This window comes from Shinella sp. HY16, from assembly GCF_028534175.1.
Classification (GTDB): Bacteria; Pseudomonadota; Alphaproteobacteria; order Rhizobiales; family Rhizobiaceae; genus Shinella.
The window spans coordinates 56,964-110,447 of sequence record NZ_JAHYXL010000009.1; the positions used below are offsets into that span (position 1 = coordinate 56,964).

The following is a 53,484-nucleotide window of genomic DNA, read 5'->3' on the forward strand; positions in this document are numbered from 1 at the left end:
CCACCGCAGCATACGGTCCTTGAGTTCGGCAAGCCGGGCCTGCACCTCGGGGTCGTGCCAGAGATTGTTCTCCTCGCTCGGATCGGCAGCGAGGTCGAAATACTGCCCGTCAACAGCGCCCAGGAACAGCACGGCCTTGTCCCGCTCGGTGCGGATCATGGTGATGAGCCTGGTATCGGCCATGGCCACGTCGCCCGCCTGTTCGCAGAATACCGCGTCTCGCCCGGCCCACGCCTTGCCCTCCAGCGCCGGCAGCAGGCTTTGTGCTTCAAAATCGGCGGATGGTTCGAGCCCGGCGAGTTCGAGGATCGTGGGGCCGAAATCGAATAATTGGCAAAGCTGCTGCAGGCGTCGCCCTCCGGCAAATCGACCGGGCGCCCAGACGATGGCGGGAACACGCGTGACCATGTCATACATCGCCCACTTCTGCGACAGGCCGTGCTCGCCCAGATTGTCGCCGTGGTCGGACATGAAGATCACGATACAGTTGTCGAGATAGCCGCGCTGCTCAAGCGTGTCGATCAGCCGCCCGAGTTGTTCGTCGATGAGAGTGACATTGCCATCATAATGCGCGCGCAGGCGCCGCAGCTGCTCCACGCTGGGATCGAGCGACCAGGAGACTGCGTCGTGATCCACCCTGGTATCATGTTCCCGCTTCGCCCGAAGCGAAGCCGGCAGGCTCGCCAGTTCCCTGGCGCTGGCCTCGGGCACGGGAAGGTCGGCTCTATCGAGATAGGGTTGGGAATATCGCGCCGGCGGGTCATAGGGCGGGTGCGGACCAGGAAAGCCCACCTGCATGAACAGCGCTTCGGGCCGTGGCCGCGTTTCCAGCCACCACATGGCGGTCTCGGCGACGAAGACGTCTGAATGCTGGCTGTCGGCCAGCGGCCAGTCGAAGGCGCCAAGCCGCTCGGCATAGTCGGGCAGGGTCCGGTAATGCGCCCGGGAGGGCTTTACCGCGCCTTGATGCACCAGTGACTTGTCCCATTCGTCGGCATACCAGCGGCCCTCGAAGAAGCGATCCTTGTTCTCGACCACGAAACGCTCGTGGAACCCGGCCGGCGCGTCATAGGGAATGGTGTGCATCTTGCCCACATTCACACAGTGATAGCCCGATTTCGCCAGTTGCTCGACCCAGCTGTGCGACCAGGCCTGGCCATTGCGCAGCACGCCGGACGTATGCGGGCTGTGGCCCGAGAACAAAGCCGCGCGGCTGGGCACGCAACTTGGCGCGTTGACGAAGCAGTTGTCGAAGCTCACGCCCTCCCGCACCAGCCGGTCCAGGTTTGGCGTGTTCATGTGCCCGGCGCCCAGGGCCTGGATAGTATCGAAACGCTGTTGGTCGGTCATGACCAGGACGATGTGGGGGCGGGCGGAGCTCACCGTGTGGCGTCCTTTTCGATATTGGTGCGGGTTCGAGCCAGCAGAGCCAGCATCGCGGTATGCGCCCGTTCGGGATCGCCGGCCTCGACGGCCAGCAGCACCGCTTCATGCATCGGTATCGAAGGGCCGGGCGCTTCGCGGTGGCGCAGGGAAATGCCGATAAAGGCGGCGAGCGCCGCTTCGATCATCCCGCCGAAGGCCATCATGAATTCGTTGCCGGAGGCGGCCAGGATAGCCTTATGAAACTGCAGGTCGGGGCCCGCGAAGCGCTTGCGATCGGTGCCGGCCGCAACCATGCCCGAGAAGGCGGTGCGGATCGCCTGGATTGCCTCTTTGTCCTGGTGTCGTGCGGCCGCTGCCGCGGCGGCTGGCTCGATCGCCTCGCGCAGCGCCAGCAGATCGGTGGCAAAGCCGATCTCCGTCCCGCCCTCCAGCCGCCAGGCCAGCAACTCTCGGTCCAGCATCTGCCAATCGGCCCTGTAGCGTACGCGTGTGCCCGCTTTCTTGCGCGATTCCACCAAGCCCTTGCCGGCCAGCACCTTGATGGCCTCGCGCACGATGTTGCGGCTGGCGCCAAATTGGACAGCCAGTTCAAGCTCCCCTGGCAGGGTTGCTCCAGGGGCGTGCTCGCCACGCAGAATTGCGGTGCCAATCTGCCGGGCGATAGCCGAGGCGCCCGTCTCGCGAACGGCAATGCTGGAAAATGGCAAATCACAACCTCAATTTATGTTGGACATAATGGATTAAGTGGGACATAAAATCAAGCAGCTCACCTCGGAGGAGCTGCGCCATGTCAAACCGAATCCATGCGCTGGAAATAGGCTGCGCACAGCTCGAGCAGGGTGTGCATGGGCGGGTATTGCGCCATGGTGCGGCGCAGGAGGGCCCCGGTTTCCGAATTGCGGCGACCCATTTCAATGGGGATGGGCAGGATCGGGCGCCCGGGAATGCCATAGACGGCAGCGTCGGGCAGGATGCAGAGATAGTCGCCATCCTGCAGCAGCCGGAAGATCGCCAGCAGCGAACCGCTGCGTACCCGCACCTGCGGCATGGCCCCGGTGCGCTCCATCACCGCGTGGATGGTCTCGGCCTCGTAAATGGGATCGGCGGCATAGATGATCCAGGGAAACTTGTGGATCATGGCATAGTCCCCGGGATCGCATTTTTGAATTGGATGGTCGGCACGCGCCGTGACGCGGTCGCGGATCTTGCTGAAGGCGCGCGCTTCCAGTTGCGGATAGTTGCGCTCGGGCGCGTAGAGACCGCCAAAGGACACGTCGATACGACCGTCCAGCAGAGCCGGCAGCGACGTGCCGGTACTCGGCGTCATCTCAATCGTCAGGTTGGGGAATGTCTCGTGCAGCCTGGGGATGACCGTGGGCAGGACCACGGAAGACCAGAGCGGGCCGGCATGAATGTTGAGGCGTCCCTCGGCGCCCGGATTGCCGCTTGCCAGGTCAGCCTCGGCGAGTTCCCAGTCCCGCGCCAGTCGCGACACCGTCGTCAGCAGGCGCTGGCCGAAAGCGGTGGGACGAACACCACGCGCGTGCCGTTCCAGCAGGGGCTGGCCGTAGTGTTTCTCCAGTTGCGACAGCGAGCGCGACAGGGCCGGCTGCGTGACATTGAGAATTTCGGACGCTTTGCGAACGCTCCCCGCATCGGAGATCGTCTGGAAGCGGAAAAGCAGGCTCATTCTATCCAGCATGATGATGCACTTCTGTTATCACTCATGCAAAGAATGGCATTGGTTTTGTATAGGTGCAATTGTTATCGACTGAGACAGCGGATCGTCAAAAGCAGCGCCAAGCTGCGGCATCCGCACAGGGGGGAGTGCGACCGCAGGAGGCCTCAAGGCCCGGCACGGTCGGCGACGCGCGATAACCAGGAATTTGAATTCAGCCACGCTCGTTTCGAGGTGGTCAGATGGGAGAGGAGACCATGATTAAAACCCCGTTTTCGTCCATGAGCCGCAGGCAATTCCTGGCAGGTTCGACGGCCCTCGGCACCTTGGCGCTGACCGGCGCCGGGGGCGCCCTGGCGCAGGAATTCACCATCCCCGAAGCCATCGCCCCGATCACCGGCGATGGTCCGTTGCGCTGGATCGATAGCGGCGACCAGAAGGCCGTGTTCTATCGCGCCTTTTTTCCTGAATACGGGGCAGCTCGCGGCATCGAGGTCGTCTATGACGGCCTGCCCTGGAACGAGATCGGCCAGGTGCTGCCGCTGGGCATCCGCAATGGCACTGCCCAGGACGCATTCTGCCTGCCGCTCGGCCTGCCGCCGGCATTCGCGATCAACGAGGGCTGGGTGCAGGCGCTCGACGACTACATTCCCGATATCGAAAGCTGGAAGGCTGGCTTCCCCGCCGGGGCGTTCCTCGAAGGTCTCAACGTATTCGACGGGAAAACCTACGGGCTGCCCTATACGTCGGCCCGCGTGACCTCGGCGCATGTGCTCTACAACAGGCAACTGCTCAACGATGCCGGATTTGACCCCGAAGCGGAGGCGCTGACCTGGGACAGCTTCCGCGAGGCCGCACGCAAGGTGACCGAGCTCAATGCCGGCCGCGCCTTCGGCTTCATCATGGGCGGAAACCAGGTCAACCGTTTCGCCGACATCACCCGCAGCCTCGCCAATATGGCGGGAACGGCCTGTGGCGATACCTCCATCGGCCTGGGCATCGACTTCCGCACGGGTGAACCCGTGTTTGACAGCGACGAATTCGTCGGCGCGGTCGAACTGCTCATCGCCATGCAGGCCGATGGCTCGGTCTTCCCCGGCGCCATGAGCCTCAACGCGCCGCAGGCTCGCGCGATGATGCCGCAGGGTGCCGCGGGCCTGATCCTGCAGGGACCCTGGAACATCCCGCAATGGGAACGCGAGAATCCCGATTTCGATTTCGGCATTGCCCCGACTCCGGCTCCCGCAGGGGCAACGGGCAATCTCATCGTGGGGGCACTGGCAGCAGCGTCCAACACGATGTTTATCAACAGCAAGGCCAAAAATCCGCAGGCAGCCGCCGACGTGTTCCATTACCTGGGCACCGAACAGGGCCAGATCGACTGGGGCAACGTCGTGGGTCCGTCTGATCCGCCGATTTTCCCCGCGGCGGCGACCAATTCGCAGATGTCCGAGCGGTCCAAGGCAGCCTTGGCCATGTTCGAGAGAACCATCAAGGTCGGCCCCAATCCGTTCGCTCGCAATCCGCAGTTGTCGGAAGTGGCAAGCCGCTACAAGGAGCCGACGCCGAACCTGGCGCTGACTGTGCAGGGTCTGTTCACGGCCCAGGTCTCCAACGTCAAGGAACAGCTCACCGCCTTGGTGTCGGCGACCAATGCCGCCCTCGACGAAGCCTTTGCCGCTGCCAAGGAGGCGGGGGCAGAGGTGAGCCGCGACGATCTGGTGTTCTCCAACTGGCGGCCCGACACCGACTATGTCGCGGCCGACTACGAAGCGCTCTAGCGCTCCTCCCAAGGAAGGGCCTGTCCGCCTCGGCGGATGGGCCCCACGACGCGAGTTGACCGATGGCCGATGATACCCTGACCGCCCGCCAGACATTGCCGATTACCCGGCCCGACAGCTTAATGTCCCGGCTATGGCACAGCCGGATCGAGTATCTGTTCCTTGTTCCGGGCATGCTGATCTTCGGCGCCTTCATCCTCTATCCGATTTTCGCCTCGCAGTATTTCTCGCTGCTCAACTGGTCCGGTTTCGACGCCAACCAGACCTTTGTCGGGCTCGCCAATTATGCGGAACTGCTGACCGACAAGTATTTTTGGGATGCGTTCGGGCGGTCGTTCCTGTTCACGATGAGCACGGTGCCGCTGCAAATGCTGGTCTCGCTCGTCTTCGCCATCATCCTCAATAACAAGCTCATCAAGCTCTCCACCCTGTTCCGCACGCTGATCTTCCTGCCGGTGGTGACGCCGGTGGCCGTAATCGGCATCGTCATGGCCATCATGCTCAGCCCCTTCAACGGGCCGATCAACCTGGCGATGCTGGACATCGGGCTGCTGGCGCGTCCGCTCGATTTTCTGGGCGACCCCAAGCTGGTGCTGTGGACGCTGGCAGGCATCTATGTGTGGAAATGGGTCGGGGTGACGATGGTCTACTGGCTGGCGGCCCTGCAGACCGTGCCGGCAGAACTCTACGAGGCCAGCAAGCTTGACGGGGTGAAGAACTGGCAGGTCACTGTTTTCGTGGTGCTGCCGATGATCATGCCCTTCGCCATCGTGATCGCCCTGATTTCGGCAATCGGCGCCCTCAACGTCTTCCCCCTGGTTCAGTCCATGACGCAGGGCGGGCCTTTCTTCGCCTCCGAGGTCATCGAGGTCTACATCTTCCGCAATGCCTTCGCGACCGCCGGCGCCGTGCCACGCCTGGGATATGCCAGCGCCGCCGGTGTGTTCTTCGGCTTTGCCATCATGGGTCTGACCATCTTGCAGATCGTTGCCGTGCGGCACCTGCGCAACCGGGAGAAGACCAATGCCGCGTGAGGCAAGCATGACGATCAGGCAGCCACTTGTCTCGCCGCGCGCCCGTCGCTGGATCGTTTCGGCTGCGCTCGCCGCTGTCTGCTGCCTGTGGGTCTATCCGTTGATCTGGATGGTGTCGGCCTCGTTCAAATCCAACGCCATGATCTTCGCCAATGAGGGACTGATCCCCAGCCAGCCGACGGTCGAGAACTATGTGAAGGCCTGGACCCAGGCCAATATCGGTGCCTACTTCTTCAACACGCTGTTCGTGACCATCGGCTCGGTCGCGCTGGTCACGATCTCGACGGCGATGATGGGTTACGTGCTTGGCCGCCGGCAGTTTCCGGGGCGCGGCCTCGTCTTCGGGCTGATTATCTTCACCCTGTTCGTGCCGCAGGGATACACCATCATCCCGGTATTCGACCTGTTGACCCGGCTGGGTATCGGCCAGTCGCTGTGGGGCGTGATGCTGGCCACGTCCGGCGGCTCCTTCGTGATCTTCGTGCTGCTGTTCGCGGGCTACTTCAGCCAGATGCCCAACGAGCTCGAGGAAGCCGCCAAGATGGACGGCGTGGGGTTCGTGAAGACCTTCTGGTATGTCATGCTGCCACTATCGCGGCCGATCGTGGTGACGGTCATTGTCATGCAGACGCTCTATGCCTGGAACGATTTCCTGCTGCCGCTGGTGGTGACGCTGGCCAACCCGGCGATCCGCACCCTCTCGGTCGGTGTCTACGCCTTCCGGGGCGAGAATTTCGTCGATTGGGGCGGCATGACCGCGGCATCCACCATTACCATCGTACCGGTGGTGATCCTGTTCCTCTTCCTGCAGCGCTATTTCATCGACGGTCTCGCCGGCGCGGTGAAGGGCTGACTCTAACAACGGAGAGACCACCATGTCTGGCGTCAGTCTCAGAAACGTCAAGAAAGCCTATGGCAACACGCCGGTGATCCATGGCGTCGATATCGAAATCAACAAGGGCGAGTTTGTCGTTTTCGTCGGCCCGTCCGGCTGCGGCAAGTCCACGCTCCTGCGGATGATCGCAGGCCTTGAGGAAATCACCGGTGGAGACCTGCTGATCAACGACCAGCGCGTCAACGACGTCGATCCGTCCAATCGCGGCGTCGCCATGGTGTTCCAGACCTACGCGCTCTATCCGCATATGAGCGTTGACCAGAATATGGGCTTCGGCTTGCGCATGAACGGCATGCCCAAGGCGGAGGTGGCGGGGCGCGTGATGCGCGCCGCCAGGATCCTGCAGATCGAGGAATTGCTGGACCGCAAGCCGCGCCAGCTCTCGGGCGGCCAGCGGCAGCGCGTCGCCATCGGGCGGGCAATCGTGCGCAACCCGCAGGTGTTTCTGTTCGACGAGCCGCTGAGCAATCTGGACGCCGAATTGCGCGTTGCCACGCGGCTCGAGATCGCCAAGCTGCATCACCAGCTTGCCGGCTCCACCATGATCTACGTCACCCACGACCAGGTCGAGGCCATGACACTGGCCGACAAGATCGTGGTGCTGCGCAAGGGCGTGGTCGAACAGATCGGCGCGCCGATGGAGCTCTATGAAAGGCCCGCCAATCTGTTCGTCGCCGGCTTCATCGGCTCGCCCCGGATGAATCTCGTCAATCTTACCGGAGCCGGCAGCGCCAAGGCGGCGCCGGATGGTTCGCCGGTGGCGATGGCGGGGCCGGGCGCCGAGAATGCCGTGGTGCTGGGCATGCGGGCCGACCAGATGCGCATCGTTGCACCCGGTGCCGGAACCATCGACGGCACGGTCAGCGTGGTCGAGCGGCTGGGCGACGCCGAGTTCGTCTATGTCCGCACCGGCTGGGACCAGGAACTGGTGGTGCGCGTCGATGGCGGCACCGACTTGCCGGTGGGGCAGGCCGTCGGCCTCGCCTTTGCGGGGCGCACGCATTTCTTCGACGCCCAGGGCAAGGCGCTGGACGGCCTCAGCCTGCCAAGCGCCTGACGATTTTCACAAGAGGCAAACCCTTGCAGCCAAATATCATTTTCATCATGTCGGACGATCACGCCGCGCGGGCCATTTCGGCCTATGGTGGCGGACTCAACCACACGCCGAACCTGGACCGCCTCGCCAATGAAGGCATGCGGCTTGACCGGTGTTATGTCACAAACTCGATCTGCACCCCCAGTCGGGCGGCCATCCTCACCGGCACATACAATCACGTAAACCAGGTCACGACGCTCGATACCCACATCGACAACCGTCTGCCCAACGTCGCCAGGCACTTGCGCCAGGGTGGGTACCAGACGGCAATCTTCGGCAAATGGCATCTGGGTGAAGGCAAGGCACATGAGCCGACCGGATTCGACCAATGGGCAGTCGTGCCGGGGCAGGGGGTCTATTACGATCCGGTGCTGATCGATAAGGATGGTCCCAGGGTCCACCCGGGCTACGCCACCGACATCATCACCGATATCAGTCTCGACTTCATCAAGGGCCGGGATCCGTCGCGACCTTTCTTTCTGATGTGCCACCACAAGGCTCCGCATCGCAATTTTGTCTGCGACCACAAGCACGAGGACATGTTCGAGGGTGAAGATTTGCCTCTGCCCGAGAGCTTCTCGGATGACTACGCCAATCGCGCCGTGGCCGCCGCTGCGGCCAAGATGCGCATTCGCTCGGACATGACCTACGACGACCTCGGACTGATCCAGCCCGAGGGTGGCAGCGAAGTTGGCGACCTGATGTTCCCGCATCCCTTCGTGCAGAACCGCAAGGTGCCCGATATCGAGGATGGCGGCTCGATTACCCTGATCGATGCGCGTACCGGCAAGAATTTTACCTTTACCGATCCGCGGGCACTGGCTGAGTTCAAGTACCAGCGCTATATCAAGCGCTACCTGCGCACGGTGCAATCGATTGATGACAATGTCGGCCGGCTGCTTGACTATCTTGATGCGGAGGGCCTCGTCGACGATACCATCGTCATCTACACCTCCGACCAGGGTTTCTTTCTGGGCGAACATGGCTGGTTCGATAAGCGCTTCATGTATGAAGAGTCGTTGCAGATGCCGTTCCTGGTTCGCTATCCCAAGGCCATCAAGCCAGGCAGCGTCAGCAAGCAGATCGCCATGAATGTCGATTTCGCGCCGACCTTCCTCGATTATGCCGGCATCCGCATCCCCACCTACATGCAGGGCGCCAGCATGCGGCCGGTCTTCGAAGCGACGGCGGGCGATGACTGGCAGGACGTCGCCTATCACCGCTACTGGATGCACAAGGATGTCATCCACAATGCCTTTGCCCATTACGGCATCCGCGACCACCGCTACAAGTTGATCTACTGGTACAACGATCCCTTGCAGCAATTGGGGGCTACTAGGGGCGATGAGCCCCCGGAGTGGGAGTTGTTCGACTGCGAGGCCGACCCCCATGAATTGCATAATCGGGCAAATGACCCTGAATTTGCCGGTATCTTCGCCGACATGGTCGGAAGGCTCGATGCCAAGATGGCCGAGATCGGCGACATGCCCGAGCATGACAGCCGGATGGTGCTGTCCGGAAGGTGACGACAGGTCAGGTTGGTCGCCTGCCCGTCGGCAAGGGCGGGTAAGGCCCAGGAAGGTTAGTATGAGCGATCCCCAGGACCGGCAGAACCGGCCCGGTGACTCGCCGCTGATTGCGGGAGTAGACGAGGCGCTGCAAACCTCTGGTCGAGTCTGGGGCGCCGTGCTGGCCTGGTGGAACGCGAATATGGACGAGGCCGGCCTGCCGGCGCGTCTCCGCACCATGGTGCGCCGGCGGGAAAGCTGGCTGGTGCTTCTGGCCATCTTGATCGGCATAGCTGTAGCGGCTTGCCAACATAAGCGCCTCTGCTCGCAAACATCGGCATTTTCTGCTCGAATTATCTGACAATGGAGCGGGCGTCGTGCTCACGCTCCCTGCCAATGTGCTCGCAAACATCCGGGTCTGCTTGCAAACATCCCCCACGTGCTCAGATTAATTGCCAGCGACGGCATGGTCAAACCGGGACGCCTGCCTGTCGTAGTTGCTCGGTCAGCTGACGGGAATATTCGGGATCAAGGGTGCCCGCCAGGAAGGCGCGGATATCCGACGGCCGAGCATTGAGGTGCGTGACCAGAGCCGTCGCATCGTAACCATTTCGGGTCAACGTCGGTTCGAGATCGTCGATGGCGCGGGACAGGACCTGCTCGACGATTTCGGCGGTAACCGGCTTGGCGCCGAGGCGAAAGCCCTGCTCGAATGCGAGGGTGAGATGCATCTCGATCTGAAGCGGCGTGCGCAAACGTTCGGCGATGAGGTCGATGGCTTCTTCCTCGAGGAGTTCGCCAACCTTTACGCCTTCGGCCGCACAGGCGCCAAGCAGCCAGGCAACATAGTCGCGGCGCGCGGAGCCGATCCCCTCGTAGTCAAAAATGGTCGTGCGGTAGCCAATCTCCTCCATTTGCGGCCGGCGCAGATCATTGCGCAACCGGGGATGCCCGACAAGAAGTACGGAAAGGAGCACGCCGGCGTCGGCGACCACCTCCATCAGTCGCTTCAGGCCGGTTAAGGTCTTGTGGTGCAGGTCATGGGCCTCGTCGACCACGAGGACGATCGGCCGTTTGCCTTTTTTCATGATGTCGCGCAGGTCGCGCTCCCGGCGCTCGGCCTGCTTGGGGATCTTGACCTGCGCACGATCGCCGGGAGACAAGTCGTAGAACAGGGCTTCAATGAGCGATGGCAGCGAAGTGCGCCGCTTGTCGACCGCCAGCGATTTGGCGAGTGCGACCTTGCCGGCTTTGGTGAGTTCGGCCTCGATGCGGCGCAAAAGGTGGGTTTTCCCCGAACCGACCAGGCCGGAGACCACGACAAGCCGACCGGTCTGGACGGCCGCACACACCTCGCGGATGATCGTGCGCTGATGCTCGGTCTCAAAGTTGCCGGCCCCTTGGAAAGGCCGGTCGAGGCCGTAACTGGATTGAACGTCAGCGAGCATCATTCTTCCTTTCTTCGCGCCTGGAAGCGTTCGCGGATACGGGCCGCGATCATCTTTTTGTCGAGTGTTTCTCCAAGCAGTTCATTGATGAAGGCGCGGTCACCGGCATTCATCGCGCCGATCGGCCGGCCGAGCTGGTCGGCGATGGCCCCACGGGCTGCGAGGCCATTTGGATAAGCGGTCTCTATTGCGGGTTCCGGAAACGGTGTCCGCCGTACACTCAGCCCAGCCGTGGTCGGGGGCAGCGAAGGCAATGGACGATCCCCGCCGGTGACCGCGGCGCGGGGGAGCCCAAGTTGGTCTGCCAGGCGCACCACCTTGTCGAGCCGCTCTTCGAGCTTGCTCTTCTGGTATTTGCGATAGCGAAAGAGGGGAACCGCCCCGCGCGAAGGTTGGAATGGACCGAAGCGCTTGCCCTCATGCTCGACGAACAGTTCCTGATCGAACAGGCCCCAGAGCAAGGTCACCGTTTCGCCGGCAAGTTCGGGCTCGACCTCATAGGATGCGCCTTCGACCGATACGGTCGCGTCTCCAGCAACCGTCCGTCGTTCCGGTTCGCGCGCAAAGGCGCAGAACCGCTCCCAGGAGCACATCGCCCGCACCCCGTCAGGAGGAAGATGCCGCAGCCAATCCTCGATGCGTGCATGAGACTCTGTGCGATGGTCGCCGTTATTGTAGGTGACCAAGGCGCGCCTGAGCCAAAGGTTGGCTTCCTCTTCGTCCTTCGGCTTGTGGAAATGATAGAGGGTCTCGTGCACTTCCTTGATCGTGCGAAACGGCCGCTCGACCTTGCCTTTCGCTCGCGCCGGCGTGCGCCGCTCGCTGTCCGACGGGGGCATATGCGTGAGAACCCGGACACCAAGGCTACCCATGACGGACTGGAAAACGCGCGAGCGGCTCACCGGCCCGTTATCCATATGGATGGTCGTTGGAATCCCCTGAAGCGGCAGTTCCGGTTCAGGCTTGGCGGCGAAGGCATTGTAGAGAAAGCGCAAGGCGGACTCCGCGTCCTCGCCGTAGACGGAGCGGTATTCCTGATAGCTCGCGCCGGAGCGATCATCGACCACGGAGAACAGCATCAGCGTCGGCCGGCCGCGCCCTTCCTCGACCCAAAGCGGCGCTTCCACCTGCTTCAGGTCGGACGGGCTCATGTCGAAGTGCCAGAGTTCGTTGGAACGCCGCGCCTGGAATCGGACGGCAGCCACCGGGCGGGTGACGCGCGCATAATCCAGGCCGGAAACACGCAGCAGCCGATCGACCGTTGCGCGTTTCAAGATGCCGGGCGGTGCACGGACCAGGCCATCGGGCGTCACCACGCCGTCTTCCTCAAGCAGCTTGATGGCGCGCGCCGTGGAGATATGCCGCCCCTTCCGGTTCGCCGTTCTGATCTTCAGGGCCGCGATGATTTCGGCATAGGTTTCCATCTCCGGCTGCGGGGCGATCCGGGAGGTTCCGTGATCGGCGCGCCGTACGGATTTCGGGCGGTTCAACTCCCGCAGCGCCCGATACAGGGTCCAGATCGAGATGCCGTAGGCATCGGCGGCACGAGCAACAATCTCGGTACGGCCTGGATCACGGGGAGAAAGCAGCGACAATCGGCGTCGAAGATCGACAAGAGCCTCTCCGGGCGGCCGCTTTCTCCGCTCAGCCATGGACGTCCTCGGATTCCACTGTTTTGGGAGAGCCACCCTTCTTGCCGATATGACGATAGAGGGTTGCAACAGAAACCCCCATGCGCTGCGCAATATTGCGTACCGGTATGCTGCCTTCCTTCATCAGGGCGCGCGCCGCGGCAATATCGCCCGGGCGCATCGCGGGCGGGCGGCCACCCTTGCGGCCACGTTGCCGCGCCTCGACCAGTCCAGCCGTCGTGCGTTCGCGGATCAGAGCACGTTCGAACTGGGCGATCGCACCGAAGACATGGAAGGTCAGCATGCCGCCCGGCGTCGTCGTATCAATGCTCTCGGTCAAGGACACGAGCCCGATCTTCGCGCGCTCCAACTCTTCCGCCGTCGCGATGAGCTTCTTTAGCGATCGCGCCAACCGATCGAGTTTCCAGACAACGAGCGTGTCACCAGTGCGAAGCACGTCGGAGAGAATTCGGCCCAATTCCGGGCGGTCATCGCGAGCGCCTGACCCGCGCTCGGTAAACACCTTCTCGCAACCGGCGCGTCTCAGCGCCTCAAGCTGAAGCTCCGGATTTTGATCGATCGTGCTGACCCTGGCGTACCCGACCCGCATAGCCATCCAAATGTTCTTGAAAGTCGTTGGACACATAGCATTTTGCGACAACCGTTTCTATAACAGTTTTGAGAAGATTCCATCGCGCCATTCAAGGGGCGTGACGGCATGCGCTATGGCATGCTCAAAAACCCTCGTTTATGACAAACGATCCATGGAAACCAACTATGTGTCTGACGGCCGAATATTCGCGACATGGAGCAGGGAACCTTACGCATCGAAAATCGGGCGGTCCCCGATCTTGTCCCCCTTGTATGGGATACTCCGGGAATTGAGGCGGCGATACCAAAGGATGCGGTCGGCCAGGCCGTTACCATGTTCGAGCCGCAGGAATGCGCCAACTACTTCAAATCTTGCGGATATGACCCCGAGTAATGTGGACGTGCTCTAGGTCACCCAGAGGGGCGCTCGCATCGAGTATAACCTTAAGCGCGATTGCTTCCGGTGAACCATCCTCCATATGTACGGGATGTACAGCCCACACAGACTTTTCGAGAACCACATTCTCAACAGAAACCTCATAAAGCCTACCCGACGCGAGCTCATCGAGGACAGTGCTCCTCATCACGATCGAAATGCCGAGACCAGCTCGAACTGCATGCTTCACAGCCTCAGTGCTCCCGACATTGAATGAGATTGGGAATTGCTCTGCCGCTTGGCCGAAGGCCTCGCGGAGCACGGATCCGGTACCGGTTCCACGTTCTCCGCCAATGAGGGACTCTTGAAATAACTCTGCCGCTTCAATTGTTTTTCGCGTCCTCCAATTATGCTGTGGGGATACGATTATTACCAGCTTTTCCTTCCGCCAAAGGCGGGCTTGATATCCTTTTCGATCGTCCCACCATTCGGTAAAGGCTAGATCAATCTCCTTCCTCAAGAGCTTTTCGATGATTTCAGGATTTGAGGCAACGGCCACCTCAGGTGGCCGGCCTTGAGCATCCTGTAAACGCTTCAAGTGGACTGGCAAAATATAGGTACCGATGTTAGTACTGGCACCCAACGTAATCCGGCCGCTGTGCAGGCGGTCCAGAGATCTCTTCGTGACGGTCAAAAGGCTGCGTGCGAATGGCAAGAATACGAGCCCTTGCCGAGTCGGCACACACTTGTCCTTCCTCCTCTCGACCAGCCGCACCCCTAGTATATCCTCCAATCGTTTCACATTATGTGAGACAGTCGGTTGGGATATCTGAAGCCGTCGCGACGCCTCGTGAAAGCTGCCAGTTTCGATTACCTCTATGAATGCTGCGACATGCGAAAGGCTAAACATTACTTTCTCTAATCAAGGAATTAGTTGAACCTCGTTAATTGCCGCACGAGGTCTTCGGCCTTGGACAAAATCTATAATGTTGTCAGCAGCCTCGTGCTCGATAGCCAAACGCGACTTCGCCACTGCTGAGCCTATGTGGGGTGTCAAGATCGAATCATGTTCGCGATTGAGGAGACCCCCGTGGACCTTGTCAGGCCGGTCGGGTCTGGCCCAGTCCTCCATCTCATAAACATCAGCGGCGTAGCCTCCCAAGCGCCCCGCCTGCAATGCAGCGACAACAGCCTCTTCATCAACCACGCTTCCGCGTGCAGGATTAATAAGAAGTGCTCCTTTGGGCATTTTGGCGAGTTGTTCAGCGCCGAGGAGATGCTTCGTTTCGGCCGAAAGCGGGAGTGCACACACAAGAAAGGTAGACGACGAGATCAACTGGTCAAATTCAAGAGGCTTTACGTTCAGTCTGATCTCATCGGCTTTGTCCAGGGATTGACGATCCCAGTACGACACAATGGCGCCGAAGGTACTTAGGCGCTGTGCTATAGCTTTTCCGATCGCTCCCATCCCTAAAATGCCGATTGCTGTGCCCTGCAGCCCAAGGCCGTAAAACCGAGGGCGCCAACCTTTGTAATCCCTCCTGACGCTCTTGTCGCCTGGCAGAATGTGCCGCCCAAGAGCAATCATCAGACCGATTGTAAGTTCGGCTGTCGGGTCAGTGAGAAGATCGGACACTATCGTGACGTGGACTCCACGCTGCGTGCAGGCTTCGATGTCGAAGTTATCGAAGCCTTTCAGCGCACATGCCACAAGTTGAAGATCGGGAGCGTGCGCGAGTACAGACGCGTCGATCATGTCCGGCATGAACGCCATCATCGCCTTGGCGTCGCTCAATTCTGCGAGCAGTTTCTCGCGGGGCCATGTATCATCAGTATCGTTGCAAACTAAACGAGCGTGGGGAGATAGCTTTGAGATAATCTCCTCGTGGACGCGATGGGTGATTACTACCTTTGGGAGCATTTAATTTATCCTTCTATTGCAGCTGGCGGCGGAGGAGAGCGCCGACCTGGTCAACGATGGTGACCATCAGAAGGACAACGAGCATGATCGCAAGAACCTCCTGATAATTCATGATCCGGAGGGATGTCATCAACTCGAAACCGATACCACCAGCTCCCACAGTGCCCAGGATTGTCGAGGCGCGGAAGTTGTACTCCCACCGATAGATGGTCACATCGGCCAATTGCGGTAGAACTTGTGGCAAGATCGCCCGCGTCACGATCTGGAACGGCGACGCACCAGCTGCGCGTGCGGCTTCTATAGGCGCATTATCGCAATGCTCGATCGCCTCCGCAAAGAACTTGCCCACCATGCCAACCGAGTGAAGACCAAGAGCCAGCACGCCTGGGAGCGCTCCAAATCCCACTGCCGCCACGAAGACGATGCCCATAATCAGCTCCGGGATCGACCGTAGACCATTCAACAATCCACGCGAGATCATATAGATGACAGCGTTGGGTGCTGTTTTCCCTGAGGCGAAAAAGCCAACTGGAAGTGATATCAGTACCGCGATCGCAGTCCCAGCTATACTCATCGCCAGAGTGTCGATGAGAGGGCTGATCCACTCCAAGCCTCGGTTGAAATCCGGGGGAAACATTTCCGTACCGAGCTGCCAGAGCGCAGGAAACCCAGATCCCAGACGCTCCAGATCAAGAAGACCGGAGTGATAACTGCTAACAATGATCACACACGCAATTGCCAACGCGATCACGCCAGCTCTGGTCCAAGCTTTGTTTTGATGTTGAAGGATAGAGTCGTAGTCGGCCGACGGCTGTGTCATCACATATCCTGGAAGAAAGGACGCAGGCCAGCGCCTGCGTCGAAAGGTGAGAAACTGTCTCGAACGCGCCTTACTGACTCAGGTCCAAGTTCAGCACTTTACCGAGCTCACGGACGACGTCGTAGGCTTTGTCATCGATCGGAGCGAACCCATCGGCTTTGAAGGATGCCAATACCTTTTCGTCTTTAAGGTCGATGAAGGCTTTGGTGATCGCCTCTTTCAACGAAGTGTCAAGATCCGACCGCATGGTCCAGGGGTACTGCGGGAACGGATCGGACTCGGCGAGGGCGATAACTTTCTTAGGATCAATGGTGCCACGAGCGACCATTGAATTGTAGATGGGCAACGAAAGTCCGCCAATCTGAGCATTGCCATTCTGCACTGCAATAGCCACGGCATCATGCGACCCTACGAAGTTCTCGCTATAGTCTTTTCCAGCCTCAACTCCGGCCTTAAGCAGCATAGATTTCGGGATAAGGTGGCTTGAGGTGGAAGCCACGTCCCCAAACGCGACCTTTTTCCCTTTTGCATCTTCAAGGCTTTCGATGCCAGCCTCTGCATTGGCGACAACTACAGCGCGATAGGTAGTTTCGCCATCCTTCATAACTGCTGCGAAAGGCTCGATATCAGCCTTGGTTTTCGCGAGCGTGTAAGAGAGCGGCCCGAAATAAGCCAACTCAAGCCGGCCGAAACGCATCGCTTCGATCATTGACGAGTAGTCGGTCGTTACGATCAGTTCAATCTCCCGACCGAGTGTCTTCTCAAGATACTCCTCGAGAGGACGATTGTTTTTGATGACAGTGGCGGCGTTCTCGTCCGGTAGCAACGCGACGCGCAATGTCTCTGGATTTGAGCCAGCATGCGCCAACGAACTCCAGCCAAGAACGGCGAGGAATGCGAGGGACAGAAGCTTCTTCATAATGCGGCCTCCATGGCAGCTAAAGGTTGATCATACTCGTAGTTGGACAAATCTTGTGTTGTGGTCGGATTTCTTGGGGCGCTGCGGTAGATCGACGCACACATTTGATCGGTCAGTTCGTCGACAGCGGCGTCCGCAACCACTTCCCCGTCGCGCATAGCAATGACCCGGTCGCCGAACCGGCGAGCTAGATCGATCTGATGAAGGCTGATCACAGCAGTGATGCCGTCGGCTGTGCATATTTCGCGAAGCTGCGACAGGACCTCGACAGCCGTTTCAGGGTCCAGACTTGCAACGGGCTCATCTGCAAGGACCAGTTGGGGCTTCTGGACCAGCGCGCGCGCAATGCCCACCCGTTGCTGCTGACCGCCGGATAGTTGATCCGCCCTGACGAGAGCCTTATCAAGAAGGCCTACGCGTTCAAGGCATTCCAACCCCAGCCTTCGATCCGAACGCGGCATAGGGAACAACGTACGCCAGCCAGAGTGGTAGCCCAGGCGGCCCGTCATGACGTTGTCGAGCGCGCTCAAGCGCCCTATGAGTTGGTGCTGCTGGAATATCATCCCAGTTCGCCTTCGGTGAATGCGAAGCTTAGTTTCCGCATCCAGAGCACCAATATCGTTAGAAGTGATCGAACCAGACGTCGGCGCAACCAAGCCGTTGAGTGTCCGGATGAGGGTAGATTTGCCTGCGCCGGATCTACCGAGGAGCACGACGAACTGACCCTGGTTGAACGTCAATGTCGTTGTCTTCAAAGCTTGGGTGCCGTTGGCATAGGTCACGGCAACTCCGTTCAGAGCCAGCATCACAATAATCCTGATCGTTAGTGGTGCATCGATTGAATATTTGCATCACTATGGGCGACATATGACGTCCGTTTATCAGGCTCGTGAAACTTCAATGACAGCACTTAAACTCAGCTCTACCTCCTCGCGTAGCTGCGATGGAGAAATTTCACCCAGAGCCGCCTGATCATGACGGCCCGGTCCCAATTCTACACCACCTTGACGGATGCTATCCCATATTCGGCCAGATAAACCGGCCCTTCTCCAGCCGCCGGGTAAAAAGGCAGGCGCCCAGACCATCATGCCAGATGATCTTCAAAATATCCGATCTGCGGCCCCTGAAGACGAAGAGATGCCCTGACAACGGATCATGCTGCAGAACCTCCTGCACCCGAAGCGCCAAGGAGGGAAAGCCACAGCGCATGTCCGTATATCCGCGCCTTCCTGGCGGGCACCCTTGATCCCGAATATTCCCGTCAGCTGACCGAGCAACTACGACAGGCAGGCGTCCCGGTTTGACCATGCCGTCGCTGGCAATTAATCTGAGCACGTGGCGGATGTTTGCAAGCAGACCCGGATGTTTGCGAGCACATTGGCAAAGAGCGTGAGCACGACGCCCGCTCCATTGTCAGATAATTCGAGCAGAAAATGCCGATGTTTGCGAGCAGAGGCGCTTATGTTGGCAAGCCGCTACACTTAGCGTCTTCTCCATCGATGTCCTTTTTCGCTGTATCGTCTGATTTCTTGCGATACGTGATGCCAAGCGGCTTTGCGCCGTACTTGTGCAACTCTTTCACGATATTCCCAACCAGCTCTTCGAGGTCGGTCACGTCTTCACGGGTCGCTTGGGCCCTGGCCTCCTTGTTCGAGCGTTCAAAGATCCGCTTCAGCGAGTCGCCGAGGCCAAGCGCCCCTTTCATGCCCGAACGCACGATCGTCAGGTAGATTTCGTTCGTGAACATCCGCTTCTTGCGAAGTTGGTCCATAAAGCGATCGTTCAGGATCTCGCAGAAGGAGGAATCGAACGAACCGCCGATTTCGGTCTCGACCTCACGACGGATTACAGTCGACCAAAGAGAATAGCGACTCGAACCTAGTGCTCGGATCATGGTGTTCTGCACAACAGAACGCATGTTCAATTCGGCCTGGTCCTCCGTCTGGAAGAACAGTCCATCAAGCTTAATGACGCTGATCAGGGTTCCATTCTCGAGCCCGATGACCGTGTCAGACACATGCCGCATATAGGGGATGTGAACGGACATAGGCCGCTCGTTGCCGGCGACCTTCCCAAACCCAAGCTCTTCCTTGACGACTTTCAGCATCTACTATGGTCCGTATGAGTTGGTGCCCCAAAAGCGCTTGTTGGGGGTCCTTGGCGTCTTGCGGGACGTGACCTGCAGGACGTCGAGAATCTTGCTGTCCCAGGCACAAAGCGAGAAAAGGACAAGGTAGGCGGCTGGCGCGATCAGCAGTGCCGCCAGATGGTTCGTCACCAGCCACCCAATGATTGTCACGCCGATGATCAGGACGACCGCCATGTAAGGCACGCCCCATAGCGTCGGAGAACGGGTCAAGCCGATCACCAACGGCGTCAAAGCTGGCTTCTCGTCCTGAAAATCGCTCATCAGCCGCCGCCTACCGACGAGATCATCTGGTCAACGATGGCAGGGGCGCCGAACACGAGACCGATGCCAATGACGACGGCTCCGGCCGTGAACCACGAAAGCCTGCCGGCAAAGGCAAGGAAGCCGAGGCCAATCACGGCGATGATTGCCATCAGACGTCCGAAGGGGCCGGTGATGAAGTCAACGATCATCTGCACGGCTGTCTGAAGGGGGGCGAATGCACCGCCACCGCCACCGCCAGCCTGTGCAAGCGCTTGATCAGCGCCTGCAACCTGCAGCGCTGACACCAAGCCAATGACGGCCACTGCCTTCAATGCCCCGGAATGCCGGGAAACGACGTTCTTCATAGTTCTCTCCTTAAAAATGCATCACGCCGCCGACGAACTTGCCGGTCTTCTCCACAGCGATGACTCCGGCATCGCTGGTGTTCTTTTCCGCCATGTCTCGGACGATCCCGTTTGCCTTCCGTTTGCCGGTTGGCATCGGTAGGCCAAGCTGGAAATTCACAACCTTTGCGACATAGCCGACGGTCTCTTGGAATGGCGGAACGCCGCCATATTCGTAGATGCGACCCTCCCCGCTGTTGTAAGCGGCTGCGACCAGAAGCGGGTTCTGAAACTCATCGAGCAGGAAGCGCAGGTACTTCATCCCGCCCTCGATGTTTTGAGCGGGATCGCAAATATCCTGAACACCGAAGCGAGCCGCCGTTTCGGGGATAAGCTGCATCGGTCCGCGTGCGCCTTTCGGTGAATTGCGGATCTCATCGAAGCGGCTTTCGGCCCAGGCAATCGCAACCGCGAAACCCTCATCGACGCTGTATCGGCGCGCGGTGGATGCAACCAGCGCTTTAATCTCATCAGGTGACAGGGACGACGGCCCGCACTCTTCAACGGGAGTTCGTGCCCCTAAATTTTCGGGGGTATCACTAGATGTAGTATCTGGAGTGGGAGTCTGGACAGGCTCAATGCGGCCGGTGGCGCGCTCCGAGACATCAAAATACGCGCTGACAGACGCATCAATTTGATGCCCATTGGCGCGCGTGTCTTTCGACGCCGTTGCGCCCAATACTTCAGCTCCGCCCTTCGTGACAACACCGTTTGCACCAAGGACAAATTCCTTCTCTGATGTTTCGACACCGCTCCAGCGATCTTCGAAGTTCGTGACAAGAGATTCCTCATTGATTGTCACAGAACCGTTGTAATCGCTGGAAATACGCCCTGTTGTGGCTAGGTCTTGTGACGCAGCAGTATTGGCCGCGAGCAGCACGGATAATGCTGCGCTAGTCAGGGTTCGCGGGCCTAGATACCCTGCATAGACAGTGTTTTTATCCATCGCACCCGCCCGTCAAACGGTGTTGTGATCGCCATGAAAACCGACTAGAGTTAATGCACACATGATACCGATTTGATGCACTCTTACAAGTTTTCTGATCGGTGTTAAACCCTATTTTGCAGGGTCAACAATCGCACTACGGATGGTTAGGGCTAGAATATGAAACAGGCCATCATTCCCGCGCTTCTAAGTTGCGCATTGGCAACACAAGCGCTTGCCGCTCCTGCGGTGAACAAGGATTACATCAGGTCACTGGCGGCGCCGGGCAAGACGGTTCTTGTCGTCGAGTATTACGACGGGACCGGCAAAGTCGCTGATCGCAAAGGTTACGCCACTGCCAATGGCTTCAAGGCTATCTCGGCGACTGAGTTTCGCGTCGATGAATCGACAACGTTGCATCTGTATGGCGTTCAGCCCTGCAGCGGCGATCTGGTCAATCGCGCAGAGGACTATTCCGGGACTTGCGAGGAGTTTGGTACGCAGCAGCTGCAAACGATGCTGCAGAGCCCCAAGGTTCTGTTCTGCAGGGCCTTCATCAGCGAGCAGACTGCCCCCGTTCAGGATGTCACTTGCTACGGCTACTATAACTATCCTGGAGCAATGGACACGGTTGATAATCTTGAGGAGCAGCTTCTGTCGTTAGGAGCGGTTCGCCTGACTAAGAAAGCCGATGGTTCATTCGAGCGTCCTGATCTCACGGAGGCTCAGGCAATCGGCCAGAAGGGTTCCTACGGCATGTGGGCAGATCCTCGGGTGAAGGCGCAATGAAGCTTGCTGCTGCACTCGTCGCGACTCTACTGCCCTTTGCAGCCAATGCCGCACCTGAAGGGTACTTCGATCTTGCTCCCGGCATCACCTTGGAAACGGGGGACACCTGGATCTCGAACGGAGAACGGTTTCGTCTCTATGGCATCCAGTCCTGCTTGCGCGGCACTGCCTACACGGATGGTCAGGGCAATAGACAAGATTGCGGGGAGGCATCGCTTGCGATGTTGGCTGCCTACATCAAGGACACCAAACCGATCTGTGCCCCCGTGGCGAAGCTTAACGGCATCTCATATGTCGTTTGTTACGCCACGGTTGGCAGTCAAAGGCTCGACCTCGCGCAGATCATGGTGACAAGCGGCTATGCATTCGCTGCCTTGAAGACCGATGGTCTCCCTTATCATGCCCCCTACGCCATAGCCGAGCAGCTTGCTCAGCAAAAGAAGGCCGGCCTTTGGCAATTCTCCGACGTTCAGCATCCTTCCATCCTGCTTAGTCGTGAGGCGAACCAGCGATCGAGGAGCGCCCAGCCATGAGAAGCCGCCTTTTCCTTTTTATCGCCGCAAGCTCTTTGGCCCAGCCGGCGTTTGCCGCCGATCCGATCTATCAGAACTGGCACGCCCTACGCGGTCAGGCTGCGCCTCCAGTTGCTGCTGCTGTTCGGTTGCCGACGTTCAAAGGCCCGGCAACCGTTCTTGACGGCCGCACGCTATGGTTCGGCACGCTTGGCAATGGCTATAAAGTGAGGTTGGCTGGCATCGACACCTGTGAGCTTCCTCAATGGGCTTTGAACCCAAAGTGGACCAACCGGGACAAGCAACAGGCCCCTACCCCCGTTCCATGCGGTCCCTTCGCCAAGGCCTGGCTGAAAAGGACTGTCGGAAGCAGACCCACGACTTGCGTCGGTCTGGCCTACGCGAACGATGGGATACCCGTCGCACAATGCACGACTAACGGTGTGGATCTCGCCGCCGAAATGCTGCGCGTCGGTTGGGCTCGTCTCGATTCCCCTTACATCAACGCCCAATATTACGCTTATCAGACCAACGCGATGGCCGCCCGGTATGGGATGTGGGGAACCTACGTGTTGGACATGAACGAATGGCGCCGGAAAGCCGTCGACAAGACGCTAGATCGGCATCCGATCGCCGACTTCAATCTATTGGCCGAGAGGAAAAACGAGATCTCTCCTCCTTTTGCTGATGCGCGAAACAAGCCGAAGAGGACAGACCGATAGTTGCCAGACCTCGCACATATTGCGACCTCTCTCGCAACGGATCCCTTGGCTGGCTTGCTGCTTGCCATCTCCCTCTCGATCGCCCTCATAATCCCGGCGCAGAGACTCTGGTGGATCCACGCGCTACTAGCGGCCTTCCTTCTCATCCTGTCGCTGGCTTTCCACGACAAGCGTCACTTGTCCTTCGACAGCTACCTGGTCGGGATCCTAGCCTTCGCCGCGGTTTCTCGGGACATTCCCAATCAGCCACTGCTCTATCGCATCGGCATTTCCTGGTTTGCGTGCTTCGCGCTGATCTCGGCCGTCATCTACGCCGCAGGCGAACGCATCCAGCACAGGACTCCGCTCGAAAGACCTTTTTCCGAGCCGGCAATTTCAGCAGCATTGATCAAGAGGGACACCTGATATGAAACCAGTGTTTTTTGCCGCAGCCGGTCTCGCGGCTCTTGCCATCTCTCCAGCATCTGCCCAGGCCGAGGATGCCTCATGGGGTTGCCAGATCCTCTTGTGCGCAGCCTCACAAAGCCCGTCATGGCATGGCGTCCCCTACTGCGTTCCCCCGATGAAAAGGCTCATATCAGCTATGGCGAAGCCCGGCTTCTCCTGGCCGATCTGCCATGAAGCAAAAGCCGGAAAACCGGGCTATGAACCTTACGAGGAATGCCCTGCCGGCATGACCGCCGTTTCCTCCCGCACCGATGGGGATCGGCCGTTCTTGGGCCGAGACGACAAGGATCAGTGCACGAAGACCGTCAACCAGTGCAGCAACCGTGCCGCCTTCCGTACCCAATTTGGTGACAGCCAAGAAAACGAGCGCAAGGGTGTCACGATCCGGCAGATCAACCAGAACAACGACAATGATGTTTTCAACCGAGACAATGGCTGCACGGTGCAGATCACTCAGCCCCGCCCTCGCCGCGCGGATCCTTATTATTTCGACATTCCAAACGATAAGGGCGTCAAGCAGCGCGCTTGGTTCAACCTGAATGACTGAGTGGATGACATGAACAGCAACATTCTCATCGTAGCAGCCGCCGGTATCGGCATCCTCGCCGGTGCTGGAGGTACTTATCTCATCATGCCGGAGCCAGAGCCGGTTGTTCGGGGCCCTACTGATGCGGAGATCGCAGCCCTTATCGCAGCCAATCCCTCCCTAATTCCCGAACCTCCGGCTCCTGTGCTTGAGATACCGACAGAAGAGGAGGCCCTAGCCGCATACCGCAAGGCTTATGCCCGCAACCCTCTGAGGACCGGCCGCGGTGAAGCCGATGTAACCCTTGCCTTGGGAGAGTGTGACGAGAATGCCAGCGGTCCAGGCGTATCATGCGTTGCGGCCATCAAGAGGAATCCAAACGCAGCTCCTCTCGATCGTGTCATTGGATTTGCCAAGTCTGCATCCGGCGAATGGGTTGCCACCAACTACTGATTTTAAGGCCAGATGCCTGTTGATCATCAATGCCCCGGCAGTGAGATGGAGCGTGAAAGAAGAAGCTCCATTTCTTCAGGGTTTAGGCTCCCCTTAGAGGCAATCAGATACCCTGCTACGTAAAGCAGCTTCTGATCTCTTTCATCCGGATCTAACGGCGCGTGCCTGATGACTTCCATACGCGCCTTCGCTTCTTGATCCATGTCAGCGCCGCCCTCGCTGTTGACGGCCGCCAGGTAGGCTGCCCGGTGACGTTCGACCTTCACGGACAATGGTTCGTTAGGTCGCAGCTCAAGCTTTTCTGTCATCTTTCCCTCTCCAAAAGCGCAAGCGATCACTCCTTGACCTCCCGAAATCGAAGGGAGGGCAGGAGCCCCGCTCCTGCTCCCGAGCTCGTGCGGAACAGCTGGAGAGAGGGGGACAAGCGCTAAACCGGAGGGGGATCACCCACCCGGGAGGGCCGAGACGGATTTCAGGGAAATGCGGCCGGTGCTGCAGGCCGCAAGCCGAAGCATGGGGAGACCGGTTTAGTGCTTGTGGGGGAGAGAGGGCAGAGCGCCTTTCTCCCCTCTCAGTGCGTTGAACAAAGTCGCCTTTCGGCCCCCAAACCGGACGAATGACAAGGCTGAATGAGCGTCATTCTCGGGCCAATTTCTATTCGTCGGCGGAGGCATTAGCTACGCACGGGCATTTTTTTGCTTGCCCTCAAGGCCTTTTGCCGCAATATTGCCACCATCAACCGGACCCGCAAGGCGGGTGGCTTCTCCGGGCGCCTATCCCCCGGCAACCAGCTAACTCCTGCCCATATCTCCTTCGATATCGCTGCAGCGAGTATTCCGATTGGAAATCCCCAATGACGAAGACGGCCTGATCACGCCATAGAACCGACGTCGATCACCATGGCGATTGCCGTGCTCAACACGCTCACAATCCGTGCGCGCGACGTCACTCACCCATTCACAATTGACCCGCCGCGCTGACGGACTCCCAAGCGTCGCCGGCATGGAGAACACAAACTTGAATCGCGATTTTATAGGAACCCTCAAAACCGAATGGTTCGGCAACATCCGTGCGGATGTGTTGGCCGGACTTGTCGTGGCGCTTGCTCTCATCCCTGAGGCCATTGCCTTTTCGATCATCGCTGGCGTCGATCCGAAGGTCGGCCTCTACGCCTCTTTCTCGATCGCCGTCCTCATCGCTTTCGTCGGTGGCCGTCCTGGCATGATCTCGGCTGCCACTGCCGCCACCGCTGTCCTCATGGTCACGCTGGTGCGGGACCATGGCCTCCAGTATCTCTTGGCGGCCACGGTGCTCGCAGGTCTGATCCAGATCGTCGCCGGCATTTTCCGCCTCGGCTATCTGATGCGTTTCGTCTCGAAGTCGGTGATGACAGGCTTCGTCAATGCGCTCGCCATCCTGATCTTCATGGCGCAGTTGCCAGAACTGACGAACGTGCCTGTTCTGACCTATATCCTGGTCGCAGCCGGCCTCGGCATCATCTATCTCTTCCCATACGTGACGAAGGCAGTTCCTTCGCCACTGGTCTGCATCGTGCTCTTGACTGCTCTTTCGATCTGGTTCGGCTTCGACATCCGCACCGTTGGCGACATGGGCGAGCTGCCCTCGACCCTGCCGATCTTCCTGATCCCGCAAATCCCGTTCAGTCTCGAAACGCTGATGATCATCCTGCCCTATTCGGTGGCAGTGGCAGCCGTCGGCCTTCTGGAATCGCTGATGACGGCACAGATCGTCGATGACCTGACGGACACGCCGAGCGACAAGAACCGCGAATGCGTGGGTCAGGGCATTGCCAACACGGCCACCGGCTTCATCGGCGGCATGGCGGGTTGCGCCATGATCGGCCAGTCGATCATCAATGTGAAGTCCGGTGGCCGTGGCCGCCTCTCGACCTTCTGCGCGGGCGTCTTCCTGCTGTTCATGATCCTGGTGCTGGGCGATCTCGTCAGTCAGATCCCGATGGCAGCGCTGGTCGCCATCATGATCATGGTCTCGATCGGCACCTTCTCCTGGTCCTCGATCAGGAACCTCAAGGGTCATCCGCGCTCGTCGTCGATCGTGATGATCGCGACCGTCGTCGGTGTCGTCTACACCCACAACCTCGCCATCGGCGTGTTGATCGGTGTGCTGCTGTCTGCTGTCTTCTTCGCCTGGAAGATCTCGCAGATCTTCCGTGTCACCTCGGCGGTGTCGGCTGACGGCATGCATCGCACCTATACGGTCGAGGGCCAGGTGTTCTTCGCGTCGGTCGACGATTTCAATAAGGCCTTCGACTTCAAAGAAGCCCTCGACAAGGTCACAATTGACGTCAGCCATGCCCATATCTGGGATATCTCCAGCGTCGCGGCTCTCGACATGATCGTCCTGAAGTTCCGTCGTGAAGGCGCGGATGTGGAAATCATCGGCCTCAATCAGGCGAGCGAGACCATCGTCGACAAGCTCGCCATCCATGACAAGCCCGGCGCTATGGAACGCCTGATGGGCCACTGAGGGAGGATCAAAAATGACAAGAATACTCGGACTGATCGACGGCTCGCCCTATGCCCAAAGCGTATGCGACCACATTGCCTGGATCGCAGGCAAGGCCGACGTGACGGTGGAACTCCTCCACGTGATCGGCAGGCGGGATCTCGCCTCCGAACCAGTCAACCTCAGCGGCAATATCGGCCTCGGTGCCCGCACCGCACTTCTCGAGGAACTGGCGGAACTCGATGCGCAGAAGGCAAAGGTTGCCCACAAGCGTGGGCGTCTTTTGCTGGACGAGGCAAAGGCCCGGCTCAACGAGGCTGGCGTTGCCAATGTCGAGACGAAGCTGCGCAACGGCGATTTGATCGACACCGTGTTGGAATTTGAAGCCAATGCCGACATCATCGTCATCGGCAAGCGTGGGGAGGGGGCGGATTTCGCCAAGGGCCATCTCGGCTCCAACCTGGAACGCGTCGTGCGCTCGACCCACAAGGCGATCGTCATTGCCTCGCGCGCCTTCAAGCCGGTCGCCAAGCTGCTGATCGCCTATGACGGCGGCAGCATGGCGATGAAGACGGTCGACCAGGTGTCCCGCAGCCCAATCCTGGACGGTCTCGGCTGCAAGGTGGTGATGGCAGGTGCGGACACAAGCGAAAACCGCAAGAAGCTCGATGACGCTGCGATCATCCTCAAGGCCGCGGGCTATGCCCCGGAAGTCGCACTCGTGCAGGGCGCGGCCGACAAGGTGATCTCAGACATGGTGGAAAAGGAAGGCTTCGACCTCCTCGCTATGGGTGCCTACAGCCATTCGCGGCTGCGCTCCCTCTTCATCGGCTCGACGACGACGGAAATGATCCGCTCCTGCAAGGTGCCGGTCGTCATCTTCCGCTGAGATCAGGACGGGCGGGCATGTTGCCCGCCCTCTTATCCGGAGGAAACCCATGAAGACCATCGAAGATCCCGATGTCGTCGAGCTGTTCAAGAACCGTCTTGAGCACGAGCTAGTTGAGACGGTTCGGCTGATTGACGAAAGCCGGGAGTATCGGGCTCCCATCGAGCTGGACCAACAGAGCGTCGGGCGTTTGTCCCGCATGGATGCCATGCAGAGCCAAGCCATGGCCCAAGATCTCAATCGCCGCCGCCAACACCGAAAGATCGCTATCGAGCGGGCCCTGTCTCGTATCCGGGATGACGAGTTCGGCTATTGCATCGCGTGCGGGGAGCCCATCGCGGTCAGGCGCCTGGACATAGACCCGACCTTTGAAGCCTGCGTCCGCTGCGCACCCTGACCACGCTGGTCGTCACGATTGCGAGGAGACATCATGTCGCGACAAACGAAGACTTTGTTCCTGATCGACGGTAGCCATTACGACCGCCTTCGCTCAGTCCTGGAGACCCCATTCGACCTGGGCAAGCTCGCCACTTTGGTCAACAACGGAACGCCAGCCGACCAGATGGTCTATTATCGAGACCTGCGCGACGGCAATGAGGCAGAGCGCCAAAGGTCGCTGCTCGGCTGGTTGGGACACAATGGTTTTGTGGTCAAAGGTCGCACGCACGGCGCGGGCGAACCGCGAGAACGCTACGGAACCAATCTGGTCGAAATCGCCGTCGATGCACTTCTGATGGCTGAGCCTGGCGATCATGTCATGATCCTCGCAAGCGATGCCAAGCTGGAGCCGCTGCTTGGTGCCCTGCGTGACTACGATATCAAGACCACTCTGATCTCGACGCTTGATGCACCCAACACGATTGCCCCGGCCTCGATCCTCATCGAGGCAGCGGGCACCTTCATCGATCTTCGGTCCATCATTGCGCAGTTGAGTCTCGATAAGACCACTGCCGACAGATCGGATTAGGTCAGATCGATTGCGGGTAGCGCGTCACTAAATGCTGCGCTACAAATGCAGCGCTCATCCGTTTCGATTACGTCTCGTCAACGTCCAGGTCTCGCCTCGGGCGCATATCTCCGTGGAACATGCATATGGTTCGCAGCTATTTCAATTTCGCCAGCGCCAACTGGCAGCAGCTTCTGTTCGGTGCGCTGTTGATGGCCCTCTCAAGCTTCGGCCAGACCTACTTTGTCTCCGTATCCGGCTCCTATTTCCGCGATGCCTTCAATCTGACCGATGGTGGGCTTGGAGCCACCTATGCCGCTGGAACCTTTGCCAGTGCGCTGACGCTGACATGGGCAGGCCGGCTGATCGACTATACGAGCGTTCGCCGCTTCACTTGGGCGGTGGCGCTGCTGTTGGCGACCGCTTGCGTGCTGGTTGCCATCAGCGCCAACTTCGTGATGTTGGCCGTCGCCTTCTATTTCCTCCGCCTCGGTGGACAGGGGCTTATGACGCACACGGCACTGACCGCGACGGCGCGCGCATTCCCGCAGGATGCCGGAAAGGCACTCGGGGTAATCGCGCTCGGTCTCTCCGTAGCGCAAGGTCTGTTCCCGATCGCCGGAGTGACCATGATGGAACAGCTCGGCTGGCGCACGGCCTGGGGGATCAATGCTGTTCTGGTTATCGCAGGCGTGGCGGTCGCTCTGATGTTCTTGCCGCGTCAGGGAGATAGGCCGATCCGAAGCCGGAAAGACCGTACCGATGCCAACGCAGGAAAGGCTCCGGCGGTCTGGCGCGATGCACGCCTTCTTCTCACCCTTCCGGCGATATTGGCCGGACCGTTCATCGTCACCGGCTTTTTCTTCCACCAGGCCCGTCTTGCCGAGCAGAAAGGCTGGGATCTGGCAACGGTGGCCGCCAGTTTCGCCGTATTCGCAATCGTGCAAGCGATCGCTTCGGTGGTCGTCGGCCCGGTGATTGATAAGGTTGGCCCGAGGAGGCTGCTCCCGTTCTTCCTTCTGCCGCAGGCCTTGGCCATGCTCTTGCTCGGAAACATCAGCGCGCCGTGGATCGCGCCTGTCTACATGCTGCTCATGGCAACTTCGATGGCACTTGCCTCGACCCTCGCCACCGCGCTTTGGGTCGACCTGTTCGGCCCGTTGGAATTGGCAAGGGTGCGTTCCTTCGTCGAGGCAGGTACCGTCCTCGCCAGCGGCGCTTCGCCGATCATCATGGGTCTGCTGATCGATGGAGGTGTTTCGCTGGAAAGCCAAGCGCTGGGATGTTTTGCCTACGCGCTGCTCGCATCAATGTTGGCCTCGACGGTCAAGCGGACGAGAAGCACGGAGCTTTGAGCGCGAGGTCCGCTGTCAGGACCACAGAAGGGAGCGGACTGTCTCCGGTCGGCCCCATTCAAGCTTCCAACCTCGAAGCAGGTCATGTCTCCTATTGGAGCTAGCGCGCCGTGGCGGCCACCGGCCCTTAGCGGACAAATGATTAGGTGTTCTGGGGCGCCAGCCTTCTAGGCAATCCATCATACACCGGCCTTAGCTCCTCTCTGTCGATAGCCAAGCCAGATGAGTGAGGAAGCGGCCAGGCCCAGCCAAGGGAGGAGCATGACGTTAAGCATCTGCCAGCCGAATGCCTGCAGCAAAGCGGCGGCACTCAACGATGAGGCAAGGCCGACTGCGAAGATGGTCATGTCGTTAGTCGCCTGTGCTTTGCCACGTTCGGTCGGCGTGTAGGTCGTCGTGACAAGCGTCGTCCCGCCTATGTAGAGGAAATTCCATCCGACCCCGAGGAACACCAAGGCACTGGCAAACGAGCTAAATCCTGTCCCGGTGAGCGTGAGCAGCACATGGCCGGCAAGGATCACTACGCCTGCCAGCATGATTTGAAGCACGCCGAAGCGAGCGATCAGCGATCCCGTGATGAAAGACGGTAGGAACATGCCAAGTACGTGAAGCTGGATCACCGTTGCAGCGGTTGAGAGATCGTGATGGTGGTGGACCATCGCAAGCGGCGTTGCGGTCATGGCGAGGATCATCACACCGTAACCGGTCGCCGCGCCGAACAGCGCCACCAGATAGGCAGGCTGCGAGACGATAGCCTGCCATGGGCGACCGGCCTCGGTTGCGCCGGAGACCTCTTTCGCCGCGGGGACCCGCAATCCTGAGAGGACGCCAGCGGCAATTAGCGACACGAGCGCCAGGAGCAGGAACGAGCCGGCATACTCAGCCGGAAACAAATCTGCGCCAAAGCGGCCAACCATCGGCCCCGCCAGCGCGGCTACCACGCCGCCGGCCAGAACCAGCGAGATCGCGCGTGGGCGGAACGCATCATCCGCGACTTCGCCCGCTGCGAAGCGATAGAACTGTGCAAACGCCTGGTAGTTGCCGATCAGAAAAGTGCCAAGGGAGAGCAGCATAAGCGAACCGATCCAGATGCCAGCTGCCCCAGCCGCGCCACCCGCCACGCCAAGAAGCGCACCTAGGACAAAGCCCGCCCGCCTACCGACGCGCGTCATCCACATCGATGCCGGGAAAGTCGCGGCCGCAGTGCCCAGGAACATGGCGGCGATCGGCATGGTAGCCAATTCGGGCCGTGACGCGATGTGGCTGCCAGCCAGCCCTCCAACCGTCATCACCATGACCGAGGCCGTCTGGAAGAGCGCCTGCGCGCTGGCGAGCAGGAAGACCTGCCTGTGCATCAATGAAGACGCCATCAGAATACCAGAACCTTGTCGGCGGCGATGGTATTAGCCGCTAGTTCGTCCATGGTGCTGCGGCGGGCACCGTCCATCATCTCGGTTTCGCTCAAGCCACGTGCGTCCATACAGGTGCCGCAAAGCAAGACCTCGCCCTTGCCGGAGACAACGCGCTTCAGCATCCGTTCCATATTGTAATAGCCATCTGGGGTCTTCTGCCCTGCCTTTGCGGCGACGACTGCATCGGCCATAAGAAACACCGTGACCAAGTTCGCTGCATTCGCCTTGGCGAGCGCGTGGGCCAGCCGCAACCCGTTGTAGCAACGTTCGGTGCCGTAGGGCGGATCGTTCAGGATGATCAGCGTCTTCATCTGCGTTGCCCCTCCCGGCGGCGTATGGTAATCTACAATCAATAACTATATTGAATGAAGTATCGTGACCTCGGACAACATGTCAATCCGCAATCCCAAGCAGGCGCTTTACGAGCAATTCGCCGCTGTCGCCAAAGCGCTCGGCAATCCGCAGCGGCTGGAGTTGCTCGAGCATCTGGCGCAAGGCCCCCGCAGCGTCGACGCGTTGGCGATGAAACTCGGCCTGCCGATTGCCAATGTTTCGCAGCACCTGCAGGCCATGCGTCGGGCGGGTCTCGTCACCTCCGAGCGCGACGGCAAGTTCGTCCATTACCAGTTGGCCGACGAGAGCGTGCTTGCAGCTTTCGCTGCCATCCGTCTGGTCGCCGAGACTCATTCAGCTGAGGTGGAGCGCGTGGTGCGCGGTTGGTTTGACCGTCATGACGATCTGGAGCCGGTCTCGCGCAACGAACTGGTCGCGCGCATGAACGATGGTCTCGTGACCGTCATCGATGTGCGACCCGCGGACGAATATGCGCTCGGCCATCTGCCTGGCGCGATCAATGTGCCGCTGGCCGAGCTCGAACGTTGTCTGCCTGAACTCCAGACTACTCGCGAGATTGTCGCCTATTGCCGTGGACCCTGGTGCGTCATGTCCTTTGAGGCCGTTGCTGAGTTGCGAAAGCACGGATTCACGGCTCGTCGCCTCGAGGACGGTTTGCCGGAGTGGAGGGCAGCAGGGCTTGCGGTGGAACAGGTTCGGGGGAACTGTTAGCGGCAGCTTTCTTTGAGCCGAGCGACCCTCCAGCCAAACACTGCAATGTCTATGATGTCGCCTTTTGGCGCGAAGCCGCCTTCTTGCCCTACGATGATGGGGCTTCTCTAAGGGCGCGATAAACGCTTGCCCGACCTATGTTCAGCGTCTTGGCAATTTCCGTTGGTCCCATCCCGTCAGATTTTAGTCGGCGGATCTCGGCAACATCAACATGAGGCTTCCTGCCTTTGTAGACCCCTCTGCTTTTTGCAGCGGCGATGCCTTCCATCTGTCTTTCTCTACGAAGGTTCGTCTCGAACTCAGCGAATACGCCGAGCATATCGAGGAAAGCTTTGCCGGCCGCCGAGCTCGTGTCGATCGGCTGTTCCGTCGCCTTCAGCGTCACCCCTTTTTGCTTGAGCAGCCGTACGATGTCCTGCAGATCCCCAACTGACCGCGCCAGACGATCGACCCGCGTTACAACCAGGCTGTCGCCGTCGCGCATGAATTCTAGAAGCGTGTTAAGCTCTCTCCGATCCTGCTTGGTCGATCCGGATTTCTTTTCCGCCCGGATGACCGTGCAACCGGCCGCCTTCAGAGCCGCCTCTTGAATCGCCAGATCCTGATCGATGGTGCTGACGCGCGCATACCCGTAAATTGCCATGAAACGTCTCAATAGGTTCTAGACCTTCAGTATGTAGCGTCTCATAACTTCAAAATCAACCCAAATGATACACTGTTATGTGTCTCACGCAGATTGTCTCAGGAGGTATACCCAAATAACACAACAACAGGTTCAACTTGGCAAAGGCTGGCGTTTTTGATTTGTAGTGCAGGCATGGGGGACGCAGTCGATGATTGAAGATACTACATTTCAGCCAAACCTAATTCGGCGTGTGCACAATCTTGCGCTTGGGCCGTCCACCCCATCAAATTCCTTGGTGCCGGTCTGGGAAGCGGTCTACAATGCTTTGCACGCCATCCAAGATCGTTTCGATGACGAGTGGGCTACGCGCGGAAGGATCGATATCTCCTTTTTAGAACTCGATTCGAACAATCCTTCCGTTGAAATTCGGGACAACGGAATCGGTTTAAACAGAGAAAACTTCAATTCTTTCAAGACGTATGATAGCGCCCATAAGGAGCTTCGCGGCGGCAAAGGGCTTGGCCGACTTTCTTGGCTGAAGGTCTTCTCGGAAGCGCATGTAGTCAGCCACTATGAGCAGGACGGCCAGCTTTTTCGGCGGTCCTTTACTTTGGTGCTGGACAACGACGTGCCTCTGGCAGACTTCAAAGTGGACGCCGTTAGTGGCGTTGAACCAGGGACGACAATTGTCCTGCGGCGGATGAAGTCTGCATACGCCAAACATTTTCCGACTAAATTCGACACCATCGTTCGGAAAGTGGTAGCTCACTTCCTTCCCTATCTCATTTCCCCGGTGCGACCCTTAATCACGATTGAAGGGCCAACAGACACTATCGAGCTTGCCGCTTATCTTAAGGAAAAGGAGGAGGCACTGAGTTCCATCTCGCTTACCGTGAGCGATGAGGTCACAGTAAAGCTAGAACATAACCTCCTTGAAAAATCCGTCGTCGAGGGAAAGGCTGCTCACAAGATCTATCTTGCAGCTCATGGTCGCGTGGTAACCGAGTTTGATATCGGGCTCGCCCTCGGGCTGGTAACTTACATCGAGAGAGAAGGCCGATCATACGCCTATGCAGGCGTGCTCTCGGGTCCGATATTCGACAGTTCTGTGAACTCTGAACGTACTGCCTTCGACCTCGACGCCGAACTCCTTGAGACGATCAAGCGGAAGACGTTCGAAGCCATCAGAGATGTTCTGCGGGCACCTATTGAACGTGTCATCCAAAAGCAGGCGGATATTACGAAATCCGTGATTAAGAAGTATCCACGGTACTCGTATCTCGTTGACGATCCGAAAGATTTTGTCGTCTCAAGCGTGCCGCGAAACTTTCGTACGGCCGAGCAGATTTACCAACAACTGGCCGTTCTCGACTATCGTGATAACCGCGACATCGAGCGCAAAGTCGAACTTTTCTCCAGAACACAGCCACGAGAAGAAGACCCTGTGGAAGAAGGTGTCACAGCGTTGCTGGGTCGCCTAACCGATCATGAGAAATCGGTTCTCGCGGATTACACTGTCCGGCGTAAGATCGTCCTCGATCTCTTAGAAAAACGCCTTCAGTATAAGCCTGATGGAACTATGAGGCATCATTCTGAGGAAGCGCTTCATAGCTTTGTCGTTCCGATGAGGGTCACCAACAAAGAAGTGCATGTTGATAAGCACAATCTTTGGATCGTCGACGACAAGCTGACCTACTACGAATATTGGGCTTCTGATAAGGCGCTGAAGAAGATCGTCGCAGAGCATACTTCGTCGGACCGGCCTGATGTGCTGCTCTTCGCAGGGCGCTCCGCCTACCACAGACCTGGAACTGATCAGCCCGTTGTCATTGTCGAGTTCAAAAAGCCAGTGCGCAACGACTACGACGAGGAAGAGAATCCTTTCGTACAGATCTACGGTTATATCGAGGATCTGCAGAACGGCCGCATCTTAGACAAGAATGGCGGGCAAATTCAGGAGGTTACTCAGAACACTCCGTTCTTCTGCTACATCATAGCTGATTTCACTCCGAACATGCGTCGATGGATTAAGCTTGCTCAGATTAACGTGCCCCTTCCAGGCGGGGGCGGTTTCTACGGCTATAACGCCGACTACCGATGCTTTGTGCAGGCGCTCAGCTATAAATATGTCCTGAAGGACGCCCGTTTGCGAAACGAGGCCTTTTTCAAGCAACTAAAGATATAGGGGCTTTGAGCCAAGGAAACTTAGGCATGTGCGGCCGTTTCACGAATACGATGACTTGGAGCGAAATTCACGCCCTCTACAATATCCACGCGGAGGCTCCGCCTCCGTCGAACATGCCGGCGCGCTACAACATCGCGCCGACGCAAAGCGTCTATTTTGCCCACAAGGACAAAGCCGGTGAGCTCGAAATCGACTACGGGCGCTGGTGGCTCGTGCCCTTCTTCGCCAAGGAATTACCGAAGGCCGCGATGTTCAATGCGAGGATCGAGACCGTCGACACTTCCGGGGCATTCCGAGAGCCCTTCAAGTCGAAGCGCTGCCTCATCCCGGCTGATGGTTATTTCGAATGGACGACCAACGAGGAGGACGGGAAAAAGGACCCATGGCTGTTGCAGCTCCCGGAAGGCCAGCCCTTCTCCTTTGCCGGGCTTTGGGCACATAACGACAAGCTTGGCATCACCAGTTGCACGATCATCACCGCGCCGGCGGTCGACCATATCGCTCACATTCACACGCGGATGCCCGTCATGCTGGGACCATCAGCCTATGATACTTGGCTGGATGCTTCAGTGCAGGGTGCCGACGCGAAAGCGTTTCTCCTTGAACACCAAATCGACAGCCAGCTTGGGTTTTACCGCGTAGGCCGTGAGGTGAATTCATCCCGCTATGATGGGATGGACACCAAGATGCCCATACTCAACTCTCTCTAAGGGCAAGACCGGATGGCTCAGTTTTCGCCTTACGTGATCAAAGCCCTGACGGATGTCATCACCGGGGGCGTCGGCCAAGGCCCCGAGATATCTCCGCCGATCGGAATCTACCGCTCGGGTCCAAATATCGAGCGCTTTTTCATGGATTGCGGCTTGGATATGAGAATCGGCGCTAGTTCGAGGTTGCCTGCAACGATGGACTTCCTCCGCCAGATTGCCGGTCAATGGGATGCTGACGAAAAGCTGAGGCGAGTTATTCAGAAGGTCTCGGATCCGCGTGAGTACCTTAGTGATCCGACGAGGGCGATCGCAGTGCAGGAGCACTTGAACGCCGCTCTTGCAGCCGATGGCCTTGCGGTGACGACCGTCAATGGCAAAGCCGAGGTTGTGACGCGAGGAACTGCAGGAGTCGTTGTTACTGCTTTCACGGAAACCGTCACACGACTCGATTTCGACACGGTGCAACTGGACATCAGCCGTGCCCTTAAGAGCGCCACCGAGGATCCGGAGGATGCGGTTACTTCAGCATGTTCCCTCGTGGAAGCAGTCTGCCGATCTATCCTGATTGAGTTGGGCCTACCGCTCCCCGCTAAGAAAGATATCGATGGGCTCATTCGTGCCGTTCAGGAGCCGTTGGGACTGTCGCCGGGCCGATCGGGCCTGCCGCCTGAGATCGAGAACGACATTCGCCAAATCCTGAGCGGACTGACTTCTGTCGCAAAGGGCATCGGCGCCTTGCGCACACACGCCGGCGACGCGCATGGGCGGGAGAAGGGACACCGGCGGATCGATGCAAGGATTGCTCGATTGGCGATCAATTCGGCAAGCTCGCTCGCTCTCTTTTTGATCGAGACGTGGGAGCTGAAACAGCATCGCACTCTGTTGCTGAAGGGAACATCATGATCACTCGAACTGTGACGCTATGTCTTGCCGGGCAGTTGATGTCTATCTTTTCGACACCGCAGGCTCATGCAGATCAAGCTGATGATTTCGCTCGATTTTGGGCCGCTGTTTTAGCCGTAGAAGATCGTTGCAATGATTTCTATTCGATCACTGATGCCACCATGGGCGGCCATTTGACAGCCGAGGAGTACAAGCGAGCATCCGATGCAGTTGAGGACCTTCGTCCGAAAATGGCAAAAAGCCTTTCTGCGCTTTCGTGTCAGGCTGCCGCAGAAGCGGTTGCGGATCTAGGCGGCCTGCCTTTTTTGAAGGTATGGGAGCGTCGCTGATGGATCTTCGAAGAAAAGGCTACACGCAGGTCGTGCTTGTAGCGGTTCTCGTGACCCTGAGCGGCTGCAATGGCAATCTTACCATCGCGCCCTCTGTCACAGCATTATGTGACGCCGAGGCCGCACAGAGTTTGATGGGCAAACCCAAACCGGCAGACGAAGCGGCTATGCAGCGGACCGGCGCCAAGACGGTTCGCCAGATCCAACCTGGCGATATGGTGACCCAGGACTTCCGCGAGGATCGGGTGACGATCGAGACTGATCCGGCGTCGGGTCGGGTCACGCGGGCCACCTGCGGCTGATTTATCTGTCGCCAAAGAAAAAGGGCCAGCGGTAGCCGCGGCCCTTGAGGTGTGAAGGTCTAAGCCTCCAGAGGGGAACGATCGACGCGGCGGCTGGGAGGACCCGCTTTGTCGATCAAGATTCCATATGGGGAAGCGATAGGCGGCCTGCAAGCTGCTCAATCTGCATTCCGGTTCTAAGGGGCTTTCTCTTCTGGTGAAGTGCTGCGAGCTTCAGCCTGACGGCTGATGCTTCACATGGGCCTGCGCTGCCTTACGCACCATGTCACTACAGGCCAGCTGCCTGAATACGTGAGATCTATCTGTCATCGCGGCCCCTCCGCCGCCAGAACGCCGCGAGGAGTCTCAAGTTCCGATCTGAAGTAACGGACAGATACGGGGAGGTAAAATCTCTCTCAACATCAACCATTACACCGACAAGGGAGGGTCCGCGTCAATGATGCGCGGTTCCCCCATGTGTGGACGGCCCGTGGAATGCAAGACTTTTGTATCGATGGATCGGTCAGGTTCAGTCATGTGTCCGGCCTTCTATCGTGGCATTGTAGCCACTGGCCCTGATGAAGTCCGCGGATGGAGAGCCAATCAATTTGTCGAGCTCAAGGCTCTGGGGGAACCTAGGCTTTGCTCCATCCCCGGTCCAACCGGTTCGCCATCATTACTCAGTCCTTCATTCCTCCGGTCGACGATTGCCGAGCCGGATTCCTTCAAACGGCTGCGTGCCGGTAAGTCTCCTCTCTTCTCAGAAGAGCCCACGCGACGCGGGCGGTCTTGTTTGCGATCGCTACCGACACCATGCGTGCCGGTTTGCGCTGCAAGAGCTTCGCGATCCACGGGAATGATGGAGCATCAATGCGCGCTCGTCGTATGACGGCAGTGGCGCCGACTACCAGCAATCGTCGGATTGTCCGATCGCCCTGCTTGCTGATCCGCCCTAGCCTCTGCTTTCCGCCACTACTATTTTGTCGCGGCGTTAAGCCAAGCCAAGCCGCGAACTGTCGCGCTGATTTGAATTCCTCGGCATTTCCAACCGAAGCCGCGATTGCTGCCGCGGTGAGAAAGCCGACGCCTGGGATGGTCATCAGCCTCCGAGCGGCAGCTTGGTCCCGGCACCACTGCATTATGGTGCGATCAAGCTCGGCGATCTTATTGCTCAGCTCTTCTAGCTGCATCTGAATGTGCTTGAAGGGTTGCCACGACGGTTCAGGAAGATGGTCTTTCGCGACGTGTAAGGCTTCGAGGGCAGCTTTCAGCCCGAACTTTCCTTGGGGCGTGATAATGCCGAATTCGGCCAAATGGCCTCGGAGTGCGTTGATCAGAGCTGTTCTCTGCCGCACGAAAAGATCTCGAGTTTTGTGCTGCATAAGAAGAGCCTGACGCTCGCAATTTTTCACCGGTACGAAACGCATGGTTGGACGGGTGACTGCCTCGCAAATCGCTTCGGCATCTGCTGCATCGTTTTTCCCGCGCTTCACTAATCACGAGGTCGTCGTAATGCGGAGGAGCGCGGCCTGATCGGCGGATTTTCGCTGTTTTCCGATCGGCTTGCTTTGCATTATTCGGTGCCGAACCTCTGCGGGTCAATCGACCAACAGAGGACTCGCCAATGCCCTATATCCGTCACGAACTAATTGCCGCACTCAATTCCTCCCTTATCAGTCAGCGATACAGCCCGGTCGTGGTGAGGAATTACTGCACCTACGCATCTGGATTTCTCGATTATCTGGGACAGCGGGGCATCCTGGTCGCAGACGTGATCGACGTGCAGGTAGAGCAATACCTGCGGCACGCGATCGTAAAGTTCGAAAAGGAGCGTGGTCGACGTCCCGGCGCACGCTGGCACGAGGTTCCGCGCTCCGGAATTCATGCGCTGTTGCGACTTGCTCACGGTCAATGGCCGCCAGCAATCGAGCCTATCTGCGCGGCCGATGTGGCCCGATTTGCAGTTTGTGACGAATACGAAATCTGGCTGCGTGAGGAACGCGGGTTGGCTCGCTCCAGCGTCGCAGCGCTGATGTGGGAAGCCCGGAACTTTCTTGCCTGGCAGATCGATTACGGAAGCGGCGGCTTGGCGGGGCTGAGCGTCGTTGACGTAGACCGTTACATGGATCTGCGCGCGCCGAAACTGACGCGCTGCTCGCTGAAGTCTGTCGCAGAGCGGCTTCGCTCGCTGCTGCGATATCTCCACATCACGGGTCGCGTCACAACGGACCTGTCAGGGCATGTGATAGCTCCGACGCTTTATGCATATGAAGGAGTGCCCTCAATCCTGGAGCGAGACCAGATCGCCGCGGTGCTGGAAACCGCGAGGGCGGACAAGACGCCAGCGGGGCTGCGGGACCATGCAATCCTGCAACTCCTTGCAACATATGGGCTACGGTCTGGAGAGATCCGCAATCTGCGGATCGAGGACATCGACTGGCGGACGGAAGCCATCCATGTTCGCCACCACAAGACGCGGGCCAGCACATCGCTGCCCCTGATGGAGCCGGTCGGTGAAGCGTTGCTTGCTTATCTGCGTTCCGGGCGGCCCGTGACGGACGCCAGGGAAATCTTCCTCCGCACGCGCGCGCCCTATCGCAAGCTCGACAAGCTTTACAGCGTGGTTCGCCGGTGGCTCCGTGACGCTGGTGTCCAACCGCCTGGTAAGTGTGGACCCCATATCTTCCGCCATGCGCGCGCTGTTGAGATGTTGCGGGTCGCGGTGCCTCAAAAGGTCATCGGCGACGTGCTGGGGCACCGTTCGACGGGATCGACGGCTCCCTACCTCAAGCTCGCCACCGAGGACCTCAGGGCCATTGCGCTTGACGTGCCGGGAATGGAGGTGCTGGCATGACCGCCCGCTGGCCCGATCCCGACCGCGCGATCATTGACCGCCATGTCGCGATCCTTGATCTGCACAGCATGAAAAGCCGAGCCTGTTATCGGCAGGTCCTGCATGGCTTCCAGGATGTGGCCGAACGTTACGATGCACTCGGTCAGGAAGTGCTGATTGCGTGGCTGCGTAAATCGGCCGAATGCTGGGCAGCGACGACGCGGCTACACCGCACCCGCATCATTGACCGGTTCCTCGAACGCCTGGTGGAAATCGGCGCGATCGAACGCAATCCCGTCACCGCTCTGCGAGATGCGTGCAATATCAAGCAGTGCATGCCCATCTGGCGGGCATTGGCGTCGCGGGATCCGGAACAGGCTCTCGCCGAACTGCGCCAGCCCAGGCCGTTCGGCAGCGTGCTGGGCGAAATGATGGCTGAGCATGTCGCGATGATGCGGCGCAGAGGATACAAATACACTTCGCAGCCCCTGTTGCTCTTGCGGTTCGACCGGTTCCTGCAGCTGCATCCGGGACCGGAGGCCGAACCGCTGAGCGCCATGGTTGATCGATGGGCGGCAACGAATGTCACGCGTCACCAAGTGGAGGAATGCGAAAAGCTCAAACGCGTCTTTGCGAAAATCCTTCGTCACCGCGACCCGTCGATACCTGTGCGGCGACCGGACCCGAGACCGAGGAAGGAGGCGGCCAGGCAATGGCGAAAGGCTCATATCTACTCGCCTGCCGACGTGCGGCGGATGCTCGAGGTTGCCCGCACCTATCCGTCTCCACGGGTGCCGCTTCGGCCGCTGAGCATGTACACAATGCTGCTGCTGGCCTATTGCGCAGGCTTGCGGCGCGGCGAGCTTGCCCGGCTCGATCTTGGTGACGTTGACCTGCGGGACGGTACGGTAACCGTCCGGCAGACCAAGTTCTTCAAGACTCGGATACTGCCGCTTCCCGACAGCGTTGTAGTCGAGCTTCGCGCCTACGTCGATGCACGGCGTCGTGCCGGTGGATCACAGGACGCGCGCTCCGGCTTGTTCTGGCACGAGCGAGGCGACGGTCACTACACGCCGGAAATGATCACGTGGTTGCTCTCTGACGTCATACGTCGCGCTGGGTTGAAGCCATTGCGAGGAAAAGCGGGCCCTCGCGTTCATGACCTGCGCCACTCGATGGTCGTGAACAGAATCCTGGAATGGTACCGGACGGGTGTCAACCCGCAGGATCGCCTGCCGTTCCTCGCGACCTATCTCGGCCATAGGGATATCAACTCTACATTGGTCTACATCACCGTCACGCAGGAGCTGCTGCATTACGCGAATGAGCGGTTCCGGGCAGTTGGCGCACCGTGCCTCAGCATGGGGCAGGAGATGCGGCCATGAGCAAGGTTGACCGGTTCCCGGCCCTGCTGCGCGCGTTCTTCTACGAATGGCTGGTCGAGCAGCGCAACGCATCCATCCATACAGTCCGATCATACCGCGATACCTGGCGGTTGTTGCTCCGGTTCGTCGCCCAGCGTACTGGGAAGAAGGTGGCTATGATCACGCTGGCCGATCTGGCCGCCAGCGAGGTCGCCGCGTTCCTCAGTCACGCCGAACATGACCGTGGCGGTACGATCGGCACGCGCAACTGCCGGCTTGCGGCGATCCGCAGCTTCTTCCACTTCGTGGCCACAAGGGATCCTGGATCGATCGCGCAATGCGTGGAAATCCTCAACATACCGATCAAGCGCGCTCCGGTGTCGGAACCGAGCTATCTGGATCCGGCGGAAGTGACGGCGATCCTCGCTCAGCCAGATCGTTCGACCATTGAGGGCATGCGGGATCATGCGCTGCTCTCGTTCCTCTACAACAGCGGCGCACGAATACAGGAAGCGCTCGACCTTTGCCCAGAAGCAATCCGGTTCGAAAGCCCGAGTTGCGTGCGTTTGACCGGTAAGGGACGGAAGGAACGTATCTGTCCGCTCTGGCCAGAAACCGTGATGTTGCTGCGGAAACTGCTTGAACGGCAACCACGGGCGCCCGACCAGCGGCTGTTCGTCAACCGCTATGGCGAGCCGCTCAGCGCCTCCGGGGTCCGGTTCAAGCTCGCCGCCTACGTGAAGGCGGCGGCCGAAACCATGCCAACGCTGCGTGCCAAGCACGTAACGCCACACGCCTTCCGGCACGCCACCGCCGTGCACCTCATCTCGGCCGGCGTCGACATTACGGTCATCCGAAGCTGGCTCGGTCATGTCAGCCTCGACACGACCAACCACTATGCCAGGGCCAATCTGGAAACGAAGCGGAAAGCCCTGGAAAAGGTCGCCGTTCCAGCCACACCCGGCAGCCAGCCATCCTGGAAGCGCGATGCCAGCGTGCTCGCCTGGCTCGACACACTCTGAAATAATGCGGAGGAACATCGACAAGAACGGCGAAAATCCGCCGATCAGGCCGCGCTCCTCCGCATTACGACGACCTCGTGATTAGTCAAGTTATGCTCACCTCGCCATAACTTCACATACGGCTTTACATATACCGGAGGCATAAGCTTCACATCGAAGCCCAAGGCACCGAGTTCCCTCGCCCAGTAATGTGAAGTCGAACAAGCTTCCATGCCGACGAGGCAGGGTGGCAACTGCTCGAAGAAATGCAGGAGCTGATTTCGGCGGAGCTGCCGCCGGACAATAACATTGCCGACGTCATCGATAGCATGAACTTGAAACACGTTCTTGGCCAGATCCAGGCCGACGACAGTGATCTTCTCGAAAGTCATGACACGGTTCCTTCTCTGAGTTGCGCAGAATGATCTTAGCATCTCGCGCGACGGGTTCGGAGGGCCGTCCACATCATCAATTTCGCCGCTGCGCAACGAAATCGGCTCCCCCACGCCCCGCAGGCCGCCTACGGCGGTCATTGACCCAAACCCTCCCTTGTCGGTCCCGCACCTTTGTTTTCACTCAAAGGAGCCGACGATGACCACTTACGAACACATCAACGAACTGCGCGCCGAACTTGCAGCGTCAATCGACCAGGCCGAGCGTCAGCAGATCGCAGTCGAGCTGGCGGCGGCCGAAGCGAAGTTTGCCGAAGAAGAGGCCGCATTCGATGCGCTGATCAGCGCCGAGCCGCCCCACTAGGGCGGCTCAAAGGCATGCTCCAACCGACTTAATTCGGTCGCTGGTCAAGATCGAGCTGAAGCGGGTTGATGTCGTCGATCTGCGCAAGTGCCGCCAAGACCGCCTCCTTGCTAACTCCGTTATTCCATATCATTTCGGACAGGTGTTCCTGGAGCATTCCAATGCGTGCGGCATGGCTTTCAGCCTCATTCCAATCAAGGTCACAGGCACCAGCGGACATTGGATATTCGGCATCATTCTGACCGCGTTGGACGACGATCAAGCGTCCTTGTCGCGGATTCCCGCTGTAGAGGTCATCATCCACCGGCATCCAAAGAAACATCGCATCTTCCAGCTTCATAGGCATCTCCTGAAGGCATTAGCGCAAGCATTTGACTACAAGGATTATCCCGCCCTTACCAGAGGCAGTTCCTTGACATTGGTTGTGTAGCGCGGCGATCGACGGTCAAACTTGGTTTGCCAGTCGCGCTTGATGCCGGCAGAGGCCGGGATAAGCGAGCCACGCCCAAATTTCCCATTGACCGCATCCAGGGCTGTCATCAGCCGTTCCGACTGGTTACGGTCCCGCGCATCGAACAGGGGCCGCGGCTGTGACTCCGCCCGCACCAAATCGTTCATGATGATGCCGGCCTTTGCGTAGCGATGGCCGTCCCTGAAGATCTTGCGCGCTCCGCTCTGAGCAGCCCGGATCAGATCAAAAGTATCGTTCGAAGCCTCGGGGAAATGGACCGTTGTTTGAGCCGAATGCGGTTTGTCACTCGAGTTGAAGCGCGACGTATGCATGAAGACCGCCATATGTGTCGCCTCAAGACCATGCCGGCGCAGCTTCTCTCCCGCCCTCATCGCATAGGCCGCGACTGCCTCAAGCAATCCGGCCAGATCCGTAACCGGCGTTCCAAAGGATCGGGTTACGGCGCAGCCCTTCCGTTGTGGCGGCACGTCTTCAAGCGGCAGGCATGAAATGCCCTGCAGCTCCAGAACAGTCCTCTCGCCCACCACGCTCAGGAGATTGCGGGCAAGCCGCGCATCAACGCGAGCCAGGTCGCCGGCCGTCTCAATGCCCAGGCCGAATAGTTTTCGCTCTGATGCCGATCCGACGCCCCAAACCTCCCCAACCTCGACGCAATCGAGCCAGCGTTGCCTAACGGCTGCATCTGTCAGGTCGCAGACGCTGCCAAGCTCCGGGTTCTTCTTTGCAACGTGGTTTGCGAACTTCGCCAGTGTCTTGCTCGGGCCAATGCCGACACAGGTCGGGATCCCGGTCCATTGCTGAACCGTGGACCGAAGATCGCGTCCGAAGGCGACGCGATCGGCGGGCCTGATGTCGGTCATATCCAAAAAGCTTTCATCGATTGAATAGACCTCAACATCCGGAGACCATTGCCGATAGATCGCATTCAGCCTGGCGCTCATGTCGCCATAAAGGGTGTAGTTGCTGGAGTAGACCGCCACATTATTGTCACGACAGAGATCGCGGATCTTGAAGTAGGGTTCGCCCATACCAATGCCGAGCGCCTTGGCCTCCGCCGTTCTGGCAACGGCGCATCCGTCGTTGTTGGACAGAACAATCACCGGCCGCTTTGCGATAGCAGGGTCAAAGACGCGCTCGCAGGAGCAATAGAATGAGTTGCCGTCAATCAGCGCGAATGAGGTCATCCCTTCTTCCTCGGTCGCAGCCAGTGGACGTTGCAAAGTGCGACACCCCAGATCTCGACTTCCGCGATCTCCGGAAGGTCGAACAGCGGCATGTCCGAATTCTCAAACATCAGCCGCGGACGACCACCCGTCATGCGCAGCCGCTTCAATGATCGCTCGCCGTGCACGGTCGCCACGACGATATCGCCATCGACCGGCCGCACGCTTCGGTCGACCACGATCAGATCCCCATGGAAGATCCCGGCGTCTCGCATCGAATTGCCGTCGACCTTCCACAGGAAGGTTGCCGGCGGGTTCCGGATCAGGAGCTTGGTAAGGTCGATGGACTCTTCGACGTAGTCATCTGCGGGTGATGGAAAGCCGGCGCATAACCCGTGGAGCATGAGAGGCACATAGATTTCTGCCTCGATTTTCAGGCCGGCGAGCATTCAATTCGATCCTTTCACGACTGGTAGCGAAAGGAACAAACAGGGAACACAGGGGGCATCAAAAATCAAGATAGAAAATTACGCGATCCTAATCTGCAGATCTGCAGCTAACGCGAGTGTCTGCATGGTGGTAGCTTTTGGAGGCGCTGTCACAGTGGAGAGGACGAGGATCACCATGACTGACGAAGTGGAGCACCTTTCAAATACCCTGATGTGGACCGTCGGCATGATTACCCAAGCTGGGCCGGACGATCTCAAGCGTGTGGCAAGGGCCTATCGAGAAGCGCAGGACCTGGTCTCGAAGATTCCGAAGACTGAGGAAGGCGCGCGCCCTCGCATCATCGCTTGCTTTCATCGATCGGACGAGTATCGCGCTGCAGACGATATCGCCTGCGTCGGATGGATCCTGACCGCAATCCAAGAGCGCGTGAACGAAGGCGATCTACGCGACTGGAGGAAGCTGCGAACGGTCGTAAGGCAGATGGTAAAGCTGCTGCAGGAGCCAGCACCTTCGCTTCACTGATATATGCCTTGCTGTGGCATCCAGTTGGCGAGCTTCAAGGTTTGCTCTTAGTTAAGCGACGAGCGGCAGCATAATTGTCGAAGTCCCGAAAATTCAGAAAACATGCTGCAAACAAGACAGCCGTCTCGGCCAAGAGCAGGAAGCCGATCAGGTACTGCGCGTACAAAAGTGCGGGTACAGCATAGGTCAAGGTTGCGACACCAACTGCACCCGGAATCAGCACCCACGCGGCGTAAAGGAACAATCTCCAGCCGTTGGACACCTTGCTACGCATCACAAACCATGTTCCCGTCCAAATTATATGCGGCCCGGCTTTTGCGCGTGCCCGAGCAACGCCCACTGCGTCGGTAGGGTGGTTTAGCAATGCCTTAATCTCTGGCACTGTTGCGTGAGATCCGAAGCTCTGCTCATAAGCGAGCTGCAGGACAGCATCCGTTTTTTCTCGACCAGAGAAGAACTTTTCTTCTGCCTGTATACGGGCAGCGTGCCGTTCCTTCCAAGCTTTGCGGATCTTCGTGCTCAATGTGAATAAAGCGATGAAGATGGCGACCGCCTGCATTAGCGAAGCGTTGCCGATTTCTTTAGCAATTGTCGATAGTTCCGGGAGCACCAAACACCTGTCTGTTCCGTTGGAAAGCCGTCCTGCTACGCCAAGGAAGTGGATTTTGCGTTTAGTGAGTTGGTGCAGGCTTCGTTAATCTAGAAATGACGCCGCATGAGCGCCGGCTGATCGCCAAAGGCGGCCGGCGCGCGGCGGAAACCAAAGCCAACCCGCTGAGTGTCATGGCGCGGCTTTCGCCGCGCCATTCCTTTTCTGCCTTCCGACCGTCCGGGGCTCCATGGCTATCACCAGGTCATGCACCATCTTCAAGGCCGTATCGTCGAGCTTTTTCAGGTGGTCGACCGTTTCTCCCATCAGCTTGTTTCTCACTTCTTTGCGTGACTTGCCTTTGGGATGCGTAGGCCGTTCGTTGACGAAGGGATCGAAGAATTCTTCTGGAGTGATATCCAGGACCTCGAAAACGTGGATCAGCCGTCCGACGGTCATCAAGGAAGAGGCGTTCTCGTAACGGGAATAGGTCGCCTCCTTCACCCCCAGCAGTGTAGCGACTTTGGCTTGTGCAATCTGTCGGTCGGTTCGCAGGTCACGCAGTCTCTGAGCAACAAGCAGATCCAGTTCCTTGAGATCGATGATCTTTCCGTCGAGCCGCTTGCGATAAACGGGATAATCCTTGTTCGGGTCGTCAACGCGTTCAAGTCCGAGATAGCTTACCCACTGCTCGAGTCCGAAACCTGCCATTGCCACCAACCACACTGGAAATTAATCGTTATTCCTCTGGAACAAATAAAGATGGTACCTCGAAAGTCTACCCTGAATAGCTACTTTAGCGCATCGCTTTGCGACCCCGCTCTATGCCTTCGGCACGGAGCCAGCAGACGCTGTCTCCGCCCATTCGGGTGACGATCGGTTGCGCTGCGGCTTCGCCTTCGATCACATGCATCTTGGGCAAAAATCGGTACCGACATTTACAGCCTCTCCCGATCGACCCATATTGGCTACTGATCAAGTCAGGTCGTGGCAAGTCTCTAGCCCTTTCTTGTCGCGTGCCTACGGAGGCCGCCCCGCCTGATCGGGGCGGCCTTTCCGCATCTTGAAAAGCTCCTCACAGTCATCAGCACCAGTCACGGTGAGTCCGGACCCCGTCACGATGAAGCAGTGACGCCAGAGGCGTCCTGTCTGTCTCTTTGATGAGGGAAAGAGGAGCGCCGCCCCCTCTCCCTCACAAGGGGAAAAAACGGTCTCCCCGTCCTTCCTTCGCGCAGCCTTAAGGCCGCGCTTTCGTGCAGGATCGCCGCTAACGCGCCGCCCCATCGGCTCTGCCTCGGGCGGGCGAACCCCCTCCGTTTTTATCCCCTTGCCACCCTCTCCCCCGCTGCTCCGCGCGAGCTCGGGAGCAGGAGCGGGGCTCCTGCCCACGAGGGGCACGAGAAGACCGCTTCGCGGAATTGGAGAAAGGGCTAGACTATGACCACAACCGCAACCGTTTACCTGCTGGACCCGGAAGCCGGGACCATTCAAGCCGCAGAGGTCGCCGCGCCGAGCGCGTTTTCTCAAACCTACGGGCTGATTGGATGCCAGCTTGTCGAGGTGGTGCCATTCGACACGAACCACGTTCTTATCGTCGATGAGGAGGGTTTGCGCGACGGCTTGACCGCTTTCACTGTCTTTGATGGCTACCCGCAGCCATTGGCTGGAAAGATCGTTCTTGCCAGCCTGGACGGCTCGCATGTCCTACCGCCGCAGATCAGCATTGAGGAAGCAGCGGCCCGCCTGAACGTCTGCAAGCCGGTTCTTGATCCGGTCTTTGCCAAGGCAGACGAGCATTCCCCCAATGGGGTCATTCTGGGCGGCGCTTTGATCGGGTTCCAGACCCGCATCACCCGCACTCACCCAACCGTCATGGCGGGGGTAGTCCGATGATCATCGCTGTTGTCGAGGACCGCACCCTGTCCATTCTCGCCGGAACCTTTGCCGCGACCATCGCGGCGAAGGACATCGAACATAGCTTCCATGCCGTTACTCATTTTCCGGAGCGGCGCACCCTTTCCGAACTGGAAGGGCTGGCAGAGCGCCTGAACGGCTTTGCCGCCTACATGGTGGAGCTGTGGGAGCAAGCAAAACTGCCCCTGCCTGACGCTGAATTAGAGGCCTTTGCCCGCCGTCATGTCGAGATCACCCGCAAGTATTGGGCAGCGGAAGGCCGTTGCATGAACTGGTTTATCACCGGACCTGCCCGCTTTCCCGTCGCCCGCAATGAAAAGCGGATGCAAGTATCAGACGCCCGCCGTGCTGACGTCTCGGCCCATATCGCGACTGCGAAAAAGGCAGTGAAGCGCAAGGCGTTTCCCCACGGGACCGATGACGAGCCGATCCGCTCCGGCGATCCGGCCGCCATGCAGCGCATCGCCTCGCGGATCGAAGACCTGGCGCTGTCCATCGACCGGATGAAACGGGCGAATGTCGTCATTCGTCGGATGGAGAAGGATCAGGCGAGCGAACCCGACATTCTGGCCCGTGTGGTGGCAGAAACCGGCATGGACGAGGAGAGGGCATCGCGTGGCGTTACCCTTGCCCCGTGGCAGAACCGACGCGGTTTTTCCACCACCAACACCCGCGCCGAACTGCGCCGCATGCAAACCCGCCTCGCTTCGCTTGCTGCGATGAAGAAGCGCGGCGACCGCGCCGAGGACGTCGAGACGGAGGCAGGAGCCGTCACGGTCAAGGAAAATGCCGACATGGCCCGCATTCAATTGCTGTTTCCCGGCAGGCCGGACGAACAGACGCGGCGCACCCTGAAATCTCACGGGTTCCGCTGGTCCCCATCGCAAGGAGCGTGGCAGCGCAACTTGAACGAGGCCGGACGCTATGCGGCCAAGTGCGTCTTGAAATCGATCAGCGGCGACAGCGCCGCTTGATCAGCCCCGGAAAACAGAGGATCCCCACATGAATGAGCAAATTTTTACAGTCATGGAGTTTTCCGGCCGAGGCGACGCCATGTTCGGCGGCAGTGCCGCCGACTGGAGCCTATACACCCAAGAAGACGGCTCGAACGCTTTCATGAGCGCCGCCGACGCGCAGCGCCGCCAACTGGTGAAAGCCTATTTCCCGACCAAGAAGGAGGCAAGTGAGGCCGGAGAGGCAGCCAGTCAGCGCAAGGGTCTGATTTCGGCCCTGCCTGTTCGGCGCGTTGACGAGATCCCCTATGCGCAATTGCGCTAGATTGTGGGAAACATGCACGTTGGGACCAGCGATGACGACTTGAAAGCCGACATCAAGGGACGCGCGAAGTCGGGCATGACAGAGAATCCCGACCTTCTGGCGCAGGCGTGCGCCTATGCACTGGCAAGCCACCGAGCCAATCAGGGCTTGGTTGCCCATTTCCGGCTGTAGGAGGCGAAGCATGAAAAGCAACGGCCAGCGCCGAAGCGTTGAGGTCTTCGACACGCCCTCCGGTTTAGGCGGGAGCCACACGGTTGAGGTTGTCGAGGACCTTAGAAACAATAAGGTCAGGGTGCGCGTCTGGTATGGACGCGCCACCGCGACAGGTTGGGAAGCGTGGAAGGATTGGGACGGCTACCGCTTTGAGACCGACCGCGCCAGCCTGACCAATAAGCGGTCAATGCCGCTGTTCAAATAGGACCTGGGCCGCATTTCGATGCGGCCCGACATCAGGAGGGACACCATTGAGCCGCTACACCGTGACCGTGAAAACCGACGAAGAGACCGACGAGAACGCCGTAATCGGCTACGATCCGCCGTTGCGCACCTTCTTTCTGCAGGCATTTCCCGACGAGGAAACCGACGAATATGCACTGTGGTTCGGGACGCTTCTTGAGCAGCACCCAAGCCTTGAATCGATCATCGAGAGCGCGCGCCGGTTTGGCTATGAGATCGAAGGGCTGTCACAGGATGCCATCGTCGCCATGACAAAGGAAGCAGGAACGCCGACGCCGCCAAGCCTTGGCGAGCGGTTAGGGTTGGTACGCTGACAATTGGTTGGATGCTTTGTTGCGGGGCTGGTTCGGAAGAACTGGCCCCGTAGCCATTTTGGCAGTTGCGAACCTGGCCGCATCGAGCGGGCTGCGGTCCGCCCGAAGGGAGCCCATGCCCCTCCCCTCGGCTCCCCTCCCGCCCGGCATGCTGCCGCCGTTGGCGGCGCTTTGATCATCTCGCTCAGGAGGTTGATCGAACCGGGCAATCCGCCAGCAATGAGCTCATTTCCTTGGCGGAAAGCTTGCTTTTGGTCGCAATCAGATAGGCCGCGAGATAGGTCAGCTTCAAGTTGGCTTCTCCCTCGCCCTTTGGCTTGTAATTGATGATTGCCAAGCGGCGTGCCGTCGCCTTTTTCCCCCCTTGAATGGCTGCCGAGTGCTGATCGATCAACTCACGAAGCGAGGGGCCTTCTCCAGTCGCACTACCTGCGGTTTCCGTTCCAACGTGCTTGGACGAGAGCTCTTCCGAGGTGAAGCTTGTGCCCAGAGTGGCTGTTGCTCGATGCGACGAACGCGAACTGGATAACGACAGTAGCATGGTGGATGCCTCACCGATCAAGTTGCATTGGAGGGGCTTTAAAACCATTGAACCTGACAAAACGCACGATAGGATGCGAAACGAAACGAAATCCGGGCCTGCAAGTCATTGGAAAAAAACGGTAAGATTTTTGTCGCGCCGCCTAACGATGGAAGCGATTTCAAGGAGCTGTTCAAGCAGATGGCCGCTGCAGGAGCCGGTCGGCCCTTGGGTGATGATGGTTTTTCGCAGGGTCCCTGGACGCCGGAACTGCTGGCGGATGCCATTTCGAAGATCGACTCCAATCGTAGCGGGGTGGATCTCCGCACGGTCCAGCTCTGGTTTCAGGAGAACGACAAGGGCATCAGCACCACCAACGTCCGCTGGCTCGCACGCATCTTTGGTTGCGGCGACAAGGAGGCGACGAATGATTGGATGAAGGAGCTTAGTGCAGCGCAAGCCCGCCTGACTGCCAAGCGACGGGATACCAGAAAGACTGGCGGCGCAGCTACTTCGCGAGTGCCGGACATGCCGGCGCCAGCCGCAAACCAGATTCCGCTAACGCCGGTCGTCTCGGTGGATCTTGAACCCATGTCGACGGAGCGGCCATCTGGTTTGGCGATCAGGACCGAGACGATTTTCTCTCACGGATCACACTTGAATCTGCCGTCTTCGGTCTTTGCCGGTTCGTCCGCGCTTGGGTTCCTGTCCTATATCCTTGGGATCCACACCATCACCTATATGCGCGAGGACGGTATCGAAAAACAGGTCGGCTTTCTGTGGGCGCCAAACTGGACCTTCCTCTTCATGGTGCTGCTGCCGCTGTTCTTCGCCATAGTCATCGAGCTTCTGGTTTTCTGGAAACATGATGCACGTCTAAGGTTTCTGGCACATGCCGATCGACCTCAAAGCGGGGATGCCTGGATTCAAAACCTGCAGGCGAACTCCCATACCTATTGGGCGGTTTTCCTGATCTGCATCTTGTTTGCCGGCCTGGCTCAATGGATTGGGGTGCAGCTGATCCCGCTGTTAGAACAGGCGCAGGATTTTGCCCCGAGTTGGGGGACGATTGGCATCATACGGCCTGACATAATCTCGACCCCGGCAGCCATCGTCTTCACCGCCCTCGCCTACCTCTATATGTCCGTCACCTTCTACCTGCTCTTTGCGGGCCTGATCATTCTGCATACGATCATCCATGATCTTTGGAAGCTCGATAGCCAAGCGACGCTTCGGACTGATCAGGCATCAGGGCCGGGGGTCAGTGAGGCCGCTCTGAGGATCATGCGGGGGGTGTTCCGATGCACAGTTCTCGTCGTCCTGGCCGCCATCTGCATGAAAGCGCAGAGCGCCTATCTCGCTTCACAAGGCCCCGACATCATAACGTGGATCGTTCGCGATGTGTGGGCTGCCCTCACCAACTACGACGACGGCGATCATATCTTCGGCTATCGAATGCCAACCCACTACAGCAGCCTCCTCGTCGCAATATCGACCTGCAGCGTCTTCCTGTATGGAGCGATCCGGCTGGGCAGTGACAGACGTCTGCGAGCGCCCTTGTGGAAGATGTCTTCCGCGATCGGACTGCTCCTGATTTCGTATCTGACGATCGATGCCTTTGACGGCTTCTCGGTTTTGCTGATTGTCGCCGCATTGATCGCTACATACGGGCTATTTGATCCAGAGTTTGGATCCGGCTGGCGAGCCGCCGATATGGAAGGCGACCATGTTTCATAGCTGGCTCGATCGTTGGGACGAGGGCCGCGCCCAACGCGGCGAAGAGGCCAAGGAGACCACGGACCTCATTCTGGACGCCGATCGTGCATTCCCCGGCATGGGAGCGGCTGAAACGCTAGAGGGGTTCTGTGTACTCGCGGAAACGGCCGCGGCTGATCCGGGTTTCTTCGATCCGCCTGATTCAAGCGACCAAACCTTTGAGCTGCGGGATGGCTGGCTGAAATTCCCTTCGGACATCTCAACGGATGTCGCGGAAAACAACATCGTGTGGGCCAGGATCACGGAGAGCGGAAAACGCGATCAGGCGGTGGTGATCTTCCATCACTGGAACACCGAAAGTCGGAACCGGCAGATTGCCGGGTTCCTCTCCTGGCAAGGGATCACGGTTATCGAGATCGCCATGCCTTACCACTTGGAGCGCAAGCGCCCGGGCTCGCTCTATGCCGATTACATGCTCAGCGCCAATCTCGGCCGAACGGTGCAGGCCGTAAGACAGGCTGTATGGGACGGGCGCAAGCTTATCCGCTGGCTGAAGCGCGAGGGGTATCGGGATGTTTCTGTCCTCGGGATGAGTCTTGGTTCCTGGATAGCCGGACTGGTCGCGGCGCATGAGACCGCCGTTTCTCGGGCGTCACTCTTCCTCACGGCAGGAAGCCTTGCCGAAATGGTTTGGA

General features: G+C 58.9%; 61 protein-coding genes, 3 pseudogenes and 1 other annotated feature (2 of these 65 running past the window's edge). Of the genes and pseudogenes, 36 read left to right on the forward strand and 28 right to left on the reverse strand.

From position 1 onward, the window contains the following. From K0P03_RS34455 to K0P03_RS34465, 3 genes are all read right to left on the reverse strand, one after another. Positions 1-1,383, reverse strand: the 5' portion of a protein-coding gene (locus K0P03_RS34455) for a sulfatase family protein (protein ID WP_272792146.1). 51 nt of this gene lie to the left of the window's left edge; 1,383 of the gene's 1,434 nt are visible here — the first part of the coding sequence; the start codon lies at positions 1,381-1,383; its stop codon lies off the left edge, out of view. After that, entirely contained in the window at positions 1,380-2,093 is a 714-nt protein-coding gene (locus tag K0P03_RS34460; protein WP_272792147.1) for a FadR/GntR family transcriptional regulator, read from the reverse strand. Before K0P03_RS34460 ends, K0P03_RS34455 begins: the two co-directional genes overlap by 4 nt. An 83-nt stretch (positions 2,094-2,176) precedes the next feature. After that, a complete protein-coding gene (locus K0P03_RS34465; protein ID WP_272792148.1) occupies positions 2,177-3,076 on the reverse strand; it encodes a LysR family transcriptional regulator in 900 nt (299 codons plus the stop codon). Between the two features lie 245 nt (positions 3,077-3,321). Here K0P03_RS34465 and K0P03_RS34470 point away from each other — a divergent pair, with 245 nt between their 5' ends. The 6 genes from K0P03_RS34470 to K0P03_RS34495 all read left to right on the forward strand — a co-directional run bounded on the left by K0P03_RS34470 (position 3,322) and on the right by K0P03_RS34495 (position 9,739). Continuing rightward, positions 3,322-4,845, forward strand: a complete 1,524-nt coding sequence (locus tag K0P03_RS34470; RefSeq protein WP_272792149.1) for an ABC transporter substrate-binding protein — start codon at positions 3,322-3,324, stop codon at positions 4,843-4,845. Between the two features lie 62 nt (positions 4,846-4,907). Beyond that, positions 4,908-5,879, forward strand: coding sequence for a carbohydrate ABC transporter permease (locus K0P03_RS34475; protein ID WP_272792150.1), 972 nt, complete (start codon positions 4,908-4,910; stop codon positions 5,877-5,879). Positions 5,880-5,886: 7 nt separating this feature from the next. Continuing rightward, the gene (locus K0P03_RS34480; RefSeq protein ID WP_272792152.1) at positions 5,887-6,732 is read left to right on the forward strand and encodes a carbohydrate ABC transporter permease; all 846 of its coding nucleotides are present in this window, start codon (positions 5,887-5,889) and stop codon (positions 6,730-6,732) included. A 22-nt stretch (positions 6,733-6,754) separates the two neighbouring features. After that, entirely contained in the window at positions 6,755-7,831 is a 1,077-nt protein-coding gene (locus K0P03_RS34485; RefSeq protein ID WP_272792153.1) for an ABC transporter ATP-binding protein, read from the forward strand. Between the two features lie 23 nt (positions 7,832-7,854). Further along, the gene (locus tag K0P03_RS34490; protein ID WP_272792154.1) at positions 7,855-9,396 is read left to right on the forward strand and encodes a sulfatase family protein; all 1,542 of its coding nucleotides are present in this window, start codon (positions 7,855-7,857) and stop codon (positions 9,394-9,396) included. Between the two features lie 61 nt (positions 9,397-9,457). Beyond that, positions 9,458-9,739 carry a hypothetical protein gene (locus K0P03_RS34495; protein WP_272792155.1) on the forward strand — a complete coding sequence of 94 codons (282 nt, stop codon included), beginning with the start codon at positions 9,458-9,460 and terminating at the stop codon, positions 9,737-9,739. A gap of 109 nt (positions 9,740-9,848) precedes the next feature. Here the strand turns inward: K0P03_RS34495 and K0P03_RS34500 are convergent, their stop codons facing one another. The 13 genes and pseudogenes from K0P03_RS34500 to K0P03_RS34560 all read right to left on the reverse strand — a co-directional run bounded on the left by K0P03_RS34500 (position 9,849) and on the right by K0P03_RS34560 (position 20,826). After that, positions 9,849-10,829: an ExeA family protein gene (locus K0P03_RS34500; RefSeq protein ID WP_003501092.1), complete on the reverse strand. Its 981-nt coding sequence runs from the start codon at positions 10,827-10,829 to the stop codon at positions 9,849-9,851. After that, entirely contained in the window at positions 10,826-12,478 is a 1,653-nt protein-coding gene (locus tag K0P03_RS34505) for an IS481 family transposase (RefSeq protein ID WP_003501095.1), read from the reverse strand. The genes K0P03_RS34500 and K0P03_RS34505 overlap by 4 nt, the downstream gene beginning before the upstream one ends. Beyond that, positions 12,471-13,073 carry a recombinase family protein gene (locus K0P03_RS34510; protein WP_003501098.1) on the reverse strand — a complete coding sequence of 201 codons (603 nt, stop codon included), beginning with the start codon at positions 13,071-13,073 and terminating at the stop codon, positions 12,471-12,473. Before K0P03_RS34510 ends, K0P03_RS34505 begins: the two co-directional genes overlap by 8 nt. 340 nt (positions 13,074-13,413) lie before the next feature. Then, entirely contained in the window at positions 13,414-14,334 is a 921-nt protein-coding gene (locus K0P03_RS34515) for a LysR family transcriptional regulator (RefSeq protein WP_003501100.1), read from the reverse strand. A gap of 12 nt (positions 14,335-14,346) precedes the next feature. Further along, on the reverse strand, positions 14,347-15,345 hold the full coding sequence (locus tag K0P03_RS34520; protein ID WP_003501101.1) for a phosphonate dehydrogenase: 999 nt from the start codon (positions 15,343-15,345) through the stop codon (positions 14,347-14,349). A 13-nt stretch (positions 15,346-15,358) separates the two neighbouring features. Then, positions 15,359-16,165: a phosphonate ABC transporter, permease protein PhnE gene (phnE, locus tag K0P03_RS34525; protein WP_006473411.1), complete on the reverse strand. Its 807-nt coding sequence runs from the start codon at positions 16,163-16,165 to the stop codon at positions 15,359-15,361. 70 nt (positions 16,166-16,235) lie between these two features. Further along, positions 16,236-17,084: a phosphate/phosphite/phosphonate ABC transporter substrate-binding protein gene (phnD, locus tag K0P03_RS34530; protein WP_046802286.1), complete on the reverse strand. Its 849-nt coding sequence runs from the start codon at positions 17,082-17,084 to the stop codon at positions 16,236-16,238. Continuing rightward, positions 17,081-17,890, reverse strand: a complete 810-nt coding sequence (gene phnC / locus K0P03_RS34535) for a phosphonate ABC transporter ATP-binding protein (RefSeq protein ID WP_006473175.1) — start codon at positions 17,888-17,890, stop codon at positions 17,081-17,083. The genes phnD and phnC overlap by 4 nt, the downstream gene beginning before the upstream one ends. 208 nt (positions 17,891-18,098) lie before the next feature. Beyond that, entirely contained in the window at positions 18,099-18,392 is a 294-nt protein-coding gene (gene tnpB / locus K0P03_RS34540; RefSeq protein ID WP_080600525.1) for an IS66 family insertion sequence element accessory protein TnpB, read from the reverse strand. A gap of 157 nt (positions 18,393-18,549) precedes the next feature. Beyond that, positions 18,550-19,191: pseudogene (locus K0P03_RS34545) on the reverse strand (type VI secretion protein); the annotation flags it as partial. 3 nt (positions 19,192-19,194) lie between these two features. Then, the gene (locus K0P03_RS34550) at positions 19,195-19,494 is read right to left on the reverse strand and encodes a type IV secretion system protein VirB3 (protein ID WP_081950740.1); all 300 of its coding nucleotides are present in this window, start codon (positions 19,492-19,494) and stop codon (positions 19,195-19,197) included. After that, a complete protein-coding gene (locus tag K0P03_RS34555) occupies positions 19,494-19,841 on the reverse strand; it encodes a TrbC/VirB2 family protein (protein WP_272792156.1) in 348 nt (115 codons plus the stop codon). Before K0P03_RS34555 ends, K0P03_RS34550 begins: the two co-directional genes overlap by 1 nt. A 10-nt stretch (positions 19,842-19,851) precedes the next feature. Further along, positions 19,852-20,826, reverse strand: coding sequence for a lytic transglycosylase domain-containing protein (locus tag K0P03_RS34560; RefSeq protein WP_272792157.1), 975 nt, complete (start codon positions 20,824-20,826; stop codon positions 19,852-19,854). A gap of 159 nt (positions 20,827-20,985) precedes the next feature. On the opposite strand from K0P03_RS34560, the gene K0P03_RS34565 reads away from it, so the two are divergent. Genes K0P03_RS34565 through K0P03_RS34590 form a run of 6 tightly spaced genes read left to right on the forward strand, consistent with a single transcriptional unit; the run spans position 20,986 to position 24,254 of the window. After that, positions 20,986-21,594, forward strand: a complete 609-nt coding sequence (locus K0P03_RS34565) for a hypothetical protein (protein ID WP_272792158.1) — start codon at positions 20,986-20,988, stop codon at positions 21,592-21,594. Next, the gene (locus K0P03_RS34570; protein WP_052642577.1) at positions 21,591-22,127 is read left to right on the forward strand and encodes a thermonuclease family protein; all 537 of its coding nucleotides are present in this window, start codon (positions 21,591-21,593) and stop codon (positions 22,125-22,127) included. Before K0P03_RS34565 ends, K0P03_RS34570 begins: the two co-directional genes overlap by 4 nt. Next, complete coding sequence (locus K0P03_RS34575; protein WP_272792159.1) at positions 22,124-22,828, forward strand: thermonuclease family protein; 705 nt, start codon at positions 22,124-22,126, stop codon at positions 22,826-22,828. Before K0P03_RS34570 ends, K0P03_RS34575 begins: the two co-directional genes overlap by 4 nt. A gap of 54 nt (positions 22,829-22,882) precedes the next feature. Continuing rightward, positions 22,883-23,233, forward strand: a complete 351-nt coding sequence (locus tag K0P03_RS34580) for a hypothetical protein (RefSeq protein ID WP_272792160.1) — start codon at positions 22,883-22,885, stop codon at positions 23,231-23,233. A 1-nt stretch (position 23,234) separates the two neighbouring features. Continuing rightward, entirely contained in the window at positions 23,235-23,822 is a 588-nt protein-coding gene (locus K0P03_RS34585; protein ID WP_272792161.1) for a hypothetical protein, read from the forward strand. Positions 23,823-23,831: 9 nt separating this feature from the next. Continuing rightward, positions 23,832-24,254, forward strand: a complete 423-nt coding sequence (locus tag K0P03_RS34590) for a hypothetical protein (RefSeq protein ID WP_272792162.1) — start codon at positions 23,832-23,834, stop codon at positions 24,252-24,254. Between the two features lie 26 nt (positions 24,255-24,280). Here K0P03_RS34590 and K0P03_RS34595 read toward each other — a convergent pair whose 3' ends face one another. After that, complete coding sequence (locus K0P03_RS34595; RefSeq protein WP_272792163.1) at positions 24,281-24,562, reverse strand: hypothetical protein; 282 nt, start codon at positions 24,560-24,562, stop codon at positions 24,281-24,283. A 430-nt stretch (positions 24,563-24,992) separates the two neighbouring features. Then, positions 24,993-25,044: a sequence feature (sul1 is cis-regulatory element that is thought to sense ions involved in sulfur or methionine metabolism; They are found in Alphaproteobacteria), on the forward strand. A 212-nt stretch (positions 25,045-25,256) separates the two neighbouring features. Between K0P03_RS34595 and K0P03_RS34600 the strand changes: the two genes are divergently transcribed. From K0P03_RS34600 to K0P03_RS34620, 5 genes are all read left to right on the forward strand, one after another. After that, positions 25,257-26,762 (forward strand): SulP family inorganic anion transporter, encoded by a 1,506-nt coding sequence (locus tag K0P03_RS34600; RefSeq protein ID WP_272792164.1) that lies wholly within the window; start codon positions 25,257-25,259, stop codon positions 26,760-26,762. A gap of 13 nt (positions 26,763-26,775) precedes the next feature. Next, positions 26,776-27,630, forward strand: coding sequence for a universal stress protein (locus K0P03_RS34605; RefSeq protein WP_272792165.1), 855 nt, complete (start codon positions 26,776-26,778; stop codon positions 27,628-27,630). 49 nt (positions 27,631-27,679) lie between these two features. Beyond that, complete coding sequence (locus K0P03_RS34610) at positions 27,680-28,027, forward strand: TraR/DksA family transcriptional regulator (protein ID WP_272792166.1); 348 nt, start codon at positions 27,680-27,682, stop codon at positions 28,025-28,027. Between the two features lie 33 nt (positions 28,028-28,060). Continuing rightward, a complete protein-coding gene (locus tag K0P03_RS34615; RefSeq protein WP_272792167.1) occupies positions 28,061-28,597 on the forward strand; it encodes an NYN domain-containing protein in 537 nt (178 codons plus the stop codon). A gap of 125 nt (positions 28,598-28,722) precedes the next feature. Continuing rightward, a complete protein-coding gene (locus K0P03_RS34620; RefSeq protein WP_272792168.1) occupies positions 28,723-29,931 on the forward strand; it encodes an MFS transporter in 1,209 nt (402 codons plus the stop codon). A gap of 179 nt (positions 29,932-30,110) precedes the next feature. Here K0P03_RS34620 and K0P03_RS34625 read toward each other — a convergent pair whose 3' ends face one another. Together K0P03_RS34625 and K0P03_RS34630 are read right to left on the reverse strand one after the other, a co-directional pair. Next, the gene (locus K0P03_RS34625; protein WP_272792169.1) at positions 30,111-31,301 is read right to left on the reverse strand and encodes an MFS transporter; all 1,191 of its coding nucleotides are present in this window, start codon (positions 31,299-31,301) and stop codon (positions 30,111-30,113) included. Next, positions 31,301-31,654 (reverse strand): DsrE/DsrF/TusD sulfur relay family protein, encoded by a 354-nt coding sequence (locus K0P03_RS34630; protein ID WP_272792170.1) that lies wholly within the window; start codon positions 31,652-31,654, stop codon positions 31,301-31,303. Before K0P03_RS34630 ends, K0P03_RS34625 begins: the two co-directional genes overlap by 1 nt. Before the next feature lie 79 nt (positions 31,655-31,733). Between K0P03_RS34630 and K0P03_RS34635 the strand changes: the two genes are divergently transcribed. Then, the gene (locus K0P03_RS34635; protein ID WP_272792202.1) at positions 31,734-32,408 is read left to right on the forward strand and encodes an ArsR/SmtB family transcription factor; all 675 of its coding nucleotides are present in this window, start codon (positions 31,734-31,736) and stop codon (positions 32,406-32,408) included. Positions 32,409-32,496: 88 nt separating this feature from the next. Here K0P03_RS34635 and K0P03_RS34640 read toward each other — a convergent pair whose 3' ends face one another. After that, the gene (locus K0P03_RS34640) at positions 32,497-33,051 is read right to left on the reverse strand and encodes a recombinase family protein (protein ID WP_272792171.1); all 555 of its coding nucleotides are present in this window, start codon (positions 33,049-33,051) and stop codon (positions 32,497-32,499) included. Positions 33,052-33,241: 190 nt separating this feature from the next. Here K0P03_RS34640 and K0P03_RS34645 point away from each other — a divergent pair, with 190 nt between their 5' ends. The 5 genes from K0P03_RS34645 to K0P03_RS34665 are packed head-to-tail and all read left to right on the forward strand — an operon-like array spanning position 33,242 to position 37,462. Continuing rightward, complete coding sequence (locus K0P03_RS34645) at positions 33,242-35,218, forward strand: hypothetical protein (RefSeq protein ID WP_272792172.1); 1,977 nt, start codon at positions 33,242-33,244, stop codon at positions 35,216-35,218. A 26-nt stretch (positions 35,219-35,244) separates the two neighbouring features. Further along, the gene (locus tag K0P03_RS34650; RefSeq protein ID WP_272792173.1) at positions 35,245-35,928 is read left to right on the forward strand and encodes an SOS response-associated peptidase; all 684 of its coding nucleotides are present in this window, start codon (positions 35,245-35,247) and stop codon (positions 35,926-35,928) included. 12 nt (positions 35,929-35,940) lie between these two features. After that, entirely contained in the window at positions 35,941-36,831 is an 891-nt protein-coding gene (locus K0P03_RS34655) for an abortive infection family protein (RefSeq protein ID WP_272792174.1), read from the forward strand. Then, positions 36,828-37,160, forward strand: coding sequence for a hypothetical protein (locus K0P03_RS34660; protein ID WP_272792175.1), 333 nt, complete (start codon positions 36,828-36,830; stop codon positions 37,158-37,160). Before K0P03_RS34655 ends, K0P03_RS34660 begins: the two co-directional genes overlap by 4 nt. Continuing rightward, the gene (locus K0P03_RS34665) at positions 37,160-37,462 is read left to right on the forward strand and encodes an I78 family peptidase inhibitor (RefSeq protein ID WP_272792176.1); all 303 of its coding nucleotides are present in this window, start codon (positions 37,160-37,162) and stop codon (positions 37,460-37,462) included. The genes K0P03_RS34660 and K0P03_RS34665 overlap by 1 nt, the downstream gene beginning before the upstream one ends. A gap of 704 nt (positions 37,463-38,166) precedes the next feature. Here the strand turns inward: K0P03_RS34665 and K0P03_RS34670 are convergent. Further along, positions 38,167-38,934: pseudogene (locus K0P03_RS34670) on the reverse strand (IS110 family transposase); the annotation flags it as partial. Between the two features lie 131 nt (positions 38,935-39,065). Here K0P03_RS34670 and K0P03_RS34675 point away from each other — a divergent pair. The 3 genes from K0P03_RS34675 to K0P03_RS34685 are packed head-to-tail and all read left to right on the forward strand — an operon-like array spanning position 39,066 to position 42,660. Then, positions 39,066-40,295: a site-specific integrase gene (locus tag K0P03_RS34675; protein ID WP_269704327.1), complete on the forward strand. Its 1,230-nt coding sequence runs from the start codon at positions 39,066-39,068 to the stop codon at positions 40,293-40,295. After that, a complete protein-coding gene (locus K0P03_RS34680; RefSeq protein ID WP_272790526.1) occupies positions 40,292-41,659 on the forward strand; it encodes a tyrosine-type recombinase/integrase in 1,368 nt (455 codons plus the stop codon). Before K0P03_RS34675 ends, K0P03_RS34680 begins: the two co-directional genes overlap by 4 nt. Next, on the forward strand, positions 41,656-42,660 hold the full coding sequence (locus tag K0P03_RS34685; protein ID WP_269704331.1) for a site-specific integrase: 1,005 nt from the start codon (positions 41,656-41,658) through the stop codon (positions 42,658-42,660). The genes K0P03_RS34680 and K0P03_RS34685 overlap by 4 nt, the downstream gene beginning before the upstream one ends. Positions 42,661-42,770: 110 nt before the next feature. On the opposite strand, the pseudogene K0P03_RS34690 reads toward K0P03_RS34685, so the two are convergent. Further along, positions 42,771-43,031: pseudogene (locus K0P03_RS34690) on the reverse strand (IS110 family transposase); the annotation flags it as partial. Between the two features lie 199 nt (positions 43,032-43,230). Between K0P03_RS34690 and K0P03_RS34695 the strand changes: the two are divergent. Next, positions 43,231-43,395 carry a hypothetical protein gene (locus K0P03_RS34695; RefSeq protein ID WP_272792177.1) on the forward strand — a complete coding sequence of 55 codons (165 nt, stop codon included), beginning with the start codon at positions 43,231-43,233 and terminating at the stop codon, positions 43,393-43,395. Positions 43,396-43,423: 28 nt separating this feature from the next. Here K0P03_RS34695 and K0P03_RS34700 read toward each other — a convergent pair whose 3' ends face one another. From K0P03_RS34700 to K0P03_RS34710, 3 genes are read right to left on the reverse strand one after another with little or no spacing between them, the layout of a single operon-like run. Continuing rightward, positions 43,424-43,735, reverse strand: coding sequence for a hypothetical protein (locus K0P03_RS34700; protein WP_272792178.1), 312 nt, complete (start codon positions 43,733-43,735; stop codon positions 43,424-43,426). Between the two features lie 44 nt (positions 43,736-43,779). After that, on the reverse strand, positions 43,780-45,051 hold the full coding sequence (locus K0P03_RS34705) for a Y-family DNA polymerase (RefSeq protein WP_272792179.1): 1,272 nt from the start codon (positions 45,049-45,051) through the stop codon (positions 43,780-43,782). Beyond that, the gene (locus tag K0P03_RS34710) at positions 45,048-45,479 is read right to left on the reverse strand and encodes a LexA family protein (RefSeq protein WP_272792180.1); all 432 of its coding nucleotides are present in this window, start codon (positions 45,477-45,479) and stop codon (positions 45,048-45,050) included. The genes K0P03_RS34705 and K0P03_RS34710 overlap by 4 nt, the downstream gene beginning before the upstream one ends. A 175-nt stretch (positions 45,480-45,654) precedes the next feature. Here K0P03_RS34710 and K0P03_RS34715 point away from each other — a divergent pair, with 175 nt between their 5' ends. Beyond that, on the forward strand, positions 45,655-46,002 hold the full coding sequence (locus K0P03_RS34715; RefSeq protein WP_174060420.1) for a hypothetical protein: 348 nt from the start codon (positions 45,655-45,657) through the stop codon (positions 46,000-46,002). Between the two features lie 34 nt (positions 46,003-46,036). Here the strand turns inward: K0P03_RS34715 and K0P03_RS34720 are convergent, their stop codons facing one another. Further along, complete coding sequence (locus K0P03_RS34720) at positions 46,037-46,615, reverse strand: hypothetical protein (protein WP_272792181.1); 579 nt, start codon at positions 46,613-46,615, stop codon at positions 46,037-46,039. 168 nt (positions 46,616-46,783) lie between these two features. Next, positions 46,784-47,302, reverse strand: a complete 519-nt coding sequence (locus K0P03_RS34725) for a helix-turn-helix domain-containing protein (RefSeq protein WP_272792182.1) — start codon at positions 47,300-47,302, stop codon at positions 46,784-46,786. A gap of 726 nt (positions 47,303-48,028) precedes the next feature. Here K0P03_RS34725 and K0P03_RS34730 point away from each other — a divergent pair. From K0P03_RS34730 to K0P03_RS34755, 6 genes are read left to right on the forward strand one after another with little or no spacing between them, the layout of a single operon-like run. Beyond that, positions 48,029-48,484: a DUF3846 domain-containing protein gene (locus tag K0P03_RS34730; protein WP_127625878.1), complete on the forward strand. Its 456-nt coding sequence runs from the start codon at positions 48,029-48,031 to the stop codon at positions 48,482-48,484. Next, positions 48,481-49,479 carry a hypothetical protein gene (locus K0P03_RS34735; RefSeq protein WP_272792183.1) on the forward strand — a complete coding sequence of 333 codons (999 nt, stop codon included), beginning with the start codon at positions 48,481-48,483 and terminating at the stop codon, positions 49,477-49,479. The genes K0P03_RS34730 and K0P03_RS34735 overlap by 4 nt, the downstream gene beginning before the upstream one ends. Positions 49,480-49,507: 28 nt before the next feature. Further along, entirely contained in the window at positions 49,508-49,783 is a 276-nt protein-coding gene (locus K0P03_RS34740; RefSeq protein WP_272792184.1) for a hypothetical protein, read from the forward strand. Positions 49,784-49,822: 39 nt separating this feature from the next. Beyond that, positions 49,823-49,954 (forward strand): hypothetical protein, encoded by a 132-nt coding sequence (locus K0P03_RS34745; protein ID WP_272792185.1) that lies wholly within the window; start codon positions 49,823-49,825, stop codon positions 49,952-49,954. 10 nt (positions 49,955-49,964) lie between these two features. Next, positions 49,965-50,201, forward strand: a complete 237-nt coding sequence (locus K0P03_RS34750) for a hypothetical protein (RefSeq protein ID WP_272792186.1) — start codon at positions 49,965-49,967, stop codon at positions 50,199-50,201. Positions 50,202-50,247: 46 nt separating this feature from the next. Then, positions 50,248-50,553 carry a hypothetical protein gene (locus K0P03_RS34755; RefSeq protein WP_272792187.1) on the forward strand — a complete coding sequence of 102 codons (306 nt, stop codon included), beginning with the start codon at positions 50,248-50,250 and terminating at the stop codon, positions 50,551-50,553. 184 nt (positions 50,554-50,737) lie between these two features. On the opposite strand, the gene K0P03_RS34760 is transcribed toward K0P03_RS34755, so the two are convergent. Beyond that, complete coding sequence (locus K0P03_RS34760; RefSeq protein ID WP_272792188.1) at positions 50,738-51,094, reverse strand: hypothetical protein; 357 nt, start codon at positions 51,092-51,094, stop codon at positions 50,738-50,740. Between the two features lie 108 nt (positions 51,095-51,202). Here K0P03_RS34760 and K0P03_RS34765 point away from each other — a divergent pair, with 108 nt between their 5' ends. Together K0P03_RS34765 and K0P03_RS34770 are read left to right on the forward strand one after the other, a co-directional pair. Then, positions 51,203-52,810: an RcgA family putative transporter gene (locus K0P03_RS34765; RefSeq protein WP_272792189.1), complete on the forward strand. Its 1,608-nt coding sequence runs from the start codon at positions 51,203-51,205 to the stop codon at positions 52,808-52,810. Next, on the forward strand, positions 52,800-53,484 hold the 5' portion of the coding sequence (locus K0P03_RS34770; protein ID WP_272792190.1) for an alpha/beta fold hydrolase. It continues 338 nt past the right edge of the window; the window shows 685 of its 1,023 coding nt (coding positions 1-685); it begins with the start codon at positions 52,800-52,802; its stop codon lies off the right edge, out of view. The genes K0P03_RS34765 and K0P03_RS34770 overlap by 11 nt, the downstream gene beginning before the upstream one ends.

Excerpts from the sequence above, each read along its gene's own strand:
- K0P03_RS34465 (WP_272792148.1), bottom strand. The coding sequence starts at position 3,076 with ATGAGCCTGCTTTTCCGCTTCCAGACGATCTCCGATGCGGGGAGCGTT.
- K0P03_RS34470 (WP_272792149.1), top strand. The coding sequence starts at position 3,322 with ATGATTAAAACCCCGTTTTCGTCCATGAGCCGCAGGCAATTCCTGGCA.
- K0P03_RS34475 (WP_272792150.1), top strand. The coding sequence starts at position 4,908 with ATGGCCGATGATACCCTGACCGCCCGCCAGACATTGCCGATTACCCGG.
- K0P03_RS34480 (WP_272792152.1), top strand. The coding sequence starts at position 5,887 with ATGACGATCAGGCAGCCACTTGTCTCGCCGCGCGCCCGTCGCTGGATC.
- K0P03_RS34485 (WP_272792153.1), top strand. The coding sequence starts at position 6,755 with ATGTCTGGCGTCAGTCTCAGAAACGTCAAGAAAGCCTATGGCAACACG.
- K0P03_RS34495 (WP_272792155.1), top strand. The coding sequence starts at position 9,458 with ATGAGCGATCCCCAGGACCGGCAGAACCGGCCCGGTGACTCGCCGCTG.
- K0P03_RS34500 (WP_003501092.1), bottom strand. The coding sequence starts at position 10,829 with ATGATGCTCGCTGACGTTCAATCCAGTTACGGCCTCGACCGGCCTTTC.
- K0P03_RS34505 (WP_003501095.1), bottom strand. The coding sequence starts at position 12,478 with ATGGCTGAGCGGAGAAAGCGGCCGCCCGGAGAGGCTCTTGTCGATCTT.
- K0P03_RS34510 (WP_003501098.1), bottom strand. The coding sequence starts at position 13,073 with ATGGCTATGCGGGTCGGGTACGCCAGGGTCAGCACGATCGATCAAAAT.
- K0P03_RS34515 (WP_003501100.1), bottom strand. The coding sequence starts at position 14,334 with ATGTTTAGCCTTTCGCATGTCGCAGCATTCATAGAGGTAATCGAAACT.
- K0P03_RS34520 (WP_003501101.1), bottom strand. The coding sequence starts at position 15,345 with ATGCTCCCAAAGGTAGTAATCACCCATCGCGTCCACGAGGAGATTATC.
- phnE (WP_006473411.1), bottom strand. The coding sequence starts at position 16,165 with ATGACACAGCCGTCGGCCGACTACGACTCTATCCTTCAACATCAAAAC.
- phnD (WP_046802286.1), bottom strand. The coding sequence starts at position 17,084 with ATGAAGAAGCTTCTGTCCCTCGCATTCCTCGCCGTTCTTGGCTGGAGT.
- phnC (WP_006473175.1), bottom strand. The coding sequence starts at position 17,890 with ATGCTGGCTCTGAACGGAGTTGCCGTGACCTATGCCAACGGCACCCAA.
- tnpB (WP_080600525.1), bottom strand. The coding sequence starts at position 18,392 with ATGGTCAAACCGGGACGCCTGCCTGTCGTAGTTGCTCGGTCAGCTGAC.
- K0P03_RS34550 (WP_081950740.1), bottom strand. The coding sequence starts at position 19,494 with ATGAGCGATTTTCAGGACGAGAAGCCAGCTTTGACGCCGTTGGTGATC.
- K0P03_RS34555 (WP_272792156.1), bottom strand. The coding sequence starts at position 19,841 with ATGAAGAACGTCGTTTCCCGGCATTCCGGGGCATTGAAGGCAGTGGCC.
- K0P03_RS34560 (WP_272792157.1), bottom strand. The coding sequence starts at position 20,826 with ATGGATAAAAACACTGTCTATGCAGGGTATCTAGGCCCGCGAACCCTG.
- K0P03_RS34565 (WP_272792158.1), top strand. The coding sequence starts at position 20,986 with ATGAAACAGGCCATCATTCCCGCGCTTCTAAGTTGCGCATTGGCAACA.
- K0P03_RS34570 (WP_052642577.1), top strand. The coding sequence starts at position 21,591 with ATGAAGCTTGCTGCTGCACTCGTCGCGACTCTACTGCCCTTTGCAGCC.
- K0P03_RS34575 (WP_272792159.1), top strand. The coding sequence starts at position 22,124 with ATGAGAAGCCGCCTTTTCCTTTTTATCGCCGCAAGCTCTTTGGCCCAG.
- K0P03_RS34585 (WP_272792161.1), top strand. The coding sequence starts at position 23,235 with ATGAAACCAGTGTTTTTTGCCGCAGCCGGTCTCGCGGCTCTTGCCATC.
- K0P03_RS34590 (WP_272792162.1), top strand. The coding sequence starts at position 23,832 with ATGAACAGCAACATTCTCATCGTAGCAGCCGCCGGTATCGGCATCCTC.
- K0P03_RS34595 (WP_272792163.1), bottom strand. The coding sequence starts at position 24,562 with ATGACAGAAAAGCTTGAGCTGCGACCTAACGAACCATTGTCCGTGAAG.
- K0P03_RS34600 (WP_272792164.1), top strand. The coding sequence starts at position 25,257 with ATGGAGAACACAAACTTGAATCGCGATTTTATAGGAACCCTCAAAACC.
- K0P03_RS34605 (WP_272792165.1), top strand. The coding sequence starts at position 26,776 with ATGACAAGAATACTCGGACTGATCGACGGCTCGCCCTATGCCCAAAGC.
- K0P03_RS34610 (WP_272792166.1), top strand. The coding sequence starts at position 27,680 with ATGAAGACCATCGAAGATCCCGATGTCGTCGAGCTGTTCAAGAACCGT.
- K0P03_RS34615 (WP_272792167.1), top strand. The coding sequence starts at position 28,061 with ATGTCGCGACAAACGAAGACTTTGTTCCTGATCGACGGTAGCCATTAC.
- K0P03_RS34620 (WP_272792168.1), top strand. The coding sequence starts at position 28,723 with ATGGTTCGCAGCTATTTCAATTTCGCCAGCGCCAACTGGCAGCAGCTT.
- K0P03_RS34625 (WP_272792169.1), bottom strand. The coding sequence starts at position 31,301 with ATGGCGTCTTCATTGATGCACAGGCAGGTCTTCCTGCTCGCCAGCGCG.
- K0P03_RS34630 (WP_272792170.1), bottom strand. The coding sequence starts at position 31,654 with ATGAAGACGCTGATCATCCTGAACGATCCGCCCTACGGCACCGAACGT.
- K0P03_RS34635 (WP_272792202.1), top strand. The coding sequence starts at position 31,734 with ATGTCAATCCGCAATCCCAAGCAGGCGCTTTACGAGCAATTCGCCGCT.
- K0P03_RS34640 (WP_272792171.1), bottom strand. The coding sequence starts at position 33,051 with ATGGCAATTTACGGGTATGCGCGCGTCAGCACCATCGATCAGGATCTG.
- K0P03_RS34645 (WP_272792172.1), top strand. The coding sequence starts at position 33,242 with ATGATTGAAGATACTACATTTCAGCCAAACCTAATTCGGCGTGTGCAC.
- K0P03_RS34650 (WP_272792173.1), top strand. The coding sequence starts at position 35,245 with ATGTGCGGCCGTTTCACGAATACGATGACTTGGAGCGAAATTCACGCC.
- K0P03_RS34655 (WP_272792174.1), top strand. The coding sequence starts at position 35,941 with ATGGCTCAGTTTTCGCCTTACGTGATCAAAGCCCTGACGGATGTCATC.
- K0P03_RS34660 (WP_272792175.1), top strand. The coding sequence starts at position 36,828 with ATGATCACTCGAACTGTGACGCTATGTCTTGCCGGGCAGTTGATGTCT.
- K0P03_RS34665 (WP_272792176.1), top strand. The coding sequence starts at position 37,160 with ATGGATCTTCGAAGAAAAGGCTACACGCAGGTCGTGCTTGTAGCGGTT.
- K0P03_RS34675 (WP_269704327.1), top strand. The coding sequence starts at position 39,066 with ATGCCCTATATCCGTCACGAACTAATTGCCGCACTCAATTCCTCCCTT.
- K0P03_RS34680 (WP_272790526.1), top strand. The coding sequence starts at position 40,292 with ATGACCGCCCGCTGGCCCGATCCCGACCGCGCGATCATTGACCGCCAT.
- K0P03_RS34685 (WP_269704331.1), top strand. The coding sequence starts at position 41,656 with ATGAGCAAGGTTGACCGGTTCCCGGCCCTGCTGCGCGCGTTCTTCTAC.
- K0P03_RS34695 (WP_272792177.1), top strand. The coding sequence starts at position 43,231 with ATGACCACTTACGAACACATCAACGAACTGCGCGCCGAACTTGCAGCG.
- K0P03_RS34700 (WP_272792178.1), bottom strand. The coding sequence starts at position 43,735 with ATGAAGCTGGAAGATGCGATGTTTCTTTGGATGCCGGTGGATGATGAC.
- K0P03_RS34705 (WP_272792179.1), bottom strand. The coding sequence starts at position 45,051 with ATGACCTCATTCGCGCTGATTGACGGCAACTCATTCTATTGCTCCTGC.
- K0P03_RS34710 (WP_272792180.1), bottom strand. The coding sequence starts at position 45,479 with ATGCTCGCCGGCCTGAAAATCGAGGCAGAAATCTATGTGCCTCTCATG.
- K0P03_RS34715 (WP_174060420.1), top strand. The coding sequence starts at position 45,655 with ATGACTGACGAAGTGGAGCACCTTTCAAATACCCTGATGTGGACCGTC.
- K0P03_RS34725 (WP_272792182.1), bottom strand. The coding sequence starts at position 47,302 with ATGGCAGGTTTCGGACTCGAGCAGTGGGTAAGCTATCTCGGACTTGAA.
- K0P03_RS34730 (WP_127625878.1), top strand. The coding sequence starts at position 48,029 with ATGACCACAACCGCAACCGTTTACCTGCTGGACCCGGAAGCCGGGACC.
- K0P03_RS34735 (WP_272792183.1), top strand. The coding sequence starts at position 48,481 with ATGATCATCGCTGTTGTCGAGGACCGCACCCTGTCCATTCTCGCCGGA.
- K0P03_RS34740 (WP_272792184.1), top strand. The coding sequence starts at position 49,508 with ATGAATGAGCAAATTTTTACAGTCATGGAGTTTTCCGGCCGAGGCGAC.
- K0P03_RS34750 (WP_272792186.1), top strand. The coding sequence starts at position 49,965 with ATGAAAAGCAACGGCCAGCGCCGAAGCGTTGAGGTCTTCGACACGCCC.
- K0P03_RS34760 (WP_272792188.1), bottom strand. The coding sequence starts at position 51,094 with ATGCTACTGTCGTTATCCAGTTCGCGTTCGTCGCATCGAGCAACAGCC.